General features: G+C 74.2%; 49 protein-coding genes and 1 pseudogene. 19 read left to right on the top strand and 31 right to left on the bottom strand.

The window, feature by feature from the left end; translation table 11 throughout:
* The 5 genes and pseudogenes from H9657_RS18925 to H9657_RS05225 form a co-directional block, all read right to left on the bottom strand.
* A pseudogene (locus H9657_RS18925) lies at positions 1-365 on the bottom strand (hypothetical protein); the annotation flags it as partial.
* 2 nt (positions 366-367) lie between these two features.
* Complete coding sequence (gene ftsX, locus H9657_RS05240) at positions 368-1282, bottom strand: permease-like cell division protein FtsX (RefSeq protein WP_191781059.1); 915 nt, start codon at positions 1280-1282, stop codon at positions 368-370.
* Between the two features lie 12 nt (positions 1283-1294).
* Positions 1295-1984 carry a cell division ATP-binding protein FtsE gene (gene ftsE, locus H9657_RS05235; RefSeq protein WP_191781057.1) on the bottom strand — a complete coding sequence of 230 codons (690 nt, stop codon included), beginning with the start codon at positions 1982-1984 and terminating at the stop codon, positions 1295-1297.
* Positions 1985-2193: 209 nt separating this feature from the next.
* Positions 2194-3309, bottom strand: a complete 1116-nt coding sequence (gene prfB / locus H9657_RS05230) for a peptide chain release factor 2 (protein ID WP_191781055.1) — start codon at positions 3307-3309, stop codon at positions 2194-2196.
* Positions 3310-3348: 39 nt separating this feature from the next.
* Positions 3349-4233 carry a universal stress protein gene (locus H9657_RS05225; RefSeq protein ID WP_191781053.1) on the bottom strand — a complete coding sequence of 295 codons (885 nt, stop codon included), beginning with the start codon at positions 4231-4233 and terminating at the stop codon, positions 3349-3351.
* A gap of 167 nt (positions 4234-4400) precedes the next feature.
* Between H9657_RS05225 and H9657_RS05220 the strand changes: the two genes are divergently transcribed.
* Entirely contained in the window at positions 4401-4646 is a 246-nt protein-coding gene (locus H9657_RS05220; protein ID WP_191781051.1) for a hypothetical protein, read from the top strand.
* Positions 4647-4719: 73 nt separating this feature from the next.
* Positions 4720-5784 carry a LacI family DNA-binding transcriptional regulator gene (locus H9657_RS05215; protein WP_191781049.1) on the top strand — a complete coding sequence of 355 codons (1065 nt, stop codon included), beginning with the start codon at positions 4720-4722 and terminating at the stop codon, positions 5782-5784.
* Positions 5785-5822: 38 nt separating this feature from the next.
* Here H9657_RS05215 and H9657_RS05210 read toward each other — a convergent pair whose 3' ends face one another.
* From H9657_RS05210 to H9657_RS05175, 8 genes are all read right to left on the bottom strand, one after another.
* Entirely contained in the window at positions 5823-6329 is a 507-nt protein-coding gene (locus H9657_RS05210) for a pilus assembly protein TadG-related protein (RefSeq protein WP_318241306.1), read from the bottom strand.
* Positions 6326-6811: a pilus assembly protein gene (locus H9657_RS05205; RefSeq protein ID WP_404813138.1), complete on the bottom strand. Its 486-nt coding sequence runs from the start codon at positions 6809-6811 to the stop codon at positions 6326-6328. Before H9657_RS05205 ends, H9657_RS05210 begins: the two co-directional genes overlap by 4 nt.
* A complete protein-coding gene (locus H9657_RS05200) occupies positions 6808-7158 on the bottom strand; it encodes a TadE/TadG family type IV pilus assembly protein (protein ID WP_318241323.1) in 351 nt (116 codons plus the stop codon). The genes H9657_RS05205 and H9657_RS05200 overlap by 4 nt, the downstream gene beginning before the upstream one ends.
* A 41-nt stretch (positions 7159-7199) precedes the next feature.
* Complete coding sequence (locus tag H9657_RS05195) at positions 7200-7409, bottom strand: hypothetical protein (RefSeq protein ID WP_191781047.1); 210 nt, start codon at positions 7407-7409, stop codon at positions 7200-7202.
* Between the two features lie 63 nt (positions 7410-7472).
* Entirely contained in the window at positions 7473-8402 is a 930-nt protein-coding gene (locus tag H9657_RS05190) for a type II secretion system F family protein (protein ID WP_191781045.1), read from the bottom strand.
* Entirely contained in the window at positions 8399-9259 is an 861-nt protein-coding gene (locus H9657_RS05185) for a type II secretion system F family protein (protein WP_191781043.1), read from the bottom strand. The genes H9657_RS05190 and H9657_RS05185 overlap by 4 nt, the downstream gene beginning before the upstream one ends.
* Positions 9260-9262: 3 nt before the next feature.
* Complete coding sequence (locus H9657_RS05180; RefSeq protein ID WP_191781319.1) at positions 9263-10486, bottom strand: CpaF family protein; 1224 nt, start codon at positions 10484-10486, stop codon at positions 9263-9265.
* A gap of 131 nt (positions 10487-10617) precedes the next feature.
* Entirely contained in the window at positions 10618-12081 is a 1464-nt protein-coding gene (locus tag H9657_RS05175; protein ID WP_191781041.1) for a serine hydrolase domain-containing protein, read from the bottom strand.
* Positions 12082-12187: 106 nt separating this feature from the next.
* Between H9657_RS05175 and H9657_RS05170 the strand changes: the two genes are divergently transcribed.
* Complete coding sequence (locus H9657_RS05170; RefSeq protein WP_191781039.1) at positions 12188-12520, top strand: SelT/SelW/SelH family protein; 333 nt, start codon at positions 12188-12190, stop codon at positions 12518-12520.
* 80 nt (positions 12521-12600) lie between these two features.
* The gene (locus tag H9657_RS05165) at positions 12601-13509 is read left to right on the top strand and encodes an aldose 1-epimerase family protein (protein WP_191781037.1); all 909 of its coding nucleotides are present in this window, start codon (positions 12601-12603) and stop codon (positions 13507-13509) included.
* Positions 13510-13566: 57 nt separating this feature from the next.
* Here the strand turns inward: H9657_RS05165 and H9657_RS19550 are convergent, their stop codons facing one another.
* The 3 genes from H9657_RS19550 to H9657_RS05150 form a co-directional block, all read right to left on the bottom strand.
* Positions 13567-14415 (bottom strand): M15 family metallopeptidase, encoded by an 849-nt coding sequence (locus H9657_RS19550; RefSeq protein WP_191781035.1) that lies wholly within the window; start codon positions 14413-14415, stop codon positions 13567-13569.
* A gap of 236 nt (positions 14416-14651) precedes the next feature.
* Positions 14652-15698 carry a hemolysin family protein gene (locus H9657_RS05155; RefSeq protein ID WP_191781033.1) on the bottom strand — a complete coding sequence of 349 codons (1047 nt, stop codon included), beginning with the start codon at positions 15696-15698 and terminating at the stop codon, positions 14652-14654.
* Positions 15698-17014 (bottom strand): hemolysin family protein, encoded by a 1317-nt coding sequence (locus H9657_RS05150; RefSeq protein ID WP_191781031.1) that lies wholly within the window; start codon positions 17012-17014, stop codon positions 15698-15700. Before H9657_RS05150 ends, H9657_RS05155 begins: the two co-directional genes overlap by 1 nt.
* A 253-nt stretch (positions 17015-17267) precedes the next feature.
* Between H9657_RS05150 and H9657_RS05145 the strand changes: the two genes are divergently transcribed.
* The 3 genes from H9657_RS05145 to H9657_RS05135 all read left to right on the top strand — a co-directional run bounded on the left by H9657_RS05145 (position 17268) and on the right by H9657_RS05135 (position 23106).
* Positions 17268-18023, top strand: coding sequence for a response regulator transcription factor (locus H9657_RS05145; protein WP_191781029.1), 756 nt, complete (start codon positions 17268-17270; stop codon positions 18021-18023).
* Positions 18020-19135, top strand: coding sequence for a HAMP domain-containing sensor histidine kinase (locus tag H9657_RS05140; protein WP_191781027.1), 1116 nt, complete (start codon positions 18020-18022; stop codon positions 19133-19135). Before H9657_RS05145 ends, H9657_RS05140 begins: the two co-directional genes overlap by 4 nt.
* A gap of 188 nt (positions 19136-19323) precedes the next feature.
* Positions 19324-23106 carry a multifunctional oxoglutarate decarboxylase/oxoglutarate dehydrogenase thiamine pyrophosphate-binding subunit/dihydrolipoyllysine-residue succinyltransferase subunit gene (locus tag H9657_RS05135; protein ID WP_191781025.1) on the top strand — a complete coding sequence of 1261 codons (3783 nt, stop codon included), beginning with the start codon at positions 19324-19326 and terminating at the stop codon, positions 23104-23106.
* Positions 23107-23217: 111 nt separating this feature from the next.
* On the opposite strand, the gene H9657_RS05130 is transcribed toward H9657_RS05135, so the two are convergent.
* On the bottom strand, positions 23218-24225 hold the full coding sequence (locus H9657_RS05130) for a GlxA family transcriptional regulator (RefSeq protein ID WP_191781023.1): 1008 nt from the start codon (positions 24223-24225) through the stop codon (positions 23218-23220).
* Positions 24226-24318: 93 nt separating this feature from the next.
* Here H9657_RS05130 and H9657_RS05125 point away from each other — a divergent pair, with 93 nt between their 5' ends.
* The 3 genes from H9657_RS05125 (at position 24319) to H9657_RS05115 (ending at position 25706) form a co-directional block, all read left to right on the top strand.
* The gene (locus H9657_RS05125) at positions 24319-24480 is read left to right on the top strand and encodes a hypothetical protein (protein WP_191781021.1); all 162 of its coding nucleotides are present in this window, start codon (positions 24319-24321) and stop codon (positions 24478-24480) included.
* Between the two features lie 145 nt (positions 24481-24625).
* Positions 24626-25225, top strand: a complete 600-nt coding sequence (locus H9657_RS05120; protein WP_191781019.1) for a GDSL-type esterase/lipase family protein — start codon at positions 24626-24628, stop codon at positions 25223-25225.
* On the top strand, positions 25212-25706 hold the full coding sequence (locus H9657_RS05115; RefSeq protein ID WP_191781017.1) for a hypothetical protein: 495 nt from the start codon (positions 25212-25214) through the stop codon (positions 25704-25706). Before H9657_RS05120 ends, H9657_RS05115 begins: the two co-directional genes overlap by 14 nt.
* 46 nt (positions 25707-25752) lie before the next feature.
* Here H9657_RS05115 and H9657_RS05110 read toward each other — a convergent pair whose 3' ends face one another.
* The 3 genes from H9657_RS05110 to H9657_RS05100 form a co-directional block, all read right to left on the bottom strand.
* Entirely contained in the window at positions 25753-26358 is a 606-nt protein-coding gene (locus H9657_RS05110; RefSeq protein ID WP_191781015.1) for a PadR family transcriptional regulator, read from the bottom strand.
* Entirely contained in the window at positions 26358-27272 is a 915-nt protein-coding gene (locus H9657_RS05105; protein WP_191781013.1) for a DUF4097 family beta strand repeat-containing protein, read from the bottom strand. Before H9657_RS05105 ends, H9657_RS05110 begins: the two co-directional genes overlap by 1 nt.
* 131 nt (positions 27273-27403) lie before the next feature.
* Entirely contained in the window at positions 27404-28492 is a 1089-nt protein-coding gene (locus H9657_RS05100) for a type IV pilus twitching motility protein PilT (RefSeq protein ID WP_191781011.1), read from the bottom strand.
* Positions 28493-28630: 138 nt separating this feature from the next.
* Here H9657_RS05100 and H9657_RS19795 point away from each other — a divergent pair, with 138 nt between their 5' ends.
* Positions 28631-28705, top strand: coding sequence for a 50S ribosomal protein bL37 (locus tag H9657_RS19795; protein WP_099052597.1), 75 nt, complete (start codon positions 28631-28633; stop codon positions 28703-28705).
* A gap of 93 nt (positions 28706-28798) precedes the next feature.
* Here H9657_RS19795 and rsrA read toward each other — a convergent pair whose 3' ends face one another.
* Complete coding sequence (rsrA, locus tag H9657_RS05095; protein WP_191781009.1) at positions 28799-29098, bottom strand: mycothiol system anti-sigma-R factor; 300 nt, start codon at positions 29096-29098, stop codon at positions 28799-28801.
* Positions 29095-29865, bottom strand: a complete 771-nt coding sequence (locus H9657_RS05090) for a sigma-70 family RNA polymerase sigma factor (RefSeq protein ID WP_318241303.1) — start codon at positions 29863-29865, stop codon at positions 29095-29097. Before H9657_RS05090 ends, rsrA begins: the two co-directional genes overlap by 4 nt.
* 114 nt (positions 29866-29979) lie before the next feature.
* Between H9657_RS05090 and H9657_RS05085 the strand changes: the two genes are divergently transcribed.
* From H9657_RS05085 to H9657_RS05065, 5 genes are all read left to right on the top strand, one after another.
* Positions 29980-30525: a DoxX family membrane protein gene (locus H9657_RS05085; RefSeq protein WP_191781005.1), complete on the top strand. Its 546-nt coding sequence runs from the start codon at positions 29980-29982 to the stop codon at positions 30523-30525.
* 35 nt (positions 30526-30560) lie between these two features.
* A complete protein-coding gene (gene aroA, locus H9657_RS05080; RefSeq protein WP_191781003.1) occupies positions 30561-31892 on the top strand; it encodes a 3-phosphoshikimate 1-carboxyvinyltransferase in 1332 nt (443 codons plus the stop codon).
* The gene (gene rsgA, locus H9657_RS05075; protein ID WP_191781001.1) at positions 31892-32977 is read left to right on the top strand and encodes a ribosome small subunit-dependent GTPase A; all 1086 of its coding nucleotides are present in this window, start codon (positions 31892-31894) and stop codon (positions 32975-32977) included. The genes aroA and rsgA overlap by 1 nt, the downstream gene beginning before the upstream one ends.
* An 84-nt stretch (positions 32978-33061) precedes the next feature.
* Positions 33062-33841 carry a histidinol-phosphatase gene (hisN, locus tag H9657_RS05070; protein ID WP_191780999.1) on the top strand — a complete coding sequence of 260 codons (780 nt, stop codon included), beginning with the start codon at positions 33062-33064 and terminating at the stop codon, positions 33839-33841.
* 34 nt (positions 33842-33875) lie between these two features.
* Positions 33876-34622, top strand: coding sequence for a class I SAM-dependent methyltransferase (locus tag H9657_RS05065; protein WP_191780997.1), 747 nt, complete (start codon positions 33876-33878; stop codon positions 34620-34622).
* 3 nt (positions 34623-34625) lie between these two features.
* Here H9657_RS05065 and H9657_RS05060 read toward each other — a convergent pair whose 3' ends face one another.
* Positions 34626-35351 carry an HAD family hydrolase gene (locus H9657_RS05060; RefSeq protein WP_191780994.1) on the bottom strand — a complete coding sequence of 242 codons (726 nt, stop codon included), beginning with the start codon at positions 35349-35351 and terminating at the stop codon, positions 34626-34628.
* Complete coding sequence (gene gltX, locus H9657_RS05055; RefSeq protein ID WP_191780992.1) at positions 35348-36859, bottom strand: glutamate--tRNA ligase; 1512 nt, start codon at positions 36857-36859, stop codon at positions 35348-35350. Before gltX ends, H9657_RS05060 begins: the two co-directional genes overlap by 4 nt.
* Positions 36860-36947: 88 nt before the next feature.
* Between gltX and H9657_RS05050 the strand changes: the two genes are divergently transcribed.
* Positions 36948-37781: a GTP pyrophosphokinase gene (locus H9657_RS05050; RefSeq protein WP_318241302.1), complete on the top strand. Its 834-nt coding sequence runs from the start codon at positions 36948-36950 to the stop codon at positions 37779-37781.
* Positions 37782-37800: 19 nt separating this feature from the next.
* Here the strand turns inward: H9657_RS05050 and H9657_RS05045 are convergent, their stop codons facing one another.
* The 3 genes from H9657_RS05045 to H9657_RS05035 all read right to left on the bottom strand — a co-directional run bounded on the left by H9657_RS05045 (position 37801) and on the right by H9657_RS05035 (position 40962).
* Positions 37801-39258 (bottom strand): alanine/glycine:cation symporter family protein, encoded by a 1458-nt coding sequence (locus tag H9657_RS05045; RefSeq protein WP_191780990.1) that lies wholly within the window; start codon positions 39256-39258, stop codon positions 37801-37803.
* A 67-nt stretch (positions 39259-39325) separates the two neighbouring features.
* On the bottom strand, positions 39326-40114 hold the full coding sequence (locus H9657_RS05040; RefSeq protein ID WP_191780988.1) for a fumarylacetoacetate hydrolase family protein: 789 nt from the start codon (positions 40112-40114) through the stop codon (positions 39326-39328).
* 29 nt (positions 40115-40143) lie between these two features.
* On the bottom strand, positions 40144-40962 hold the full coding sequence (locus H9657_RS05035; RefSeq protein WP_191780986.1) for a methyltransferase domain-containing protein: 819 nt from the start codon (positions 40960-40962) through the stop codon (positions 40144-40146).
* 103 nt (positions 40963-41065) lie between these two features.
* On the opposite strand from H9657_RS05035, the gene H9657_RS05030 reads away from it, so the two are divergent.
* A complete protein-coding gene (locus H9657_RS05030) occupies positions 41066-42184 on the top strand; it encodes a heparan-alpha-glucosaminide N-acetyltransferase domain-containing protein (RefSeq protein WP_225214669.1) in 1119 nt (372 codons plus the stop codon).
* 6 nt (positions 42185-42190) lie between these two features.
* On the opposite strand, the gene H9657_RS05025 is transcribed toward H9657_RS05030, so the two are convergent.
* The 4 genes from H9657_RS05025 to H9657_RS05010 form a co-directional block, all read right to left on the bottom strand.
* Positions 42191-42976 (bottom strand): amino acid ABC transporter ATP-binding protein, encoded by a 786-nt coding sequence (locus tag H9657_RS05025; RefSeq protein ID WP_318241301.1) that lies wholly within the window; start codon positions 42974-42976, stop codon positions 42191-42193.
* Between the two features lie 13 nt (positions 42977-42989).
* Positions 42990-43658: an amino acid ABC transporter permease gene (locus H9657_RS05020; RefSeq protein WP_191780983.1), complete on the bottom strand. Its 669-nt coding sequence runs from the start codon at positions 43656-43658 to the stop codon at positions 42990-42992.
* Positions 43659-43683: 25 nt separating this feature from the next.
* Positions 43684-44466, bottom strand: coding sequence for an amino acid ABC transporter substrate-binding protein (locus tag H9657_RS05015; protein WP_191780981.1), 783 nt, complete (start codon positions 44464-44466; stop codon positions 43684-43686).
* Between the two features lie 235 nt (positions 44467-44701).
* The gene (locus H9657_RS05010) at positions 44702-45346 is read right to left on the bottom strand and encodes a pyridoxine/pyridoxamine 5'-phosphate oxidase (protein ID WP_191781311.1); all 645 of its coding nucleotides are present in this window, start codon (positions 45344-45346) and stop codon (positions 44702-44704) included.
* Positions 45347-45405: 59 nt separating this feature from the next.
* Between H9657_RS05010 and H9657_RS05005 the strand changes: the two genes are divergently transcribed.
* The gene (locus H9657_RS05005) at positions 45406-46287 is read left to right on the top strand and encodes a 3-methyladenine DNA glycosylase (RefSeq protein WP_191780979.1); all 882 of its coding nucleotides are present in this window, start codon (positions 45406-45408) and stop codon (positions 46285-46287) included.
* The last annotated feature ends 123 nt before the right edge of the window (positions 46288-46410 follow it).

Here is a 46410-nt window from a genome sequence, read left to right as displayed (position 1 = left end):
GCCTGGAGCCGCGCCGCCAGGATCTCGGCCTCGCGCTGCGCGGCCTGCGCCGCGGCGACGGCCTCGTCGAGCCGCGCCTGCGCGACGGGCAGCTGGGCCTCGACCTCGGCGAGCTTCGACAGGGCGTCGGCCAGCTCCCCGCTGAGCTCCTCGATCGCCTCGGCGAGGTCGGCCGCGCGCTGGTCGGCCGCTGCGGCGCGCTTCTCGGTGGCCGCGCGGCGGTTCGACAGGTCGTCGGCCAGCGCCGGGCCCGCACCCACGAGCAGCGCGGGCAGCGCGACCGCCAGTGCGGACAGCACCGCGACGAGCGCCCGCAGCGGGTGCCGGCGGGCGACGGTGGGCGACGTGCGGTCGGTTCGACGCATGGTCATACCTTCGTGTATCGGCTCAGGGTGACCAGGGATGAGATCGCGGCGAGGACGAACGCCACGAGGACCAGCAGGGGCGCGACCGCCAGGACGTCGGACGTGCCGACGTACGGGATCCAGGTGACCGACTTCCCCAGCCAGTCGGTCACGAGGTACTCCACGCCCAGCCACAGCCCACCGATCGCGAGCGCGGCGCCCAGCGTCGCGGCGATGACGCCCTCGAGCATGAACGGCAGCTGGATGAACAGCGTCGAGGCGCCGACGAGCCGCATGATGCCGGTCTCGCGCTTACGGCTCAGGGCGGAGAGCCGGATGGTCGTGGTGATGAGCAGCACGGCCGCGAGCAGCATGATTGCCGCCAGCCCACCCGCCGCCCACGTCGCACGGTCGAGCACGAGGAACAGGTTGTCGAACAGCCGGCGCTGGTCCTCGACGGACTCCACGCCCGGACGACCCGAGACCACGTCGGCGACCACCTGGTACTGCTCGGGGTCGCTCAGCTTGATGCGCAGGGACGCGTTCATGTCGTCCGCGGTGGCGGCCGACGCCCAGAACTGGTCGCCGAACTGCCGCTGGAAGGCCTCGAAGGCCTGCTCCTTGGACTCCGGGTAGATCTCCTGGACGAAGGCGTCGACCTGCGGCGCCTCGAGGGCAGCGAGGATGTCGTCGCGCTGCTCCTGCGTGACTTCACCGGCCGCGCACGTCGGGGCGGCGGAGTTCGCCGGGCACAGGAAGACCGAGACCTCGACCTTGTCGTACCAGTCGTCCTTCATCTTGTCGATCTGCGCCTGCAGCAGCGCCGCAGCGCCGAGGAACGTCAGGCACACGAACGTCACGAGGACGACGGAGATCGTCATCGACAGGTTCCGGCGCAGGCCGATGCCGATCTCGGAGAGGATGAACTGGGCGCGCATCTGCCGGTCCCCTCAGCGGTCCGAGCCGTAGACGCCGCGCGACTGGTCGCGCACCATCTCGCCCGTGCTCAGCTCGATGACGCGCTTGCGCATCTGGTCGACGATCTCGTCGTCGTGGGTGGCCATCACCACGGTCGTGCCGGTGCGGTTGATCCGGTCGAGCAGGCGCATGATCCCCAGGGACGTCGTCGGGTCGAGGTTGCCGGTGGGCTCGTCGGCCAGCAGGATCGACGGCCGGTTGACGAAGGCGCGGGCGATGGCGACGCGCTGCTGCTCGCCTCCCGACAGCTCGTGCGGGCGCCGCTTCTCCTTGCCGGCCAGACCGACCATGTCGAGGACGTCCGGCACGGTCGTCAGGATGTGGTGCCGCGGCTTGCCGATCACCTGCAGGGCGAACGCGACGTTCTCGAACACGGACTTGGTGGGCAGCAGGCGGAAGTCCTGGAACACGGCGCCGATCTGCCGGCGCAGGTGCGGGACCTTCCAGCTCGACAGCGTGCCGAGCTCCTTGCCGGCGACGAACACCTTGCCCGCCGACGCCCGCTCCTCGCGCATGACGAGCCGCAGGAAGGTCGACTTGCCGGACCCGGAGGCCCCGACCAGGAACACGAACTCACCGCGTTCGACGTCGAGCGACACCCGGTCCAGCGCGGGCCGAGCACCGCGCGCGTAGACCTTCGTCACGTTCTCGAACCGGATCACAGCCGACCTCGCCTCGTCCTGCCCCCGGGCGTACCCGTGGCCGCCCGCAGGCCGCGGGCCTCATCGAGGGTAGGAAGGTCGCCACCCGGACGAGGGCAGGACACGCCGCCCGCACCCCTGTGAATCGGCGGTCTCGTGAACCAGTGTCCGGGTCGTCCCGGTCCGTCCCCGCGCACCCGCCCGACGCTGCCGCGCGGTGCGGCCCGGCGTCAGTCGTCCAGGCCCTGCTGCGCGCGCCGCCAGCGGACGCCGGCCTCGATGAAGTCGTCGATCTCACCGTCGAAGACGGCCGACGGGTTGCCGACCTCGTGCTCGGTGCGCAGGTCCTTGACCATCTGGTACGGCTGCAGGACGTAGGAGCGCATCTGGTCGCCCCAGCTCGCCTTGACGTCGCCGGCCATCTCCTTCTTGGCGGCCCGCTCCTCCTCCTGGCGCTGCAGGAGCAGCCGGGACTGCAGGACGCGCAGCGCGGCGGCGCGGTTCTGGATCTGCGACTTCTCGTTCTGCATGGACACGACGATGCCCGTGGGGATGTGCGTCATGCGGACGGCGGAGTCCGTCGTGTTGACGGACTGCCCACCGGGGCCGGACGAGCGGAAGACGTCGACCTTGATCTCGGACTCGGGGATGTCGACCGAGTCCGTCTGCTCGATGAGCGGGATGACCTCGACGGCCGCGAAGGAGGTCTGGCGACGCCCCTGGTTGTCGAACGGCGAGATGCGCACGAGGCGGTGCGTCCCGGCCTCGACCGACAGGTGGCCGAACGCGTAGGGCGTCTTGACCTCGAAGGTCGCGCTCTTGAGGCCGGCCTCCTCGGCGTAGGAGGTGTCGAGCACCGTCGTGGTGTACCCGTGACGCTCGGCCCAGCGCAGGTACATGCGCAGCAGCATCTCGGCGAAGTCGGCCGCGTCGACGCCGCCGGCCCCCGCGCGGATCGTCACGACGGCGTCGCGCTGGTCGTACGGGCCGGCCAGCAGGGTCCGGACCTCGAGCTCGCCCAGGTCCTTGCGGATGCCGACGAGCTCGGCCTCGGCCTCGGCGAGGGTGTCCTCGTCGTTCTCCTCGGACGCCATCTCGACCAGGGTCTCGAGGTCGTCGATGCGCGAGCGGAGCCGGTTGACCCGCTCCAGCTCGGACTGCGCGGCGGACAGCGCGCTCGTCACCTTCTGACCCTCGTCGGGGTCGTCCCACAGGTTCGGCACCGAGGCCTGGTCGGAGAGCAGCGCGATCTTCGCCTCGAGAGCGGTCGGGTCGCTCACCGTCTCGATCGACTCCAGCGTGGTGCGCAGCTGGCGGAGCTCGGCGGGGAAGTCGGTGGTGGCCACGACCGACCAGGTTACCCGCTCCCCGCGGCCCCGCCCCCGTCAGTCCGGTGCGGCGCGCGAGACCAGGACCGGGCACGACGCCCGCGCCACGAGCCACTGGCTCACGGAGCCCAGCACGAGCCCCGCGAACCCGCCGCGCCCGCGCGTGCCGACCACCAGCAGGTCGGCCTTCTCGGCGTGCCGCGCCAGGACGTGCGGCGCCGGCCCCTCCTCCACGACCCGCTCCACCTGCACCTCGGGGCGCTGCTCGCGGAGCCGCGCCACAGCCGCGTCGACGGCCTCCTCGGCACGCGTCCGCGCGAGGTCCGCGAGCGGCACGCCGGGGTTCTCGCGCAACCAGCCCGCGAGCGAGCGGCCGCGCGTCGGCTCCTGCCAGCAGGCCACGACCCGCAGGCGCGCACCGGCGCCCGTCGCGTAGCGACCGGCAGCGTCGACGGCCCCCAGGGAGTGGGCCGAGCCGTCCACACCGACGACGACCAGGTCGGTGGCCGCGGGGTCCACCTGCGTCCTGGGGACGACGACGACCGGGCACGGCGCGTGCTGCACCGTGCCGAGCGCGACGGACCCCAGCAGCACGCCGGACAGCCGGGCCGAGCCGTGCCGGCCCAGCACGATGAGCACGGCACCCTCCGCCCGCCGCACGAGCGCGCGCGCCGGCGGACCGTCGTCGAGGACGGCGACCACCTCGACGCCGGGCTCCGCGAGGCGCGCGACCTCGGCGCCCTCGTCCGCGACCTCCTGCGCACCGGACCGCACGTACGCGGACGCCGCGCTCAGCGGCGGTGCGTCCAGGTGCCCGGCGAGGCCCCACACGTGGACGACGTGCAGCGGCACACCCAGCCGCTTCGCGGACCCTGCCGCCCACCGCACCGCCGTCACCGCCTCCGGCGACCCGTCGTACCCCGCGACCACGTGCCCCTCCATGGCGTCCTCCTCGACGCTCGGTGACGCCCTGATCGTCCCGCCGCTCGGCAGGAAGGACAACCGGACGGCGCAGGCGGGTGGCCGAGGCGATCTTGACCGGTTCAGACACCCGTCGTAGCGTGGTGAGTGCGGAACTGGAGCGGTACAGAGGAAGGGGACGACGACAGATGTACGGCTTCGGGAACTCCTTCGTCGGCATCCGTGCAGCCCAGCTGCAGGCGACCAGCGCCCGGCCCGACGCACCGGTGGTGGAGATGACGGCGGGTGACCTGCGCGCCGAGGCACGCGCGCGCCGGCGACGCACCCGTCCGGAGCGCGCACCGCACCTGCGCCACGCCGTGACCCGCGGAGTGCACCGCGCCGGCGACGCGCTGCGGCCGGACCCCCACCGCTTCGGCCACCCCGCCCGGTGACGGACCCGCCGCTGCCCGTGGTCCGCGGCTCACGGGCCGGCAGACGTGGCAGGAGCCAGGAGGTCGGGACGCCATGGAGCGCGTGACCCTGCAGACCGTCGCCGACGCCGTGGGCGTCAGCCGCATGACCGTGTCGAACGCGTTCTCGCGCCCGGACCAGCTGTCGGGAGCCCTGCGCGAGCGCATCCTCGCGACCGCCACCGAGCTGGGGTACGCGGGCCCGCACCCCACGGCGCGGGCGCTCGCCCGCCGGTCCACGGGTGCCGTCGGCGTCGTGCTCACCGACGCGCTCGGCGCGGCGTTCCGCGACCCCGCCGCGGCAGCGTTCTTCGGCGCGCTGGCCGAGGAGCTCGCGCCGACGGGGCTGGCCGTGTCGCTCGTGCCGGCGGCCGCGGTGGGCGGTCACCTGCACGCACGCGACCTCCCGGTCGACGGCGCCGTCGTCTACGGCTGCGCCGAGGAGCCCGAGGCCCTGCGCTGGCTCACGCTGCGCCGTCTGCCGCTCGTCTTCGTCGACCAGCTCCCGCTGCCCGGCAGTCCCGGGATCCTCGTGGACGACGCGGCAGGCGGGCGGCTGGCCGTCACGCACCTCACGGCGCTGGGGCACCGCGACATCGTCGTGCTGACCGCGGACCCGGCCCGTCGCACCCCGGGCTGGCGGACCACCCCGGTGTCCGAGAACGCCAGCCACGTCGCCCGCGAGCGCACCTCGGGTGCCGTCACCGCGCTCGAGGCGGCGGGCCTGCCGGCCCGCGTGTACGAGCTCGCGAACAACCACCCCGACGACGTCGACGCCGGCGTGCGGGCGCTGCTGGCGGACCCGTACCGCCCCACGGGCGTCGTCTGCTTCTCCGACCTGATGGCGGCGGCGCTCGTGCGTGCCGCGCAGGAGGCGGGTCTCGACGTCCCGCGCGACCTGTCCGTCGTCGGTTTCGACGACTCGCTGCTCGCGCGGTCGGTGACCCCGGCGCTCACCACGGTCCGCCAGGACGTCGAGGCCAAGGGCCGCCTCGCGGCACGCGCGCTGTCCGACGTCCTCGCGGGCACGCGCGAGGACGAGCCCTCCCCCGTCCCGGGCACGGTGGTGCTGCCGGTGGAGCTCGTGGTGCGCGGCAGCACCGGACCAGCAGCGCACTGAGCTCGCAGGTCCCGCCGCCGCGCTCGGCCGCGCGACGGTCAGGACGCGCGGGCGCTCGCCTCGACGACCAGCTCGATCCCGTCGCTCCACGGCGCCAGCACCCACGTCACGAGCGGCGGGCGCGTCACCGCACCCAGCCGGACGACGGCGGAGCGCCCGTCCGGCGTCGTGGCCTCGAGCACACGGACCCCGTCCCAGCGTGCGGCGGGCTCGGGGTGGTCGCGCACGTACTCCTCGACCGCGGCGCGGACCGAGGCGTCGGTCAGCGGGATGCCGCCGGAGGCGCGGCTCTGGGCCTCGCCGAAGTACGTGGTGCTCACCTGGTCCGCGGCGGACAGCGCCGCGAGGTCGGCCACCGCCAGCAGCCGCTTGCGGTCGAGGTGCACGCCGGTGGCGGCCGCGATGACCAGGACCAGCAGGATCGCGACCACGCCGAACCCGAGGGACAGGATCATCACCTGGCCGTCGTCCCGCGCCCGGCCGTCGTCCCGCGCCCGGCCGTCGTCCCGCACCGCGCGGCGACGCACGGGCCACGCGCGCCTCACCGCGCGACCCGGTAGGTGTCGACGGGTGCGACCCGCTCCGCGGTCACCGGCACCTCGAGCGGGACGACGTCACGCACGAAGGTCGGCACGAACGGCAGCGGGACCCGCACCTGCACGGTGGCGGCGACCTCGGCACCGGGGGTCAGGCACGGGTCCGCCGAGCAGCGCACGTCGAGCGCACCGGCCGGGTCGTCCTCGAAGCCCTGGTCCGCGAGCGCGATCCCGACCGCGGTCACCGCGCGCGACGCGCCCTGGGCGGCGTCGTCGGCGGCGACGTAGACGCGAGCAGCCTCGCGCGCCGCCCCTTCCACCGCGAACGTCGCGGCCTGGATCCGTCCCAGCACGAGCACGAGGTAGACCGTCGGGACGAGCAGGACCAGCGAGATGCCGAGGAACTCGACGAGCGCGCTGCCACCGTCCCGGTCGGACCGCTCACCCAGTCCTAGCCACCACCGCCGCACGCGGCGCACCGACCCGGTCACGGCTGCTCCACGGGTGCGTGCCCGTCGAGCTCCATGACACCGCCGGGCCCGAGCAGCCCGACCACGGGCAGCGGCACGCGCACGGTCACCTCGACGAGCGCGAGCCCCGCGGCGTCGACCCGGCGTGCCGTGACGTCCCCGGCGTAGCGCTCGGCGAGCGAGGCCCGCAGGAGGTCCGCGGTGCGCTGCGCACCGTCCGCCGGTGCGCGTCCCACCTGAGCGGCGTAGCGTGCGCCCTCCGCCGCCGCGTCGACGCACGTGTTGCGCACGTGCTGGACGAGCGCGAGCTGCAGCACCGAGGCGAACAGCACGACCACGAGCCCGCCGACCAGCGTGAAGTCGACGATCGCGGACCCGCGCTCCGGGGCGTCCGTCGCCGCCGGTCGGGTCAGGTGCCGGAGCGCGGGCTGACGTCCGAGATCGCGTCGACGAAGAGCTTCTGCAGCGCGTCGCCCGCCACGAACCAGAGCACCGAGACCAGGCCGGCGGTCATCAGCGTGACGAGCACCCAGCCGGGCACGTCCCCGCGGTCCCTGTCGTCCTGCGGCGCTGCCGCCCACTGCGCGAGCGCGCACCACGTCCGAACCACGAACCTCATCGTCGACCTCCGTCGTCGTCGGGAGCACGCCGGTCGGCGCCTCCCCGTGCGTCACGGCCGGGGTCACAGCCCCACCCGCAGGACCACCGCGCTGGGGAAGACGGCGAACAGGACGGTCACCGGGAGGATGAGGAACACCACCGGGACCATCATGAGCACCTCCTTGCGCCCGCCGGTCTGCATGAGCGCGCGGCGCCCCTCCTCGCGCACGTCCTGCGCCTGGGCGCGCAGCACGTCGGCGAGCGGCGAGCCGCGCTCGACCGCGACCGCGACACCCTCGGCGAAGCGCGCGAGCGCGGGGATGCCGGTCCGGTCGGCGAGCGACTGCAGCGCGGTCGTCAGCGGCGCACCGGCACGGGCGTCGGCCAGCGTGCGCGCGAGCTCGTCGGCGAGCTCGCCGCGCGTCTGGCGCACGACGCGCTCGAGCGCACCCGTGGCCCCCTCCCCGGCGCTCACGGCGAGCGCGAGCAGCTCGGTGACGGTCGGCATCTGCGCGAGCAGCCGCGCCTCCCGGCGTGCGACCTGCCGGCCCAGCAGCCAGTCCGGCGCGAGTGCGCCGACCAGGCCGACGACGAGGACCAGCGCGACCAGCGGGACGAGCCCGCCGCCGCGGGTCGCCGCGAGCGTGACGGCGAGGAGCAGCCCCACCGCGAGCCCGACGACGCCGCAGACCACCTGCTGGGCACGGAACTGCTCCACGGTCTCGGTGCGGCCGGCGCGCGACAGCCGGTGCCGCAGCTCACCGGCGGGCGACCCGATGCGCGCCACGAGGCGTACGCCGTCGGCGAGGAAGGGTGCGGCGAGCCGTTCGACCGTCCCCCAGGGTCCTCGCACCGCCTCGGTGCGCAGCAGCGAGGACGTGCCCCGCGTGCGCAGGTACGGGCCGACACGCTGCTCCAGGGTGATCCGCCGCGCGCGCAGCCGGAGCAGGACGAGCACGATCCCGCACCCGCCCAGCAGCCCGATGAGCGCTCCCGCGAGCCCCGGGCTCACCGCAGCACCCGCGGGTCGTCGGGCAGGCGCGCGACGCGCAGCATCAGCCGGTAGGCGATGACGGTGCTCGCTGCTCCCGCGAGCAGGACCACGGCCCCCGCCGGCGAGTCGTACGCGCGGATCGCCTCACCCCGGGTGCCGAGCATGGCGAGCACGATCCAGGGCGCCGCGACCGCCATCCGGGCCGCGTACACGGTCCAGCCCTGGCGGGCCTCGATCTCGCCGCGCGTGCGCAGGTCGTCGCGCAGGAAGGACGACAGCGTGCGCAGCAGGCGCCCGAGGTCGGTGCCGCCGACGTCGCGCGTGAGCCGCAGCGCCTCGATGATGCGGTCGGCGACCGGGTCGGCGAGCCGGTCCTTCAGGGCGTCGAGGCTGTCGGTGAACCGGCCGGTGGCGCGGTAGTCCTCGCCGAACCTGCGGAAGGGTGCCCGCAGCTCCGCCGGGCCGCGGTCACCCAGCTGGGCGACCGCCTCCGGCAGGGACAGCCCGGCCCGCACGCCGGACGCGAGGTGGTCCACCACGTCGGGCCACAGCTCGCGCGTGCTCGCGAGCCGGCGGCGGGCACGGCCCTTCACGAGGGTCCACGGTGCGGTCGCGGCGAACGCGCCGAAGCACAGGCTCACCGCGGGCACGGGCACCAGGAGGAACGACACCGCAGCGACGACGAGCCCGAGCAGACCGCTGACGGCGACGAGGCCGCCGGGGCTCACGCCCGTGACCTCGGCCTGCGTCAGGGTGTCGTGCATGCGCGCCGACCAGCCGTCGCGCGCACCGTCCACGGGCACGGCGAGCGGCCACCACGACCACCACACGCACGCGAGCCCGGCCCCCAGCAGCAGCCCCACGACGACGCCCATGGGTCAGGCCTGCCGCAGCATGGCGACGACGTCGACACCGGCACGCGCGAAGCGCTCGGCGTGCGGCGGGAACCCGTCGCCGCGGACCAGCACCCCGCCCCGCGTCGTGAACAGGTCGGCGGTCTCGACGATGCCGGCCTCGACGCGTCCGGGCACGGCGACGATCTCCCGGGTACGGCGGCGCCCGCGCGCGTCGAGCTCGAGGTGCACGACCAGGTCGACCGACGACGCGACGGTGGGCACGACGAACCGGTCGGAGATGTTCTCGCCCGCGAGCAGCGGGAGCGTGCAGAGCTTGACCAGCGCCTCACGCGCCGAGCTCGCGTGGATCGTGCACATGGCCGGCACGCCGCTGTTGAGGGCGATGAGCAGGTCGAGCGCCTCGGCCTCACGGACCTCGCCGACGAGCAGCCGGTCGGGACGCATCCGCAGCGCCTCCTTGACCAGGCGCCGCAGCGTGATCTCGCCGGTGCCCTCCAAGTTCGCCTGCCGCGTCTGCATCGCGACCCAGTCCCGGACCGCGGGCCGCAGCTCGAAGACCTCCTCGCAGCTGATGACCCGCTCGCGCGGCGGCACCGCGCCGACCAGCGCGTTGAGCATGGTCGTCTTGCCCGCCTGCGTCGCCCCGGAGACCAGCACGTTGAGACCGACGCGGACCGCGGCCTGCAGGAACGCGGCGGCCTGCGGGGTCAGCGACCCGAGGCCCACCATGTCCTGCATGCTCGTCGCGCGCACGACGTACTTGCGGATGTTGACCGACCAGTGCCGCCGCGTGACGTCGGGGATCACGGCGTGCAGGCGCTCACCGCCCGGCAGGGACGCGTCGACGAACGGGCTGGACAGGTCCAGCCGGCGCCCGGAGACCTTGAGCATCTGCTCGACGAGGTCGCGCACCTGCGCGTCGGTCAGGATCGTCGTCGTCAGCTCGGGCTCGCCACGCCGGGCGACGAAGACCTGCGACGGGGAGTTGATCCAGATCTCCTCGACCTCGTCGTCGTCGAGGTAGCGCTGCAGCGGGCCCAGCCCGGCCACCGCGTCCACGACCGCCTTGTGCGCCGCGGCGGTGTCGGCCAGCTGCGGGACCGAGCCCAGCAGCGAGCGCTCGTCGTAGTCCGCCATGGCCGCGTGCACCAGCGCGACGACGCCCGCACGGTCGCGCACGGGGTCCACGCCGCGGCGCCGGATCAGCTCGCGGACCTCGCTCTCGAGGATCGCCACGCCGTCCACGTCCACCCCCGCTCCCGCTGCCCGATGCACCCGACCGATGTCGGGTTCGTCCGTTTCGGGTGTGACGGTAGGGCATCACCGGGGCCCGCGTGGGGCTTCGTCCACAGGACAGAACGGACGAGCGACACGCGTCACCCGTGAGCGCGCAGCGGGACCTCCCCCGACGCCGTGACGCCGTAGCCCACGTTCTGCTCGGCCGCGAGCGTCGCGGTGCCGTCGGACGCGACCCGCACCGTCGCCGTCCACCGGAACGGCGTGGTCACGGCGCGCACCGTCACCCGGTACGCGCCGGCCTCGGGACGGTCCGCGGACACCAGCGTGAGCAGGTCGCGCGGCGGGCCGCCGTGCCCGCTCGGCAGCGTCACCGTCTGGGCCGCCCAGTCGCCGTGGCCGGCCCGGAGCGTGACGTCACCGTCGGGCGTGCGCACGACGAGGGTGTCCTCGTCGGGCCCGACCTCGATCCGCACGCCGTGCACGAGCCCGACGGGGCGCTCGAGCACGAGGTCACGCCCGGCCAGCGCGCCGACCCCCTCGCCCACGGTCCCGGCGGGCGCCGGGTGCGCGAGGCCCGCGAGCCGCCCCACCAGCGCCGCGTGCGCGACCGGGTCGGACGGCAGCGCGTCGGGCGACAGGTGCGGCAGCAGGTCCCACACGCGGTCCAGGACGCCCTGCATGTCGGCGTCCCCCGACGTCATCGCCACGACGAGGTCGTGCTCGGGCACCACGACGCAGAACTGGCCGAACGCGCCGTCACCGCGGAAGGCCCCGTGGCGGCAGCGCCACAGCTGGTAGCCGTAGCCCTGGTGCCACTCCGGCGGGCCGTCGCCGTCCTGCTCGGGCAACGACGGACCACCGTCGGCCGTGGCCTCGGCCACCCAGCCCGCGGGCAGGAGCCGCACGCCGTCGACCACGCCGTCCTGCGCGAGCAGCACCCCCAGCGCCGCGATGTCGCGCGTGCGCAGCGTCAGGCCGAACCCGCCCATGTCGATGCCCCGCGGGCACTGCTCCCACGTCGCGCCCGTGATCCCGAGCGGCTCAAGCAGGCGCGGCCGCAGGTAGTCGAGCAGCCGCTGCCCGGTGAGCCGGGTGACGATCGCCGACAGCATGTAGGTGGCCGCGGTGTTGTAGACGAACCAGCTCCCCGGCTCGTGCTCGACGGGCAGCGACAGGAACGCCCGGACGAAGTCGTCCCCCGCGAAGGTGCGCGCGCTCGCGTCCTCGTGGTGGCCGGTGCGCATCGTCAGGAGGTGGCGCACCCGCATCGCGGCGAGGTGCGGCGAGGGCTCGTCGGGCGCCTCGTCGCCGAAGAACGACAGGACCGGGTCGTCGAAGGTGAGCAGCCCCTCCTGGCGGGCGAGCCCGACCGCGATCGCGGTGACGGTCTTCGACAGGGAGTACAGGTCGTGCGGCAGGTCCGGGCCGTACGGCGCCCACCAGCCCTCGGCCACGACGGCGCCCCGCCGGACGACCATGACGGAGTGGGTCTCGTCGTGCGCGTCGAGGGCGTCGACGAGCGCGAGGAGCGCGGCCGACGGCACGCCGACCTCCTCGGGTGCGCGTCGGGGCAGGTCGCGGGCCTCGGAGGGGTGCGTCATGCCCGCATCATCGCCGGACGGCGCCGGTCGCGGGGCAGGCACGGCGGCACGTCGCGGGACTTCCCCCGGACGGCCGGTCCTCGCGCGCGTGCGGGAGACTGACGCCATGAGTGCCGACGACCCGCAGCCGCGCGTCACCATCACCTACTGCACCCAGTGCCGCTGGCTGCTGCGGGCCGCCTGGTACGCGCAGGAGCTGCTGACGACCTTCCACCGCGAGCTCGGCGAGGTCGCGCTGCGGCCCGCGACCGGCGGCGTCTTCACGGTCGAGGTCGACGGCGAGACGATCTGGGACCGCTCGGACGGGCGCGGCTTCCCCGAGGTGACGACGCTCAAGCAGCTCGTCCGCGACCGCGTCGCACCGGACAGGCCCCTGGGCCACTCCGACGTCAAGGCCGGGGCGCGCGCGGTCCCCGACGAGGACGTCCCCAGCCTCTGACCTCGGCCGACGGGCACACCGCGCGCGCCCGTCGCGGCGGGTCCCCCGGCGAGGACGCGCACCCCGGATAGGTTGTGCACGTGAACACGCCCTCCCCCACAGGTGACCAGCACGTGCTGCGGCACGGTGACCAGGTCGCCGTCGTCACGTCCGTCGCCGCGAGCCTGCGCGAGTACCGCGTGGGCGACCGCGACGTCGTCCTGCCCTTCGCGGTCGACGCGATCGCGCCCGCCTTCTCCGGTGGTGTGCTCGCCCCGTGGCCCAACCGGCTGCGCGACGCGACCTACCGCTTCCGCGACGTCACCTACGAGGTGCCGCTGACCGAGCACGAGCGCCTCACGGCCCTGCACGGCCTGGTGTCCTACGCCCGCTTCGAGGCCGTGGACGTGACGCCGGAGTCCGTGACGCTGCGGCACGACCTGGTCCCGATCCCGGGGTACCCCTGGCCGCTGCGCCTCGACGTCACGTACGCGCTGGCGCAGGACGGTCTGACCGTCACGGTCGAGGCGACCAACCTCGGCACGGGTGTGGCGCCGTACGGCATCGGGTTCCACCCGTGGCTCTCCCCCGGGCCCGGCCCCGTCGACGCGTGCACGCTCCGGCTCGACGCCGCGCGTCGCGTGACGGTCGACGAGCGGCTGCTGCCGACCGGCACCGAGGCGGTCGCCGGCAGCTTCGACCTGCGCGAGGGTCGCGCGCTCGCGGGCGTCGCCCTCGACGACGCCTGGGTCGACGCGACGCCCGACGCCGACGGCCTGACGTGGGCGACGCTCACGGGCGGCGACGGCCGCACGGTCGCCGTGTGGGCGGACGCGACCCTGCCCGCGTGGCAGGTCTGCACGGGCGACGGGATCCCGGGCATCGAGCGCCGCGGCGTCGCCGTCGAGCCGATGACGTGCGTCGCGGACGCGTTCCGCACGGGCGAGATGCTCGTGGAGCTCGGACCGGGCGCGTCCCACGAGGTCCGCTGGGGCCTGTCGCTGCGCTGAGCGCGGTGGGTCGAACCTGGTGACCGGTGGGTCCGCTGCGGCGGGCCCGCCGGTCCGTCAGCCGTAGTACTCGCCGTCGGCCTTGACGCCCTTGGTGTACTCCCAGTGCCACGGCTCGAAGGGGCCGGAGCCGCCCTTGACCGCCCAGTTCGGCTGCTCCCAGCCGAACGTCGGGCCGTTGTCGTTGAGCCACGTCCAGCGGGCACCCGAGGTCTGGATCGAGCAGAAGTCCATCGCGAGGCCCCAGCCGTGGTTGCTCTTGCCCGGGGTGGCGGCCATCCCGCCCTTCTCCGCCTTGACGGCCTTCTGCTGCGCGAGCGTCCGGTAGCCCGACGTGAGGCACATGTCGGTGCCGAACCGTGCGACGTGGGCCTCGTTGAGCTCGGCGAGCGCGACGGCCGCGTCGGCGCGCATCTGCGTGCGCCCGTCCCACAGCGTGCACAGGTCCTTGGTGGCGAGCAGGCCGTTCGCGCCCGCGGCGCGCACCCCGCCGTCGCATCCCGGGAGGGCCGACCGCTCGGCGTCCCGCGAGACCTCGGCGAGCGCGCGCAGGCGCGAGGCGCCGTCGGCGGAGACGAGCGGGGTCGGCGGCAGGTCGGACAGCGGGATGGCGGTCAGCGCCGTGACCGTCGAGGGCAGGCTCGCGTCGACCTGGGGCTCGCCGACGACGATGTCACCGTCCGCGACGCCCTGCGAGATGGGGACGACGACCGTGACGGCCACGAGCGCGGCCAGCACACCGGTGCGTCCGAGCACGCGGGTGGAGCGGCGGCGCGGTGCGTCCGCGGCCGGGGCGCTCAGGCCCTCGACGACGGGGGCGGCGGCCACGGGGACCGGGGGCGCGTCGGTGCGCTGCTGCCGGTCCCGGCGCGCGCGTGTCGTCGGCTCCGCTCGGTGGGATCCCACGACACCTCCGCCTCACTCGTCCCGCGTGACATCGGTCCCCCCCGATGCGGTCACGGAACCATAACGGGATGTGGGTGCCCTCTCCAAGACCCGGCCACGTCACAGACCCGTCCCGAATCGGGCACCCGGGGCGACACGCCGTCCGACACGCCGCGCGTTCACCGATCCTCCACCGGACGGCCCACAACCCGGGGCGTCCGCGGAGCGTTCGGGGTGCGCCCTGCACCCCCTTGACCTCACCGCAGCTGGCCCCGCTGCATCGCGTCGCGGACCTCGCCCACGAGCTCCTCGAGGATGTCCTCGAGGAAGACGACCCCCGTCGCACGTCCCTGCGCGTCGTCGACCCGCGCGAGGTGCGACCCCGAGCGCTGCATGGCCTCCAGCGCGGTCTCCACCTCGTCCTGCGGCCCCACCACGGCGAGCGTGCGCACGCGCCACGACGGGACGGGCAGGGTGCGCGTCGTGTCGTCCGCGTACAGGACGTCCTTGATGTGCAGGTAGCCGGTCGGCCGGCCGTCGCCGTCGAGGACGACGAACCGGCTGAAGCCGGTCCGGCCGACGAGGTGCTCGATGTCGTCGGGCGTGCTGGCCGCGTCGACCGTCACGAGGTCGTCGACCGGGACCATGACCTCGGCGGCCGTCCGGTCCGAGAACTCGATGGCACCCGCGAGCAGGCCCTGCTCGTCGGCCAGCAGGCCCTCGGCCTGCGAGCGCTCGACGATCGACTGGACCTCCTGCGCCGTGAACGCCGAGGCGACCTCGTCCTGCGGCTCGACGCGGAACGCCCGCAGCACATGGTTCGCGAGCCAGTTGAGCACGACGATCACGGGCCGCAGGACGCGCGCGACCCACACGAGGGGCGGGCCGAACAGCAGCACGGCACGGTCGGGCCCCGACACGGCCAGGTTCTTGGGCACCATCTCGCCCAGCACGACGTGCAGGTACACGACGACGAGCAGCGCGAGCACGAAGGCGATGGGGTGCGTGAACGCGTCGGGGACGCCCAGCGCGTGCAGCGGGGTCTCGATGAGGTGCGCGATCGCCGGCTCGGCGACCAGGCCCAGGCTCGTCGAGCACACGGTGATCCCGAGCTGCGCCGCCGCGAGCATGAGCGAGACGTGCTCCATGGCCCACAGCACGGTGACGGCCCGGCGGTCGCCCGCCTCGGCGAGCGGCTCGACCGACGAGCGCCGCGCGGACATGATCGCGAACTCGGCGCCGACGAAGAAGGCGTTGGCCGCGAGCAGGACGACGGCCAGGACGAGCGCGACGGTGCTGTCCATCACGCCTCACCCCCCTCGTCCTGCAGCTCGCGGACGAGGACACGCTCGACGCGACGGCCGTCCATGCGCTCGACCCGCAGGCTGACGCGTCCCTCGAGGATCTCGTCGCCCTCCACGGGCACCCGGCCGAGCCGGGCCATGAGGAGCCCGCCCACGGTCTCCCAGGGGCCGTCCTCGGGGACGCGCAGCGCGGTCGCCTCGTGCAGCTCGTCGGGCCGGATGACGCCGGGCAGCACCCACGAGCCGTCCGCCTGGCGGGCCAGCTGGCCGCGCGTGCGGTCGTGCTCGTCGGCCACCTCCCCCACCAGCTCCTCCACGACGTCCTCGAGCGTCACGGCACCGGACGTGCCGCCGTACTCGTCGACGACGACCGCCATCTGCAGGCCCTGCGCGCGCAGGTCGACGAGGAGCGGGCCGAGCCCGACGGTCTCGGGCACGCGGGGCGCCTCGACCATGAGCGCGGCGGCGGGCACCTCGGCGCGCCGGTCGTGGGGCACGGCCATGACCTTGCGCAGGTGCACGAGCCCGACCACGTCGTCGACCGAGTCGCCGATCACCGGGAAGCGCGAGTGGCCCGTCTGGCGGGCCAGGGCCATGACGTCGGCGGCCGAGTCGTCGCGGCGCACGACGACCAGACGCGTGCGGTCCGTCATCACGTCGACGGCCGTGAGGGTCGAGAAGTCGATCGAGTTGGTCAGCAGGGTGGCCGTGGCCTGGTCGAGCGTGCCCTGGGCCGCCGAGCGGCGCACGAGGGACGCGAGCTCGGCGGGTGAGCGGGCGCCCGACAGCTCCTCGCGAGGTTCGACGCCCACCCGCCGCAGCAGCGAGTTGGCCGTGCCGTTGGTGACGGCGATGACGGGTCGCAGCGCGGTGGTGAACCCGAGCTGCAGCGGCGCGACGACGCGCGCGGTCCCCAGCGGACGGGCGATCGCGAAGTTCTTGGGGACGAGCTCGCCGAACAGCATCGAGAAACCGTTGACCAGCACGAGCGCGAGCACGGCCGCGATCGCGCCTGCCACGGCACGGCCGGCGCCGGTCGCCTCGAGCGGCACGCCCAGCAGCCGGACGACGGCCGGCTGCGTCGTGTAGCCGAGCAGCACGGTGGTGACCGTGATGCCGACCTGCGCGCCCGAGAGCTGCGTGGACAGCCGTCGCAGTGCCTGCAGCACCGAGGCGCCGCGGGCGTCGTCGGGGGCCGTCCGGCGCTCCACGAGGCCGGGGTCGAGCGTGACGAGGGCGAACTCGGCGGCGACGAAGATCGCGGTGCCCGCCGTGAGGAGCACGCCGAGCCCGACGAGCAGCCAGTCGGTCAGCACACGACCACCCGGGTCCGGGGCGCGCGGTGGCCCTCCGCCGCTGCGGAGGATGACGAGGGTGGGCCGGCGGTCTCGCGCCCCGGGGGGACCGAGCCTGCTCCGGCGCCCGCGCCGGAGGCGCGGCGGGAGCGGGACGGGACGCGATGCCGGCAGCGACTTGAGCTGCTCATGGTGGGCACATCCTACGGACCTCGCACCGACCTGCCGAGTGCTCACCGGGACTCGTGCCAGGTCGGTGTGCCACGCTGACCCCATGGTCACCACCGTGTCGCGTCCGGGTGTCACCACCGTTCTCGTCGTGGAGGACGAGCCCGCGATCGCCCAGGCGATCGTGCACCGTCTCACCGCGGAGGGCTGGACGGTCGAGGCCGTCGGCGACGGCCACGCCGGCGTGGCCGCGGCGGCGCGGCTCCAGCCCGACGTCGTCGTGCTCGACGTCATGCTGCCGGGGATCGACGGGCTCGAGGTCTGCCGGCAGATCCAGGCCGAGCGGCCCGTGCCGGTCCTCATGCTCACCGCGCGCGACGACGAGACCGACATGCTCGTCGGGCTCGGCGTGGGCGCGGACGACTACATGACCAAGCCCTTCTCGATGCGCGAGCTGGTCGCCCGCACGAAGGTGCTGCTGCGCCGCACGGAGCGCGCCGCGCGCGCGGCCGAGCTGGCGACCGTGCAGCAGCCCGACCCGCCGCTCGTGGTGGGCGACGTGACGATCGACAGCGCGCAGCGACGCGTGCAGCGCGCGGGCACCGAGGTGCACCTGACGCCCACCGAGTTCGACCTGCTGCTGACCCTCGCGTCCTCGCCCCGCACCGTCCTGACGCGCGAGCGGCTGCTCGCCGACGTGTGGGACTGGGTCGACGCGAGCGGCACCCGGACGGTCGACTCGCACATCAAGGCGCTGCGCCGCAAGCTCGGCCCCGACCTGATCCGCACGGTGCACGGGGTCGGCTACGCCTACGAGCCGACTGGCGACGCCCCGGCCGACGACGCGGACGGGAGCTCGTGACGTCCGCGCCCGAGCCGCACGCCCGGCACGCCCGCGGCGACTCCGAGCGCTGGCGCCTGCCGGACGTGCGCCCGCTCGACCCGCTGCGCAGCATCAAGATCAAGCTGGGCGTGCTGGTCGCCGCGACCGTCACGCTCGCCGCGTTCGTCATCTGGGTGGGCTACGGCCAGGCGCTGGGGCCGAGCCGCACGCTGCCCCTGGCGATCGCGCTGTCCCTCGTGGTCACGCAGATCCTCGCGCGCGGCATGACGTCGCCCCTGCGGGAGATGACGGAGGCGGCGCGCGCCATGGCGGGCGGCGACTACAGCCGCCGCGTGCGCTCGACGAGCCGTGACGAGGTCGGGCAGCTCGCCGAGGCGTTCAACACCATGGCCGACGACCTGCAGCAGCTGGACACGTTCCGTCGCGAGCTCGTCGCGAACGTGTCGCACGAGCTGCGCACGCCCGTCACCGCGCTGCAGGCGGTGCTCGAGAACATGGTCGACGGCGTCAGCGAGCCGGACCCGGCCACGCTCCAGGTCGCGCTCGCGCAGACCGAGCGGCTCTCGCGCCTCGTGTCGTCGCTGCTCGACCTGTCGCGGGTCGAGGCCGGTGCGATGGACCTGCGCCTCGAGGAGGTCGACGTCGGCGAGCTGCTGCGTCAGGCCGCCGACGAGGCGTCGCTCGTGGGCGCGGACAAGCACCTGAGCTTCCCGGTCGACGTCGAGCCGGCCGACCTCACGGTCCCGGCCGACCCCGAGCGCCTGCACCAGGTGGTCGCGAACCTCCTGCAGAACGCCGCGCGCCACTCCCCACCGGACGAGGAGGTGCGCGTGGTCGCGCGCCGCGACGGCCACGACGTGCGGATCGACGTGGTCGACCGCGGTCCGGGCATCGCGCGGGACCAGCGCGCGCACGTGTTCGAGCGCTTCGTGCGCGGCAACACCCCCGCGCTGACCGGTCAGGGCTCGACGGGCGGCACCGGCCTGGGGCTCGCGATCGTCCGCTGGGCCGTCGAGCTGCACGGCGGCTCGGTCGCGGTCGCCGACTCGCCGTCCGGCTGCACGATGCGCGTGCTGCTGCCGGCGGACGGACCGGTCCGGCGCGGAGGGCTCCCGCGGACCCGTCCTTGAGCGCTCTCCCAGGCGGCCTTTAGGGGCCGTTGACCCCCGCCCGCCGGCGGGGTGAAGAGGCTGCACAGATCACGTCCGCCGGAGCGCCGCGAGGGGCGGTCGCCGCCGCCGAGCACGTAGTGTTGTCGTCAACAGAACTGGCGATGGCGCGGTCCGTGCACCGCGCACCGGAAGTGGGCGATCCCAGCGTGACGCAGAACGCGCAGTCAGACTCCACCCGTGCCGACTTCGGTGCGAACGAGTGGCTGGTCGACGAGCTGTACGAGCAGTACCAGAAGGACCGCAACGCGGTGGACCCCGCATGGTGGGACTTCTTCGAGGGCTACAAGCCCGAGACGACGGGGGCCGCGACCAACGGCGACGCGTCCCCGCCGGGCGACCCCGCGCCCTCCCCGCCCCCGCCGGCGGCACCCGCACCCCCTGCTGCGGCCGCGCCCTCGGGCGACGGCGCCGCGCGGCCGGCCACGCCCGCGCCGGCCGAGCGAGCTGGCGCCCGCACCGTCGAGGTGACGCCCTCGCCGGTCGCGACGGCGCAGCCCGCCACCGCGCCGTACGCCGAGGTCGCGACGCGCCGGAGCGACACGCCTGACGTCCAGCCCGTCGACGACGTGCAGCGGCTGCGCGGACCGGCGGCCCGCGTCGTGACGAACATGGAGTCGTCGCTCGAGGTCCCGACCGCCACGTCGGTGCGCGCCGTGCCGGCCAAGCTCATGGTCGACAACCGCATCGTCGTCAACAACCACCTCTCGCGCGGTCGCGGCGGCAAGGTGTCGTTCACGCACCTCATCGGCTTCGCGCTGGTCGAGGCCGTGCGCGAGATGCCCGCGATGAACGCGTCGTACACGCTCGTCGACGGCAAGCCGGGCGTCCTGACGCCCGCCCACGTCAACCTGGGCCTCGCGATCGACCTGGCCAAGCCCGACGGCACGCGCCAGCTGCTCGTGCCCTCGATCAAGAAGGCCGAGACGCTCGACTTCGCGCAGTTCTGGACGGCCTACGAGGACGTCGTGCGCCGCGCGCGCAACAACAAGCTCACGGTCGAGGACTTCGCCGGCACCTCGATCTCGCTGACGAACCCGGGCACCATCGGCACGGTCCACTCGGTGCCGCGCCTCATGCAGGGCCAGGGCACGATCGTCGGCGTCGGCGCGATGGACTACCCCGCGGAGTTCGCCGGGACGTCGGACGAGCAGCTCAACCGGATGGGCGTCTCGAAGGTCCTGACGATCACGTCGACCTACGACCACCGCATCATCCAGGGCGCGCAGTCGGGCGACTTCCTGCGGATCCTCTCGCGCAAGCTGCTGGGCGAGGACGGCTTCTACGACCGCGTCTTCGCGGCGCTGCGCGTGCCCTACGAGCCCGTGCGCTGGGTCCGTGACGCCAACCACGACCCCGACGCCGAGGCGATCAAGCCCGCGCGCATCGCCGAGCTCATCCACGCGTACCGCTCGCGCGGGCACCTCATGGCGGAGACCGACCCGTTGGCCTACCGCCAGCGCAAGCACCCCGACCTCGACGTGCAGAACCACGGCCTGACGCTGTGGGACCTGGACCGCACGTTCCCCACCGGCGGCTTCACCGGCAAGTCGCGTGCGACGCTGCGTGACGTCCTGGGCCTGCTGCGCGACTCGTACTGCCGCACCGTGGGCGCCGAGTACATGCACCTGCAGGACCCCCGCCAGCGTCGTTGGCTGCAGGAGCGCCTGGAGGCCGGCTACGCACGCACCCCGCGTGAGGACCAGCTGCGGATCCTGCGCCGTCTCAACGCCGCCGAGGCGTTCGAGACGTTCCTGCAGACCAAGTTCGTGGGCCAGAAGCGGTTCTCGCTCGAGGGCGGCGAGTCCCTCATCCCGCTGCTCGACGCGATTCTGTCGCGCGCGGCCAACGGCGGCCTCGACGAGGTCGGCATCGGCATGGCCCACCGCGGGCGGCTCAACGTGCTGGCGAACATCGCCGGCAAGTCCTACGGGCAGATCTTCAGCGAGTTCGAGGGCAACCAGGACCCCAAGTCGGTCCAGGGCTCCGGGGACGTGAAGTACCACCTGGGCACGGAGGGCGTGTTCACGGCGGAGTCCGGTGCGACGACCGACGTCTACCTCGCGGCCAACCCGTCGCACCTCGAGGCCGTCGACCCGGTCCTCGAGGGCATCGTGCGCGCCAAGCAGGACCTCATCGACCTCGGTGGTGACGGCTTCTCGGTGCTGCCGATCCTCATCCACGGCGACGCGGCGTTCGCCGGTCAGGGCGTGGTGTTCGAGACGCTGAACCTGTCACAGCTGCGCGGCTACCGCACGGGCGGCACGATCCACGTGATCGTCAACAACCAGGTCGGGTTCACCACGGGCCCGTCGTCGTCGCGCTCGTCGCAGTACGCCACCGACGTGGCGAAGGGCCTGCAGGTCCCGATCTTCCACGTCAACGGGGACGACCCCGAGGCCGTGGTGCGCGTCGCCGAGCTCGCGTTCGAGTACCGCGAGCAGTTCGACCGCGACGTCATCATCGACCTGGTCTGCTACCGCCGCCGCGGGCACAACGAGGGCGACGACCCGTCGATGACCCAGCCGCTCATGTACAACCTCATCGAGGCCAAGCGCTCGGTGCGCAAGATCTACACCGAGACCCTCGTGGCGCGCGGTGACATCACGATCGAGGAGGCCGAGCAGGCCCTGCGCGACTACCAGTCGCAGCTCGAGCGGGTGTTCAGCGAGACGCGCGAGGACGGCTGGACGCCGCCGCCGGCGGACGTCGAGACCGTCGCCGGTCTCGAGCGCCCGGAGTCCCAGCAGGAGGACGCCGGCGTCATGGTCGGCTGGCAGACCGCGGTGCCCGCCTCCGTGCTGCAGCGCATCGGGCAGGCGCACGTGAGCCCGCCCGAGGGCTTCACGGTCCACCCGAAGCTCGCGCAGCTCCTGGAGAAGCGCGAGCGCATGAGCCGGGACGGCGGCATCGACTGGGGCTACGGCGAGATCCTCGCGTTCGGCTCGCTGCTCATCGAGGGCACGCCGGTGCGCCTGGCCGGTCAGGACTCGCGTCGCGGCACGTTCGTGCAGCGCCACGCGGTGCTGCACGACCGCGAGACGGGCGCCGAGTGGACCCCGCTGCTGTACCTGTCGGGCGACCAGGCCAAGTTCTGGGTCTACGACTCCTCGCTGTCGGAGTACGCCGCGCTCGGCTTCGAGTACGGCTACTCGGTGGAGCGCCCGGACGCGCTGGTGCTGTGGGAGGCGCAGTTCGGCGACTTCGTCAACGGCGCGCAGACCGTCATCGACGAGTTCATCTCCTCCGCCCAGCAGAAGTGGGCGCAGCGCTCGTCGGTCGTGCTGCTGCTGCCGCACGGCTACGAGGGCCAGGGACCGGACCACTCGTCGGCCCGGATCGAGCGGTTCCTGCAGCTCGCGGCCGAGGACAACATGACGATCGCGCAGCCGTCGTCGCCCGCGTCGCACTTCCACCTGCTGCGTCGTCAGGCGTACCAGCGCCCGCGCCGCCCGCTCGTGGTGTTCACGCCCAAGTCGATGCTGCGCCTCAAGGCGGCGACGTCGGACGTGCAGGACTTCACGACGGGCACGTTCCGGACCGTGGTCGGCGACGACCTCGCGGCGGCCAAGGCCGACCAGGTCTCTCGCGTGCTGCTCTGCTCGGGCAAGGTCTACTGGGACCTGCTGGCGCAGCGCGTGTCCTCGGGTGACCAGCAGACCGCGATCGTGCGGTTCGAGCAGCTCTACCCGCTGGAGCCAGACGCGATCGCCGAGGCGCTCGCGCCGTACGGCGACGCGGAGCTGGTGTGGGTGCAGGACGAGCCGCGCAACCAGGGGCCGTGGACGTTCATGTCCACGCACCTGCCGCAGATCGTCGGGCGCGACGTGCGGGTGGTCTCCCGCCCCGAGTCCGCCTCGCCCGCGGCCGGGTCGGCCAAGAAGCACGCCGTCGAGCAGAAGGCGCTGATCGAGGCGGCCTTCGAGCGCTGAGCCGACGCCCACGGGGCCGGACCGCACTCCCGCAGGGGAGCCGGTCCGGCCCCGTCGTCGTCCTGCCCGCCGGCGCGCCCGCGTGCGGGCGTCGCCGGGACGGCAGCCGCGTCAGGAGGCGCGCTCGGAGCGCTCCTCGTCGTCCCGGCCGTCGGCGGACCCGTCGGCCGGCGCGCACGTGAACCGGCGCCGGTAGGCCAGCGGCGTCGTGCCGAGCGTCCGCGCGAAGTGGTGGCGCAGGAGCGCGGCGGTGCCGAAGCCGCAGCGCCGGGCCACCTCGTCGACGGGCACGTCGGTGCGTTCGAGGAGCTCCTGGGCGCGCCCGACGCGCTGCCGCGCGACCCACGCGGCCGGGGTCGCGCCCGTCTCCGCGCGGAACCTGCGCGCGAAGGTGCGCTCCGACATGAGCGCGCGCGTGGCGAGCACCGGGACACCCAGCTCCTCGTCGAGGTGCTCCAGCATCCAGGCCAGCAGCGGTGCGAGGGTGTCGGCGACGGACGGCAGCGGCGTGTCCACGTACTGCGCCTGGCCGCCGTCGCGCTGCGGCGGCACGACCATGCGGCGGGCCACGCTGCTCGCGGCCGCCGCCCCGAGCTCGCGGCGCACGAGGTGCAGACACGCGTCGATGCCGGCGGCCGTCCCGGCGCCGGTGATCACGCGGCCGTCCTCGACGAAGAGCACGTCGGGGTCGACGGTCGCCGCCGGGAACCGCGCGGCGAGCTCGGCGGCGTGCATCCAGTGCGTCGTGCAGCGCCGTCCGTCCAGCAGGCCGGCCTCCCCCAGCGCGAAGGCGCCGCTGCAGATCGACAGGATCCACGCCCCGCGCGCGTGGGCGTCGCGCAGCGCCGTCAGCACCTCGGCGGGCACCTGCCCCGCGGGCATCCCGTACGCGGGCACGACGACCAGGTCGGCGTCGAGCGTCGCCTCGAGGCCGTGCTCGACGACGATCGAGAACCCGCCCTTGGTGGGCATGACGGCGCCCGCGACGGGGCCGCAGACGCGGAAGTCGAACGACGGGCCGCCGGTGTCGGAACGATCGATCCCGAAGACCTCGCACGCGGTGCCGAGCTCGAACGGCGCGGCGTGGGGCAGGGCGACGACGGCGACGGTCCGGAGCATGCCTCCACGGTCGCATGTGGATGGCAGGATCTCAACGCTCATCGGCACATCTGCCACTCGTGGCGCGATATCGATGAGAGCACCGTTTCTGCCATGGACATCCTCTGGCTCCTCCTCGCGACCCTGTCCGTCGCCGCCCTCCTCGGCGGCCTGGCCCGTGCCGTGCGCGACGACGGCCTGGGCGACCGCGAACCGCCGCCCTCCCACCTCGACGACGCGCACCGCACACCCCTGACGCAGGTCTTCTCCCGCTGACCCGGTCCGGTCGCCCGGACGCCGGGCGACTCGGGGCCGACCCGCGCACCGAACGGCACGACCAGGCGCCCCACGCCTGAGAGACTGTCGCCCGAGCAGGCACCGGACGGACCGGCGCTGCGGGCATGGGCAGGAGTGATGCTGCGTGGGTGAGCTGCCGCTGCGCCTCGCGGTCGTCGGGGACGAGCTGGTGGCCGGCGCGGGCGACCCCAAGGGCCTCGGGTGGGTCGGACGCGTGACCGCCCGCACGCCCGCCCCGGACCCGCTGACGGTCCTCACCCTGGCCGTCCCCGGGGAGACGAGCACCGAGCTCGGCGCCCGCTGGGACGCCGAGGTCTCCCGCCGGCTGTCGCCGCACGCCGACAACCGCCTCGTCGTGGCCCTGGGCCGCGCCGACATCACCGCCGGGCTGTCGCTCGCGCGCAGCCGGCTCAACCTCGCCAACGTGCTGGACGTCGCCGACCAGCGCCGCATCCCCGCCTTCGTCGTCGGACCGCCCCCCGGCGCACCCCACGAGGGCGATCGGCTCGCCGAGCTGTCGGCCGCGCTGGGCGACGTCGCGGCACGTCGACGCGTGCCGTTCGTCGACATGTACTCGCCGCTCGCCACGCACGACCAGTGGCTCGCCGACATGGCGACCTCCCCGCACCAGCTGCCCGGCCAGGCCGGCTACGGCCTCATGGCCTGGCTCGTCCTGCACACCGGGTGGCAGGCGTGGCTCGGCCTGCCGGATGACGGCGCCTGAGCCCCTGCCCGTCACGTCGACGGGCACCCGGCTCGGCTCCCCCGGCCCGCGCGTCGTGGGCCCGCGGGCCGTCCTCGAGGTGTGCGGGCGCGCCGCGCTGATCCTGCTGGCGGCCGCCGCGGTGCTCTACGTCGGGTACGTCGTCGTCGAGCGCCCGGCGCCCGGCGATGCGGTGGACGCCGGCACCGCCGCGGCGATCCTCGCCCTGATGTACGCGCTGCACCTCGTCGCGCTGCTCGTGCTGGGCTGGCCGGGCGGCATCGCGACGGCGCACCTGCTGCGCCACGAGACGTCCGAGGCCCGCCACGTCGCCGGGTTCGCGGTGACGGGTGCCGTGCTGGGTGCCGCGGTCCTGCTCGTCGTGGGGCACGTCGGCGCCGCGGCGGTGTGGGCCGTGGTCGGTGCCGCGTCCGCGGGAGCGGCGCGCGCGTGGACCGGTCACGCCCGCCGCCGGCGCGCCGTCCACCCCTCCCGCGCGTAGCCGTCGCACCCGCGTCGGTCGCGGCCCCACCGCGCCCGGGCGTGCGTCAGCGCAGGGTCGAGCGCATCGTGCGCAGCGCGGTGTCCAGCACCGTGCGCAGCGTCTCGACCGTGAGCTCGTCGACGCCCGCAGCGGCGTCCGCGCGGCGCAGGTCGGCGCGGACCTCGTCGCCGAAGCGCCGCACGACGGCCTCCGCCTCGACGCGGCGCCGGTGGGACGCCGTGCGCTGCGGGTCCGGCGCTCCGGACACCGGGGTCGCCGCGTCACGCGCCCGCTGCGCGGCGGACGCGAGGTCGGCGCGCAGGCCGCGCATGGCGGCCTGCACGTCGTCGCGCACCTGCGACGCCTGGGCCCGCACCGTCTCCGAGATCTCGGCCTCGAGGTGCGCGAGGTCGCCACGCCGCTCGTCGAGCACGGCCCGACCGGCGTCGGTCAGCGTGTACGTCGCCTTGCGGCCCTCGTCGGAGCGCCGGACCAGGCCCTCCTCCTCCAGCCGCGCGAGCCGCGGGTACACGGTGCCGGCGCTGGGCCGGTAGGTGCCGCCGAACCGGTCCGACAGCGCGGTGATGAGCTCGTAGCCGTGCCGCGGCCCGTCCTCGAGGAGCGCGAGGAGGTACAGCCGCAGCTGGCCGTGCGCGAAGACCTGGACCATCAGGCGTGGCCGCTCGTCACGTCGTCGGCCGCGTCACCCGTCGCGTCACCCGGCACGGCGTCCGTCACGTCACCCGGCACGGCGTCCGCGACGTCGTCCGCGACGCCGGGCGCGCGCAGGACCGTGACATGGCCCGTGACCGTCGTCGCCGAGAGGAACGTGCCACCGTCGCCCGCGTCGAGGTCGACCGTGCGGTGACCCGGGCCGGAGCCCTTGTGCTCGCGCCCGTCGACCACGAGCCGCCCGGAGACGGACTGCGCGCGCACCTGCAGCCCGGCGGCCTCGGGCAGCCGGACCGTCAGGTCGCCCGAGACCGTCGTGACCGTCAGCGAGGACGTGCCGGTGCCGACGTCGAGCGAGACAGCCCCGGACACCGAGTTGCCCTGCACGAGGGTCAGGTCGCCGGACGCGGCGATCTCGCCCGAGACGGTGTTGAAGCGCAGGTCGCCGTCGTGCCGGCGCACGACGATGTCACCCGAGACGGTGTTGACCGAGAGCTTGCCGCGCACGTCGTCGACGACGACGGAGCCCGAGACGGTCGACACCGACGCGTCCTCGCGCAGACCCGCGACCAGCCCGTCGGCGCTCACGGTGGCGACCTTGGCCAGGACGCTGCGCGGCACCGCGAGGTGCACGTCGGCGCGGTCCTTGTCCTGGAAGTTGCGGAACTTCTCGACGAAGCCCTCCCAGCCGCCCAGCGTGAAGCTGTACCCGACGCGCAGCTCGCCGTCGGAGAGGGTCACCTCGAGCGGACGGCCGTCGACGCGGTGCACCTCGAGGCGCGCACCACGCGCGTCGGGGTCGTCGTGCGCGACGACGTCGAGACGTCCGCCGACGAGCCCGACGCGCAGCGCGCGGACGTCCTCGACCTCGATGACCTGCGGGCCGGCGACGACCCAGGATTCCGTGGACATGAGGACCTCCAACGCGATATGTCGTGTGATCCAGACACGCTATATCGCGAGTGCGCAGAGCACAACACCCCCGGCAGCACGACGGCCGGCGCCCCGCAGGGTCACCGGCCGCCGAGGGCTCGCGGCGCGCGTCAGACCACGATGCCCGCGCCACGCAGCTCGACCGTCAGGTCGTGCGGGTTCGACGCCACGGCCAGCGCCTCCTCGTAGGTCACGACCGCGTCGCGCACGAGCGTGTACAGGTGCTGGTCGAACGTCTGCATCTTGTAGAAGTCGCCGTCCTTGATCAGGTCCAGCAGCGGCGGGTTCTCCTGCGGCTCGATGATCGCCTCGGCCGTCCGGCCCGTGTTGACCATGACCTCGATCGCCGCCTGGCGCCCGCTGCCGTCGGCCTTGCGCACCAGGCGCTGCGAGACGATGCCGCGCAGCGACTGCGCGAGCGCGATGCGGACCTGCTTCTGCTCGTGCGGCGGGAAGAAGTCGACGATGCGGTTGATGGTCTCGGCGGCGTCGATCGTGTGGAGCGTCGAGAGGACGAGGTGACCGGTCTCGGCGGCCGACAGCGCCGCACGCACGGTCTCGACGTCGCGCATCTCGCCGACGAGGATGACGTCGGGGTCCTGCCGCATGGCCGCACGCAGCGCGACCGTGAAGTCCGCGGTGTCCTGGCGCACCTCGCGCTGGGACACGATGGCCTTCTTGTCCGAGTGCAGGATCTCGATCGGGTCCTCGATCGTGACGATGTTGACCTCGCGGTAGGAGTTGATGAGGTCGACCATCGACGCGAGCGTCGTCGTCTTGCCCGACCCCGTCGGGCCCGTCACCAGCACCAGGCCGCGCGGCTCGAGCGCGAGCTCGCCGACGACCTCCGGCAGCCCCAGCTCACCGAGCGACTGCGCTCCCACCGCGACCCGGCGGAACACCATGCCGTACGTCCCGCGCGCCTGGTAGGCGTTGACGCGGAACCGCCCGACGCCCGACAGTGAGTACGCGAAGTCGGCCTCCTTGGTCTCGCGGAACTTCTCGACCAGGTCGTCCGGGAGCACCTCCTCGAGCATCCGCTCGGTGTCCAGCGGCCGCAGCTCCGGTGCCTGCAGCTTGCGCAGGCGCCCGTCGACCCGCACGCGCGGGGCGGACCCGACCTTGCAGTGCAGGTCGGAGCCCCCGGTGCTGGCCAGGGCGTGCAGGAACGGGATCACGGACTGCGGCTGCTGGCTCACGTGAGGGGTATCGGGATCCCGGTGCCCGCACTTGAGCGACGCGGGAGGCGCGCGCGACCCGCGCGGTGTGGGACGATGGAGCGATATCCCCGGCGCGTGCGGTTGTGAGCGCGCGCCGCGAACCGAGGAGAACCAGCGATGAGCAAGCGTGGCCGCAAGCGTCGCTCCCGCAAGGGGAACGCCGCCAACCACGGCAAGCGTCCCAACGCCTGAGCGTTCGACGCCCTGACGTGCCGACGGGCCCGGAGCATCGCTCCGGGCCCGTCGCCGTCCCACCTGGTGTCCGAGCCGGTGCTCGACGCGGCGTCAGGCCTCCGGCTCGGCGACGGCGCGCAGGCGCAGGACGCTGAGCTGCTCGTGGATCCGCAGGCGCAGCGCCGCGGGCGCCTCCTCCTGGCAGCAGCGCCGCACGAGCTGCTTGAGGACCACCTCGATGTGCTCCTCCTCGAGGCACGGCGCGCACTCGTCGAGGTGCGCCTGGACGCGCTTCTGGTCCAGGTCGCCCAGCTCGGAGTCGACGTACTCCCAGAGTCGCTCGACAGCCTCGTCGCACCCGCAGGCGGTGCCGTCCACCCGCCCGGGCCCGGCGTCCTCGGGGGCGCTCATCGTGCACCGTCCGGGGCCGTCGGGGCGGCACCGGCCAGCCCGCGGCCGCGTGCGTAATCGGAGAGCAGCTCGCGCAGCTGGGCGCGTCCTCGGTGCAGGCGGGACATCACCGTCCCGATCGGCGTGCCCATGATCTCGGCGATCTCCTTGTACGCGAAGCCCTCGACGTCCGCGAGGTAGACCGCGATGCGGAAGTCCTCGGGGATCTGCTGCAGGGCGTCCTTCACGTCGGAGTCCGGCAGGTGGTCCAGCGCCTCGGCCTCGGCCGAGCGCAGGCCACGTGACGTGTGCGACTCCGCACGCGCCAGCTGCCAGTCCTCGATCTCCTCCGACCGGGACTGCTGCGGCTCGCGCTGCTTCTTGCGGTACGTGTTGATGTACGTGTTGGTGAGGATGCGGTACAGCCACGCCTTGAGGTTGGTGCCCGGGCGGTACTGGTGGAACGCCGCGAACGCCTTCGTGAAGGCCTCCTGGACCAGGTCCTCCGCGTCGGCGGGGTTGCGCGTCATCCGCAGCGCAGCGCCGTACAGCTGGTCCAGGTAGACCAGCGCCTCCGCCTCGAACCGGTCGCTGCGGGCGGCGTCGTCCTCGCCGGCCGGGGCACGCGTCGTGCCCTGGTCCTCCTCGACGCCCTCGGGTAGCTCGCTCATCGCCCACGAGCCTAGTGCTCCGCGAGCCACGTCACCCGACCGGGCACCGGGCACGCCCCACGGCGACACGGCGGGTGCGGGCCCGGGCAGGGGACGGATCGCGACAGCACAGCTCATGACCCGTCCAACACCCGCCCCCGGCGCGGGCATTCCCGTAAGTGCGCGCCGGGCGGCGGACGACACTAGCGTGGGACCACCGCCGACCCGCGGTGGATCCCTCAGGAGGAACCCGTGCTGCTGCGTCGCCTCGCCCGTCCCCTGTTCGCGTCGTGGTTCGTCAGCCAGGGGCTCGACGCGCTGCGACACCCCGGCGCCCACGCGCAGGTCGTGCGCGACGGGCTGGACGGCGTGCGCTCCCGCGTGCCGCTGTCCGCCCGGTCCTCCGCGCCCGGACCCGTCGCCCAGGCCCTCACGGGCGGCCTGAGCGACAAGCAGCTCGCGACCGCGACCCAGGTGCACGGTGCCGCGATGCTCGTCGCGGGCGCGATGCTGGCCGTGGGACGCGCACCACGCTCGGCCGCCCTGGCGCTCGCCGCGCTCACGGTCCCGCTCGTGGTCGTGAACCTGCCGCTCGGGCGCGGGCTGACGCCCGACGAGAAGAAGGCACGCTCCGAGCGCTTCGTGCGGGCGCTGTCCTTCACGGGCGGCGCGGTGCTCGCGGGGGTCGACCTCGAGGGCCGCCCGGGCGTGTCCTGGCGTGTGCAGCACGCGCGGGCCGACCGCGCGGCGCTCAAGGCCGCGCGCGCCACCGAGGCCGCCAAGCACGTGGACGGCTGACGCCCGCCGTGCACCGACGCCGCTAGCCTGGCCGCATGACGAGCCCGCACTCCGACCTGTGGTCCGCACCCGTCGCCGACGCGCCCCTGGACGCCACGGTCGCGGTGCCCGGCTCGAAGTCGCTGAGCAACCGCTACCTCGCCCTGGCCGCCGTCGCCGGGGGCCCCAGCACGCTGCGCTCGCTGCTGGTCTCGCGCGACACGCGGCTCATGGCGGCGGCGCTCGAGACGCTGGGCGTGCAGGTGGACCTCGGCGGCGACGCCGTGCGCGTCACGCCCGCACCGCTGCGCGGGCACGTCACGATCGACTGCGGACTTGCCGGGACCGTCATGCGGTTCCTTCCCGCGATCGCGGCGCTCGCCGACGGTCCGGTGCACTTCAAGGGCGACGTCGAGGCGCTCGTGCGGCCCATGGGTCCCCTGCTGCACGCGCTGCGCGCGCTCGACGTCCGGGTGGACGACGAGGGCGAGCCCGGCCACCTGCCGTTCACGGTCCACGGCCGCGGGACGGTGGGCGGCGGCCACGTCGACATCGACGCGTCGGGCTCGAGCCAGTTCGTCAGCGGCCTGCTGCTCGCGGGTGCCCGGTTCGAGCGCGGGCTGACCGTCCGGCACACCGGCCCGACGCTGCCCAGCCTGCCGCACATCGAGATGACCGTCGCCGTGCTGCGCGCTGCGGGCGTGGTGGTCGACGACTCGCGTCCCGAGATCTGGCGCGTCGAGCCCGGCCCGGTCGCGGGTCGCGACGTGCACGTCGAGCCGGACCTGTCGAACGCCGCGCCGTTCCTGTGCGCCGCGATGGTCGCCGGCGGCTCCGTGAGCGTCCCCGGGTGGCCGGCCCGCACGACGCAGCCCGGCGGGCTGCTGCCGGACATCCTGACCCGCATGGGGGCGTCCGTCGCGCTCGACGGCGAGGTGCTCACGGTCACCGGCACCGGCGAGGTGCGCGGTGTCGACCTCGACCTGCGGGCCGCCGGTGAGCTCGCGCCGACGATCGCCGCGCTCGCGACGCACGCGGACTCCCCCACGCGGCTGCGCGGCATCGCGCACCTGCGCGGCCACGAGACCGACCGGCTGGCCGCGCTCGCGGCGGAGATCACCCGCGTCGGCGGGCAGGCCGAGCAGACGTCCGACGGCCTGGTCATCACGCCGCGCCCGCTGCACGGCGGCGTGTGGCGGACGTACGCCGACCACCGCATGGCGACCGCCGGCGCCCTCGTGGGTCTGCGCGTGCCCGGCGTCGAGGTCGAGGACGTCGCCACGACCGCCAAGACCCTGCCCGGCTTCGTCGACCTGTGGGCCGGCATGCTCGCGGCGTCCGCCGGCCACGTGGTGCGTGACGGCCTGACCGCGGGACCGACCGCCTGATGCCCGAGCGGCGCTACGACGAGCGGGACGTGCGGATCCGTCCCGGTCGGGGTTCGCGCCCCCGCACCAAGCGACGCCCCGAGCACGCCGACGCGCGCACGGCGATGGTCGTCGCGGTCGACCGGGGCCGCTACACGGTGCTCCTCGACCCCGGCGGGCCGGACGAGACCCGGATCCTCGCCATGAAGGCGCGCGAGCTCGGCCGGGACCGCGTGGTCCCCGGCGACCGCGTCGACGTCGTGGGTGACACCACCGGGGCGGAGGGCTCGCTCGCGCGCATCGTGCGGATCGGTGAGCGCCGCACCGTGCTGCGCCGCACGGCCGACGACACCGACCCGGTCGAGCGCATCATCGTCGCCAACGCCGACCGGCTCGTCGTCGTCACCGCGCTGGCCGACCCCGAGCCGCGCACGCGGATGATCGACCGGTGCGTGGCAGCGGCGTACGACGCGGGCATGGAGGTCCTGCTGGCCCTCACCAAGGGCGACCTGGCGGACCCCGCCGAGCTGATCGCGATGTACGCACCGATCGGCGTCGACGTCGTCGTGACGAGCCGCGGCGTCGACCCCGTGACGGGTGAGCGCACGATCGTCGGGCTCGACAGGCTGCGCGACGTGCTGACGGGCGACGTGTCCGTGCTGGTCGGCCACTCGGGCGTCGGCAAGTCCACGCTGGTCAACGCACTGGTGCCCGACGCCCGGCGCGCCGTGGGCGTGGTCAACGACGTGACGGGCCGCGGGCGTCACACGTCGTCCTCGGCCATCGCGCTCGAGGTGCACGGCACGGACGCCCCGACGTGGGTCATCGACACCCCCGGTGTGCGGTCGTTCGGGCTCGCGCACGTCGACCCGAGCCACCTGCTCGGGGCGTTCCCCGACCTCGACGACGTGGCGCGCGAGTGCCCCCGCGGGTGCACGCACCTGGCCGACTCCCCCGACTGCCTGCTCGACGAGTGGGTGGCCGACGCACCGGACGACGTCGTCCGCGCGGCACGCGCCGCACGCCTCGACTCGTTCCGCCGTCTGCTGGTCAGCCGCCTCGGCGTCGAGGACGAGAGCGACGGGGACGGCGCGCGCGGCCGGTGATCCGCGCCCCGCTTCGGTAGGTTGACGCCGCGGACCGCCCGTCGACGACGGCGGACGGGTACCGCACCAGCACTGAGGAGCCCCATGGCCTACGACGACGACCTCCGGCTGGCGCACGTCGTCGCCGACACGGTCGACTCGCTGACGATGTCGCGCTTCAAGGCGCAGGACCTGCAGGTCGAGACCAAGCCCGACCTCACGCCCGTGACCGACGCGGACCGTGCGGCCGAGGACCTGGTGCGCTCCCAGCTGGGCCGCGCGCGACCGCGGGACGCGGTGCACGGCGAGGAGCGCTCGGACACCGGGCACGGCCCGCGCCGCTGGGTCGTCGACCCCATCGACGGCACCAAGAACTTCGTCCGCGGCGTCCCCGTGTGGGCGACGCTGCTCGCGCTGATGGACGGCGACGAGGTCGTGCTCGGCGTGGTCAGCGCACCGGCTCTCGGCCGGCGCTGGTGGGCCGCCAAGGGCACGGGCGCGTTCACCGGCAAGTCCCTCGCGGCCGCGACGCGGCTGCGCGTGTCGGGTGTCGAGCGGCTCGAGGACGCGTCGCTGTCGTACTCCGACCTGGCCGAGTGGGAGGAGCACGGGCGTCTCGACCCGTTCCTCGACCTGAGCCGTCGCGTGTGGCGCACACGGGCCTACGGTGACTTCTGGTCGTACGTGCTCGTCGCGGAGGGCGCCGTCGACGTGGCCGCCGAGCCCGAGCTCGAGCTGTACGACATGGCAGCGCTCGTCCCCGTCGTCACGGAGGCCGGCGGCCGGTTCACGTCGCTCAAGGGCGTCGACGGCCCGCACGGCGGCAGCGCCGTGGTCACCAACGGCCTGCTGCACGACGAGGTCCTGGCCGCGCTGTCCGTCTGACCGATCCGCCCGTCCGTCCGTCCCGGAGGTGCCCATGGACCGCTACGACCACGCCGAGCAGGCCGCGTCGTTCACGCACGGCGCGGACGAGTACGCGGCGGTGCGGCCCGGCTACCCCGACGCCGCGATCGACCTCCTGCTGCCCGGCGGCGCGCACGACGTGCTCGACCTCGCCGCGGGCACGGGCAAGCTCACGGAGTCGCTCGTGGCACGTGGCGTGCGCGTGGTCGCCGTCGAGCCCGCCGACGGCATGCGCGCACAGCTCGTCGCCGCGCTACCCGACGCCGAGGTGCACGCCGGGACGGCCGAGGCGATCCCGCTGCCCGACGCGTCGGTCGACGTCGTGACGGTCGCGCAGGCGTGGCACTGGTTCGACGAGCGCGCGGCCTCGGCCGAGGTCGCGCGCGTGCTGCGCCCCGGCGGGCTGCTCGGCCTGGTGTGGAACGACCGCGACGACGACGTGCCGTGGGTCGCCGCGTACGGCGCGCTGCTGGACGAGGCCGCCGGCGGCCCACCGCCCGCGCACGGCGCGCACCCGACGCCAGGCGACGCGTTCACCGACGTCCTGCGCACCGACGTGCGGTGGGAGCACGTCCTGACGCCTGACGAGCTCGTGCGCCTGGCGGGCACACGCTCCTACGCGCTCGTGCTGCCGCCGGACGAGCGCGCGGCGCTGCTCGAGCGGGTGCGGACGCTCGTCACGACGCACCCGGACCTCGCCGGGCTCGACCGGGTCCCGGTCCCCTACGTCACGCGCGTGTACACGGCCCGTCGCCGCTGACGCTCAGGGCAGGTCCAGCACCGCGGGCAGCTCGTCGAGCGAGCGGATCACGGTGACCCCCGCGGCGGCGACGTCCGCCGCCGTCACCGGGACGCGGCGCGGACCCGGCCGGTCCAGCCACACGCCGACCAGTCCCGCGTCCCGTGCGGCCACGGCGTCGACGTCGAGCTCGTCACCCACGTAGGCCGTGCGGGCCGGCGCGGTGCCCAGCCGCCGGCAGGCCTCGAGGAACACCCGCGGGTCCGGCTTGCCGAAGCCGAGGGTGTCGACGCCGACGAGCACCTCGAGGCGCTCCCCCAGCCCGGCGCGTGCCAGCTTGGTGCTCTGGTACGCGTGGCGTGCGTTCGTCAGCGCCCCGATGCGGACCCCCGCGTCGAGCAGCCGCACGAGCACGGGGTCGGCGTCGTCGTGCGCGGTCCACCCGGCGGCGAACGCGTCGTCGAACAGCGCGTCCCACGCGTCGTACGCGTCGTCGTCGAGCACCGGGCCGCCGACGGTCGCGTGCAGCTCGTTCGCGCGCGTCATGCGCTGCTCACGGAACGTCAGCTCGCCGCGCGTGTACGCGCGGTAGTGCCCGCCGGGGTCGGCGCGCCACAGCGCGAGCGCCCCGTCGACGTCGGCGCCCGGCGCGTACCGGTCGAGCACCGCCGCGAGCGCGACGCGGAAGGCCGCACGCGTCTCGACGAGCGTGTCGTCGATGTCGAACAGGACGCCGTCGACCGCCGTCACAGGGTCGCGCGCAGCGCGGCGATCCGTGCCAGGGTCGCGTCCTTGCCGAGGATCTCCATGGACTCGAACAGGGGCGGCGACACGCGGCGGCCCGTCAGCGCGACGCGCAGCGGCGTGTACGCGAACCGGGGCTTGATGCCCAGGCCGCCCTCCTCCGCCGGCGACACGAGGGCGGCGCCGAGCGCGGTCTGCGTCGCGTCGGTCGTGAAGCCGTCGGCCGGGATCTCGCCCAGCACCTGCGCGGCACGGTCGAGCACGTCGGCCGACTCGGCGCGCAGCGCGCCGCGGGCGTCCTCGGCGACCTCGAGCGCGTCGTCCGCGACGAAGAGGAAGCCGAGCATGCCGACGGCCTCGCCCAGCAACGTCATGCGCTCCTGGACCAGCGGGGCGCCCGCGTCGAGCAGCGCGCGGTGCTCCGGCGACAGGTCCGCGTACGCGTCCGCGGGGACCAGGCCCGCGGCGTGCAGGTAGGGCACGAGGCGGTCGCGGAAGTCCTCGGGGGCGAGCATGCGCACGTGCGCGCCGTTGATCGCCTCGGCCTTCTTGAGGTCGAAGCGCGCGGGGTTCGGGTTGACGTCGGCGACGTCGAACGCCTCGATCATCTCGGCCATCGTGAACACGTCGCGGTCGGGCGCGATGGACCAGCCCAGCAGCGCGAGGTAGTTGAGCAGCCCCTCGGGGGTGAACCCGCGGTCCCGGTGCAGGAACAGGTTGGACTCGGGGTCGCGCTTGGAGAGCTTCTTGTTGCCCTCGCCCATGACGTACGGCAGGTGGCCGAACTGCGGCATGACGGTGGCGACGCCCAGGTCGAGCAGCGCCCGGTAGAGCACGACCTGACGCGGCGTCGAGGACAGCAGGTCCTCGCCGCGCAGCACGTGCGTGATGCCCATGAGCGCGTCGTCGACCGGGTTGACGAGCGTGTAGAGCGGGTGCCCGTTGCCGCGGACGATGACGTAGTCGGGCACCGACCCGCCCTTGAAGGTGATCTCGCCCCGGACCACGTCGACGAACGAGACGTCCTCGTCGGGCATCCGCACGCGGATGACCGGCTCACGCCCCTCCGCCCGGTAGGCGGCCTTCTGCTCGTCGGTCAGGTCCCGGTCGTAGCCGTCGTACCCGAGCTTGGGGTCGCGCCCGGCCGCGCGGTGCCGCGCCTCGACCTCCTCGGGCGTCGAGAACGACTCGTAGGCGTAGCCGCCCTCGACCAGGCGCGCGACGACGTCGCGGTACAGGTCGTAGCGCTGCGACTGCCGGTACGGCTCGTGCGGGCCGCCGACCTCGACGCCCTCGTCCCAGTCCATGCCCAGCCAGCGCAGCGCGTCGAGCAGCTGCAGGTACGACTCCTGCGAGTCGCGCGCCGGGTCGGTGTCCTCGATGCGGAACACGAACGTGCCGCCCACGTGACGTGCGTACGCCCAGTTGAACAGCGCGGTACGGATGAGGCCGACGTGGGGCGTGCCCGTCGGGGACGGGCAGAAACGGACGCGCACGGGACTGCTGGCGGACACGGAACACCTCGGAGGTGGTGGGAGCGGGATCCCCTCCAGCCTACCGAGCGGCCGGAACCCCGAGGTGCCGACGGTCGTTGGAGGGGTCATGCACGGCACCGCCGCAGGGCCCCTGACGGATCCGTCCCCTCGTCCCGCGGCGGAGGTGGCCCCGGGTGGCGACACGTCGGCCGGCACGGCCCGGGCCGTGGCCGACGTCGTGCGACGACGGGCCGCCGAGCTGGTCACGGCCGACATGGACCCTGCCGAGGTCGCGGGGCACGTGCGCGACGCGCAGCGGGAGATGGCCCGCTTCCGGATGGGCTACGAGTTCGGCATCGAGGAGATGCTGACGAAGATCCGCATCCTGCGCTCGGAGTTCCGCCAGACGCACGACCACAACCCCATCGAGCACGTCACGTCCCGCCTGAAGTCGATGGACTCCATCATCGACAAGGCCGTGCGGTACGGCTGCGCCACCGACCTGCCGACGATCCGCGAGCGCATCCGCGACATCGCGGGCATCCGCATCACGTGCAGCTTCGAGTCGGACGCGTACTGGGTCGCCGAGATGCTGTCGCAGCAGCCGGACGTCGAGGTCGTGCAGCGCAAGGACTACATCGCCGCCCCCAAGGCCAACGGGTACCGCTCGCTGCACCTCATCGTGCGCATCCCGGTGTTCCTGTCCGACCGGACCGAGCACGTGTTCGTCGAGGTGCAGATCCGCACCATCGCGATGGACTTCTGGGCGAGCGTCGAGCACAAGCTGTTCTACAAGTACCGCGGTGACGTGCCCGCGCACCTGCAGACCGAGCTGCTGGACGCCGCGCGCACCGCGGCCGAGCTCGACGCACGCATGGGGCGGCTGCGCGACGAGGTGCGCGACCTGGGCGGGGACGGCACCCCGGGCGCACCTCGTGAAGCCGCGACGCCGCCGGCCTGACCCGTCGCCGCGGCCGCCGTCACCGGGCGGTGACGGCGTCGCCGTCGTGCACGCCCGCCTCCCACACGTCACCCGGCACGTCGCCCGGCAGCAGCGGGTTGCCGTGCCCGACGAACCGGTCGTCGCGTCCCGCGCGGCTCGCCGCCCGGTAGTCGGCCAGCGCGCCCAGCGCCCAGCGGGACAGCAGCAGGATCGCGACGAGGTTGACGGTGGCCATCAGCGCCATGGCGATGTCGGCGACGGCCCACACGGTCGTCAGCGCGAGCAGCGATCCGCTGCCGACCGCAGCCAGGACCAGGGTGCGCAGCGCCGTCAGGGCCCGTCCCCGGATGCCGAGGTAGGTCAGGTTGGTCTCCGCGTAGGAGTAGTTGCCGAGCACCGAGCTGAACGCGAACGAGAACACCAGCACCGTCATCGGCAGGGACGTCCACGACCCCAGCTCGTGCTCGATCGCCGCCGCCGTCAGCGCCGCACCGGCGTTCGGGCCGGTCTCCCCCGGCACGTACACCTCGGGCCCGGCGGACAGGACGATGAACGCCGTCGCCGAGCACACGAGCATGGTGTCGACGAACACCCCGAACGACTGCACCAGGCCCTGCTTCACGGGGTGCGACACCGTGGCGGTCGCTGCGGTGTTCGGCGCCGAGCCCATGCCGGCCTCGTTGGAGAACAGGCCACGCTTGGTGCCGTTGAGCACCGCCGCCAGGACGCCGCCGGCCGTGCCGGCCAGCGCGCTGTCGAGCCCGAACGCACCCCGCAGGATCTGCCCGACGACGTCCGGGAGCGCCGAGATGTTGAGCGCCACGATGACGATCGCGAGCAGCAGGTACGCGCCGGCCATGAGCGGCACGACGACCTCGGCGACCCGCGCGACGCGGCGCACGCCGCCGAACAGCACGGGTGCGGCCACGACCACGAGGCCCACCGCGGTCCACGCGACGGGGACCTCGTGGCTGGAGGACAGCGTGTCGGCGATGGTGTTCGCCTGCACCATGTTGAAGGCGAACCCGAAGGTGATCACGAGCAGCACGGCGAACACCGCGCCCCACCGGTAGGAGCCCAGCCCGCGCTGGATGTAGTAGGCCGGACCCCCGCGGTACGAGCCGTCCTCCTGGCGCACCTTGAACACCTGGGCGAGCGTCGCCTCGATGAGCGCGGTGGACATGCCGACCGCGGCCACGACCCACATCCAGAAGACCGCGCCCGGCCCGCCGAGCGTCAGCGCGACCGCGACGCCCGCGATGTTGCCCGTGCCCACGCGCGAGGCGAGGCCCACGGCGAACGCCTGGAACGACGAGATGCCGCCGGCCGCGTCCGCCCGGGACGAGAACAGCTGGCGGACCATCGTCGGGAACAGCCGCACCTGCGCGGCACCCGTGCGGACCGTGAACCACAGGCCCACGCCGACGAGCACGTAGACCAGCCAGTACGAGTACAGCGCGTTCGTGAGCCAGTCGATCCCCACCTGCAGGTCCATGCCGTGCCCCCCGGTCCGCCGGTCCTGTGAGGCCGAGCGTAGGGGCGCGGGCCGCCTGCGGCGACGGCTACGGGGTCCGGCGCACCACAGGGTTGCGCAGGACCCCGATCTCCCCGACCTCGACCTCGACGACGTCGCGGTGCTCGATGCGCCCCACGCCCGCCGGTGTCCCGGTGAGGATCACGTCGCCGGGCAGCAGCGTGAACACCTCGGACACGTACGACACGAGGTACGCGACGTCGAAGACCATCTGCGACGTGCGCCCGTCCTGACGCGGCTCACCGTTGACCCGGGCCGTGACCGGCAGGTCGTCGACGTCGAGGCCCGGCACGATCCACGGGCCGATGGGGCACGACGTGTCGAAGCCCTTGGCGCGCGTCCACTGGGCGTCGGAGCGCTGGATGTCGCGCGCCGTGACGTCGTTGGCGACGGTATAGCCGAAGACGTGGTGCAGCGCACGCTCGGGGCTGACGTCCTTGGTGACCTTGCCGATGACGACGGCCAGCTCGGCCTCGTGCTCGACGTGCTCGGTCCAGTCGGGCAGCACGATCGGGTCGTCCGGGCCGATGACCGAGGTGTTGGGCTTGAGGAACAGCAGGGGCGACGTCGGGACGTCGTTGCCGTGCTCGGCCGCGTGCGCGGCGTAGTTGCGGCCCACGCCGACGATCTTGGAGCGCGGGATGACGGGCGCCAGCAGGCGCACGCCGTCGTCGTCGAGCCGGACCCGCTCGCCGGTCGGCTGCACCGGCGTGTAGATGGGGTCGCCCGTGATGACGACGAGCTCCTCGTGACCGGGCTCGCCCTCGACGAGCGCGTAGCGGGGGTCGGAACCGTTGGTGAACCTGGCGATGCGCACGGGTCCAGCCTAGGTCCCCCGCGGCCGCGTCAGGCGCGCGCGAGCACCTCGCCGTGCGGCACGAGGAACCAGCCGTCGGGCGACGTGCCCCACTCGCGCCACGCGTCGGCGAGCAGCTCGAGCGCCACCTCGTCGGCGAGGTGGTGCTCCATCGCCTGGACGGCGAAGTTCGAGGCCACGCACCGGTCGGCCCACAGGCCTGCCCACCACGTGCGGTCCTCGGGGGTCGCGTAGCACCACACGCCCGCGCCCGGCGCGACGCCGGCGGGGTCGAAGCCGGCCTCGCGGACCCACGACAGCAGACGGCGTCCGGCGTCCGCCTCGGCCCCGTTGGCCTGCGTCACCTCGTGGTACAGCTCCTGCCACTCGTCGAGCCCGGGGTGCGGCGGGTACCACGTCATGCCCGCGTAGTCGGCGTCCCGCACGGCCACGACGCCACCCGGTCGCGTGACCCGGCGCATCTCGCGGAGCGCCGCGACGGGGTCGGTGAGGTGCTGCAGCACCTGGTGGGCGTGCACCACGTCGAACGTGTCGTCCTCGAACTCCAGCGCGTACGCGTCACCGACCTCGAAGCGCACGTTGTCCGCGCCCTTCTCCGCGGCGTGCTCCGTGGCCACCGCGAGCACGGCGGCGGAGCGGTCCACGCCGACGACCTCGCCCGGCGCGACGCGGGACGCGAGGTCCACCGTCACCGTGCCGGGACCGCACCCGACGTCGAGCAGCCGCTGCCCGGGCTCGAGCGCGGGCAGCAGGTAGCCGGCGGAGTTCTCCGCCGTGCGCCACCGGTGCGAGCGCAGCACGCTCTCGTGGTGGCCGTGCGTGTAGACGTCGTGGGTCCGCGTGGTCACCACGCACTGTAGGCACGCGGTTCCCCGTCTGACCAACACCCGGGACGGCTGAGTTCACATGTCGAGAAGCAGCACCGCGCCGCAGGCCCGGGGGACGTCTAGCATGCCCAGGGTGCGACGCATCGTCGGGGTGGACACCGCCCGTGGTCTGGCCGTGCTCGGCATGGTGACCGCGCACGTCGGGCTCGACGACCCCGACCGCGCGTTCCCGCCCGGCGGCTGGTCGCAGCTCGCGGACGGTCGGCCCTCGGCGCTCTTCGTGCTGCTGGCCGGCGTGGGGCTCGCGCTGCTGTCCGGCGGCGACGACCCCGTGGACGGCACGCGCCTGGTCCAGGCGCGGCTGCGGATCCTCGTGCGGGCCGTGCTGCTCGTGGTCATGGGCACGCTGCTCGTGCTCCTGGAGACGCCCGTCGTGGTGATCCTCGTGGTCTACGCGGCCCTCTTCGCCGCGGGGGTCGCCGTCCTGCGGTGGCCCCGCTGGGCACTGGTCGTCGCGGCCGTCGTCGTCGCGCTGCTCGGGCCCGTGGTGCGCCAGCTGGTCGCGCCCCACGTCGAGGTGGCCGACGCTCGTCCCCTCGACCTGCTCGCCGTGCTGGTGGGCGACTACTACCCCGCGGTCGTGTGGATCGCGTACGTGCTCGTCGGGCTCGCGGTCGGTCGCAGCGACCTGCGCGCCGCCCGCACGCACGCGGCCCTCGCGGCCTGGGGCGTCTCGCTCGTCGCGCTCGGCCACGGCGGGGCGTGGGCCGCGCGGCTCGTGCTGGGGCGGGTCACCGAGCTCACGACGGCCGAGCCCCACTCGTCCACGTTCTTCGAGGTCGCCGGGAACACCGGCACGTGCCTGCTGGTGCTGGCCGTCTGCCTCGCCGTGGGGACGCGGTGGCCGCGGGCGCTCGCACCGCTGTCGGCGACGGGCGCGCTCGCGCTCACCGCCTACACCGGCCAGCTGCTGGTGATCGCCGTGCTGGGCGACGACGTCGTCTGGGCGCCGACCCCGGCTAGCTGGCTCGCGTTCCTGCTCGGGACGCTCGCGCTGTGCTGGGTGTGGCGCGCGACGCTCGGCCGGGGGCCGCTCGAGCTGCTGCTGCACACGGTGTCGGTGCGCGCCGCCGACGTCGCGCCGGACGTGCTCCCCGCCCGCCGCGGGGCGGCGCGCGGGGCGGGCGACGAGGCTGCCGCCGCGCCCGGGAGGCCTGTCAGCGAGGTCGAGCGCCCGGCCTGAGCACGCTCACAGCGGGTCGAGGATCCGCTGCAGGAAGCGGCGCGTGCGCTCGTGCCGCGGGTCGCCCAGCACGTCGTCGGGGCGCCCCTCCTCGACGACGACGCCGCCGTCCATGAACACGACGTGGTCGGCCACCTGCCGCGCGAACCGGATCTCGTGCGTCACGACGACCATCGTCCAGCCCTCGGCGGCCAGGTCCCGCATGACCGCGAGCACCTCCCCCACCGTCTCGGGGTCGAGAGCCGACGTGGGCTCGTCGAACAGCAGCAGCCGGGGCCGCAGCGCGAGCGCGCGGGCGATGCCCACGCGCTGCTGCTGGCCGCCCGACAGCTCGTGCGGGTACGCGTCGGCCTTGTCGGCCAGGCCCACCTTGGCCAGCAGCGCGGTCGCCTCGGCCCTCACCTCGGCGGCGGGGCGACGCTGCGCGTACAGCGGGCCCTCGGTGACGTTCTGCAGCGCGGTGCGGTGCGGGAACAGCTGGTGGGACTGGAAGACCATGCCCGACGTCGCACGCAGGCGCCGCAGGTCGCCCGCCGCCGGCCGACGCGTGAAGTCGATCGCGACGTCGTCGACGCGCACGGTGCCCGCCTCGGGGACCTCGAGCGAGTTGAGGCAGCGCAGCAGCGTCGTCTTGCCGGACCCGGACGGGCCGATCAGCACCGTGACGCTGCCGCGGTCGACGCCCAGGTCGATGCCGCGCAGCACGTGCAGGCCACCGAAGGACTTGTGCAGGCCGTGGACCTCCACCAGGGGACGGGTGTCCGTCGGGGTGGTCGCGTCGCTCGTCGTCATCACGTCTCCCACGTCAGTGCGCCACGAACCGGTCGAGCCGGCGCTCGAGCCGCGACTGGAGCGTCGACAGCACCAGGCAGATGAGCCAGTAGATGACCGCGGCCAGCGAGTACAGCGTCATGAACTCGTACGTCGGCGCCGCGATCTCCTGCGCCTTGCGCAGCAGCTCGGTGACCATGATCGTCGACGCCAGCGACGTGTCCTTGACCAGCGAGATGAACGTGTTGGACAGCGGCGGCACGGCGACGCGCACGGCCTGCGGGAGCACCACCCGCCGCAGCGTCAGCGTGTGGTTCAGCCCGATGGTCGCGGCCGCCTCCCACTGCCCCTTGGGCACCGACAGGATCGCGGCACGGATCGTCTCGGCCGCGTACCCGCCGACGTTCAGCGAGAACGCGACGACCGCCGACGGGAACGGGTCGATGACCAGCCCCAGCGACGGCAGCGCGTAGAAGATGATGAAGAGCTGCACGAGCAGCGGCGTGCCGCGGATCAGTGAGATGTACACGCGCGCCGCACCCGACACGACGCGCCGGCGCGACAGCCGGGCGAGGGCGACGACGAGCGCGAGCACCAGCCCGATGACGAACGAGATCAGCGTCAACGGGATGGTGCCGCGCACGGCGCCGGACAGCAGCGGTCCGATCGAGGACGCGACCAGGTCCCACGTGTCCGCGCTCACGCCACCTCCCCGCGCCCCGCCGCTGTCACTGCGAGACGTCCTGGCCGAACCACTTCTGGGAGATCTCGGCGAGCGTGCCGTCCGCGCGCAGCGCCGCGAGCGCCTCGTCGACCTGCGCCGTGAGGTCCGACCCCTTGCGCAGCGCGAACGCCTGCTCGACGGTGTCGCCGGTCTCGAAGGCGATCTTCACCGAGGTGTCCCCGGACTGCTTGAGGTAGTCGAGCACGGCGAGGTCGTCGTTGAAGGTCACGTCGATGCGGCCCTGCTTCAGCAGCGCGACCGCCTGCGTGAGCCCTTCGACGGACTCCACCTTCGCACCCGCGTCGGTGGCGACCTGCGACCAGTTCGACGTCGCGGACTGCGCGGCAGTCAGGCCCGAGACGTCGGCGAGGGACGTCACGGCGTCGTCGTCGGCGGCGACCAGCGCGACGCCCGTCGACACGGTGTACGGCTCGCTGAGGTCGTACTTCTCGGCGCGCTCGTCGTTGACCGTGACCTGGTTGGCGATGAGGTCGTACCGCTCCGCCTCGAGCCCCGCGAAGATCGAGTCCCACGTGGTCTCGGAGAACTCGACCTCCAGGCCCAGCTCGTCCGCGACGGCCGTGATGACCTCGACGTCGTAGCCCGTGAGCTCGCCGTCGGCGTCGTGGAAGCTGAACGGCGAGTACGTGCCCTCGGTACCGACGCGCAGCACGCCGGCCTGCGACGTGCCCTCGCCGCTCGGCTCCGGGTCGCCGGACGAGCACGCGGCCAGCGTCCCGACGGCGACGACGAGAGCGGCGGCGAGGAGGCGGGGGGTGCGGGACATGGGAGGACCTTTCGATACGGGCCTGCACAGCGTGACGGTGCACGCAGGGGCATGAGGAGAGAGCACCACGGGAGGGTGGCTCGTGCCACCGGGGGCGACGGGGGTCGCCGGCCGGACGGGAGACGTCCGACGGGGGCTGCGTCAGCGACAGCAGCGACAACCACGACACGCGACGACGAGAGCGTCGCGGGAGGTCGTGGTCATGCGGCAGACCCTAGCACCGCGTCGGCGCCGGTCAGGGCCACACGAGCGCGCGGTCCCAGCCGTCGCGCGTGCGGCGGTAGACCAGCCGGACGTGGGCGCGGTCGACGCTGCCCTGCCAGAACTCGAGCACCTGCGGCACGACGAGCCACGCCTGCCACGTCGGCAGGACGTAGCCCGGGTCGGCGTCGATGCGGGCACGCGCGTCACGCATGGTCGCCCGCAGGTCGTCGACGGACGTCAGCGGCTCACCCGGCCGGACACCCGCCGCCGCCGCGCGCGACGCGGGCGACCGTGCGAGGTAGTCGGCCCCGGAGACCTCCGCGCCGAGGTACCGGGCGGCCCCGGCGACCCGCACCTGGCGCACCAGCGGCTGCCACCAGAAGCCGAGCGCCGCCTGCGGGTTCGCCGCCAGGTCGGCCGCCTTCGCGCTGCGGGCGTCGGTCGCGAACGCGAAGCCCTCGGGGCCGACGTCCTTGAGGACGAGCACGCGCGCCGACGGGCGGCCGTCGGCGTCGGCGGTCGCGAGCGTCGCCGCGTGCGGCTCGGGCACGCCGCGCTCGACAGCCGCGGTGAACCACGCGGCGAACAGTTCGAGGGGGTCGGTGGGGGCGGTGTCCGGGTCGAACGGCGGGGCGTCGCCGGACAGGGCGGGCAGGGACCGCAGCAGCTCGCGCACGTCGCCACCCTGCCGCGCGGGCCGGGCGGAGGCAACCACGCGCGACCTACGCTGGGTGGGTGCCGACCGTCCCGCCCGCCGCCCCGACCGTGCTCGACGCGGCCGCGTGGGCCCCCCGCGCCGCGGCGCACGCCGAGCGCGCCGACGTGCTCACGGCCGGCCACCGGGCACGTCGGTCGCGGCACGAGAAGCACGCGGTCGAGGACTTCCTGTTCGAGTACTACCCGGCGACGCCCGCACAGCTGCGCCGGTGGCACCCCGGGGCGGGCGTCGCGCTCGCGCCGGGCGAGGACGGTCCCGCTCGGCACGCATCGTGGCGCTGGTACCGGACGGACGACGCGGGGGCGGCGACGCTGGACGTCGACGCGTTCCTCGCCGCGCGCGGCGACACCGTGCGGTTCGTCGCCGGGCTGCTCGCCGCGACCGCGTCCCGCCCGGCCGCCACGGGGTGCTTCGGGCTCCACGAGTGGGCGATGGTCTACCGCGAGCGCGAGGGCGAGCACCGCCACCCCCTGCCGCTGCGCCTGGGCGGCGCGGGGACCGACGCCGTCGTCGAGGCGCACCGCATCCGCTGCACGCACTTCGACGCGTTCCGCTTCTTCACGCCCGACGCCGTGGGCCGCAACACGCTCTCGCCGACGCGGGAGACGCAGACCTCGATGGAGCAGCCCGGCTGCCTGCACGCCAACATGGACCTCTACAAGTGGGCCCTCAAGCTCGGTCCGCTCGTGCCGGGTGACCTGCTGCTCGACTGCTTCGAGCTGGCGCGCGAGATCCGCACGACCGACATGCGGGCCAGCCCGTACGACGTGACGCCGTACGGGCTGGACCCCGTCGCGATCGAGACGGTCGACGGCAAGGCACAGTACGTGCGCCTCCAGCGGGCGTACGCCGCACGCTCGAACACCCTGCGCGAGCGCCTGCTGTCGACCCTGCCCTGACGCCGGCTCTCCCCCGGCGACCCGTCGTCAGGACTGCGGGCGGTCGTCAGGACTGCGGGCGCGACCCGCAGACGACGCCGACGCACTGCGGCTCGTTGCCGTTGCCGCGGGCCTGGTTGCCGC

This window comes from Cellulomonas avistercoris, assembly GCF_014836445.1.
Classification (GTDB): Bacteria; Actinomycetota; Actinomycetes; order Actinomycetales; family Cellulomonadaceae; genus Cellulomonas; species Cellulomonas avistercoris.
The sequence above is the reverse complement of the archived record's forward strand: the minus strand, read 5'-3'. Positions and strand labels throughout refer to the sequence as shown.

Bases quoted from the DNA above. Each gene is read 5' to 3' on its own strand.
- ftsX (WP_191781059.1), bottom strand. From the start codon at position 1,282: ATGCGCGCCCAGTTCATCCTCTCCGAGATCGGCATCGGCCTGCGCCGG.
- H9657_RS05225 (WP_191781053.1), bottom strand. From the start codon at position 4,233: ATGGAGGGGCACGTGGTCGCGGGGTACGACGGGTCGCCGGAGGCGGTG.
- H9657_RS05220 (WP_191781051.1), top strand. From the start codon at position 4,401: ATGTACGGCTTCGGGAACTCCTTCGTCGGCATCCGTGCAGCCCAGCTG.
- H9657_RS05215 (WP_191781049.1), top strand. From the start codon at position 4,720: ATGGAGCGCGTGACCCTGCAGACCGTCGCCGACGCCGTGGGCGTCAGC.
- H9657_RS05195 (WP_191781047.1), bottom strand. From the start codon at position 7,409: ATGAGGTTCGTGGTTCGGACGTGGTGCGCGCTCGCGCAGTGGGCGGCA.
- H9657_RS05185 (WP_191781043.1), bottom strand. From the start codon at position 9,259: ATGGGCGTCGTCGTGGGGCTGCTGCTGGGGGCCGGGCTCGCGTGCGTG.
- H9657_RS05175 (WP_191781041.1), bottom strand. From the start codon at position 12,081: ATGACGCACCCCTCCGAGGCCCGCGACCTGCCCCGACGCGCACCCGAG.
- H9657_RS05170 (WP_191781039.1), top strand. From the start codon at position 12,188: ATGAGTGCCGACGACCCGCAGCCGCGCGTCACCATCACCTACTGCACC.
- H9657_RS05155 (WP_191781033.1), bottom strand. From the start codon at position 15,698: ATGGACAGCACCGTCGCGCTCGTCCTGGCCGTCGTCCTGCTCGCGGCC.
- H9657_RS05145 (WP_191781029.1), top strand. From the start codon at position 17,268: ATGGTCACCACCGTGTCGCGTCCGGGTGTCACCACCGTTCTCGTCGTG.
- H9657_RS05130 (WP_191781023.1), bottom strand. From the start codon at position 24,225: ATGCTCCGGACCGTCGCCGTCGTCGCCCTGCCCCACGCCGCGCCGTTC.
- H9657_RS05125 (WP_191781021.1), top strand. From the start codon at position 24,319: ATGGACATCCTCTGGCTCCTCCTCGCGACCCTGTCCGTCGCCGCCCTC.
- H9657_RS05115 (WP_191781017.1), top strand. From the start codon at position 25,212: ATGACGGCGCCTGAGCCCCTGCCCGTCACGTCGACGGGCACCCGGCTC.
- H9657_RS05110 (WP_191781015.1), bottom strand. From the start codon at position 26,358: ATGGTCCAGGTCTTCGCGCACGGCCAGCTGCGGCTGTACCTCCTCGCG.
- H9657_RS05105 (WP_191781013.1), bottom strand. From the start codon at position 27,272: ATGTCCACGGAATCCTGGGTCGTCGCCGGCCCGCAGGTCATCGAGGTC.
- rsrA (WP_191781009.1), bottom strand. From the start codon at position 29,098: ATGAGCGCCCCCGAGGACGCCGGGCCCGGGCGGGTGGACGGCACCGCC.
- H9657_RS05090 (WP_318241303.1), bottom strand. From the start codon at position 29,865: ATGAGCTGTGCTGTCGCGATCCGTCCCCTGCCCGGGCCCGCACCCGCC.
- aroA (WP_191781003.1), top strand. From the start codon at position 30,561: ATGACGAGCCCGCACTCCGACCTGTGGTCCGCACCCGTCGCCGACGCG.
- rsgA (WP_191781001.1), top strand. From the start codon at position 31,892: ATGCCCGAGCGGCGCTACGACGAGCGGGACGTGCGGATCCGTCCCGGT.
- hisN (WP_191780999.1), top strand. From the start codon at position 33,062: ATGGCCTACGACGACGACCTCCGGCTGGCGCACGTCGTCGCCGACACG.
- H9657_RS05065 (WP_191780997.1), top strand. From the start codon at position 33,876: ATGGACCGCTACGACCACGCCGAGCAGGCCGCGTCGTTCACGCACGGC.
- H9657_RS05050 (WP_318241302.1), top strand. From the start codon at position 36,948: ATGCACGGCACCGCCGCAGGGCCCCTGACGGATCCGTCCCCTCGTCCC.
- H9657_RS05045 (WP_191780990.1), bottom strand. From the start codon at position 39,258: ATGGACCTGCAGGTGGGGATCGACTGGCTCACGAACGCGCTGTACTCG.
- H9657_RS05030 (WP_225214669.1), top strand. From the start codon at position 41,066: ATGCCCAGGGTGCGACGCATCGTCGGGGTGGACACCGCCCGTGGTCTG.
- H9657_RS05025 (WP_318241301.1), bottom strand. From the start codon at position 42,976: ATGACGACGAGCGACGCGACCACCCCGACGGACACCCGTCCCCTGGTG.
- H9657_RS05015 (WP_191780981.1), bottom strand. From the start codon at position 44,466: ATGTCCCGCACCCCCCGCCTCCTCGCCGCCGCTCTCGTCGTCGCCGTC.